The 57,671-nt window shown below is 68.0% G+C and carries 41 protein-coding genes and 2 pseudogenes (2 of these 43 running past the window's edge); 21 read left to right on the forward strand and 22 right to left on the reverse strand.

Translation table 11 applies throughout. The annotated features are described in order from the left end of the window. The 4 genes from TX88_RS28920 to TX88_RS28935 all read left to right on the forward strand — a co-directional run. Positions 1-1,117 carry the 3' portion of an LLM class flavin-dependent oxidoreductase gene (locus tag TX88_RS28920; protein ID WP_044522968.1) on the forward strand. It extends 266 nt beyond the left edge of the window, so only the last 1,117 of its 1,383 coding nucleotides appear in the window; its start codon lies beyond the left edge, outside the window; the stop codon is at positions 1,115-1,117. A gap of 126 nt (positions 1,118-1,243) precedes the next feature. After that, complete coding sequence (locus TX88_RS28925) at positions 1,244-2,731, forward strand: APC family permease (protein WP_044522970.1); 1,488 nt, start codon at positions 1,244-1,246, stop codon at positions 2,729-2,731. Beyond that, entirely contained in the window at positions 2,728-3,729 is a 1,002-nt protein-coding gene (locus TX88_RS28930) for a GNAT family N-acetyltransferase (RefSeq protein ID WP_044522973.1), read from the forward strand. Before TX88_RS28925 ends, TX88_RS28930 begins: the two co-directional genes overlap by 4 nt. Continuing rightward, positions 3,730-4,965: an acyl-CoA dehydrogenase family protein gene (locus tag TX88_RS28935; protein WP_044522976.1), complete on the forward strand. Its 1,236-nt coding sequence runs from the start codon at positions 3,730-3,732 to the stop codon at positions 4,963-4,965. Between the two features lie 10 nt (positions 4,966-4,975). Here the strand turns inward: TX88_RS28935 and TX88_RS28940 are convergent, their stop codons facing one another. Then, positions 4,976-5,890, reverse strand: coding sequence for a zinc-binding dehydrogenase (locus TX88_RS28940; RefSeq protein WP_044522979.1), 915 nt, complete (start codon positions 5,888-5,890; stop codon positions 4,976-4,978). A 54-nt stretch (positions 5,891-5,944) separates the two neighbouring features. On the opposite strand from TX88_RS28940, the gene TX88_RS28945 reads away from it, so the two are divergent. Continuing rightward, positions 5,945-6,490, forward strand: coding sequence for a class I SAM-dependent methyltransferase (locus tag TX88_RS28945; RefSeq protein ID WP_044522981.1), 546 nt, complete (start codon positions 5,945-5,947; stop codon positions 6,488-6,490). Between the two features lie 33 nt (positions 6,491-6,523). On the opposite strand, the gene TX88_RS28950 is transcribed toward TX88_RS28945, so the two are convergent. From TX88_RS28950 to TX88_RS28995, 10 genes are all read right to left on the reverse strand, one after another. Further along, entirely contained in the window at positions 6,524-8,293 is a 1,770-nt protein-coding gene (locus TX88_RS28950; RefSeq protein WP_044522984.1) for an ABC transporter substrate-binding protein, read from the reverse strand. A 27-nt stretch (positions 8,294-8,320) separates the two neighbouring features. Then, positions 8,321-9,316 carry an ABC transporter permease gene (locus tag TX88_RS28955; protein WP_244438700.1) on the reverse strand — a complete coding sequence of 332 codons (996 nt, stop codon included), beginning with the start codon at positions 9,314-9,316 and terminating at the stop codon, positions 8,321-8,323. 5 nt (positions 9,317-9,321) lie between these two features. Then, the gene (locus TX88_RS28960; protein WP_044522991.1) at positions 9,322-10,263 is read right to left on the reverse strand and encodes an ABC transporter permease; all 942 of its coding nucleotides are present in this window, start codon (positions 10,261-10,263) and stop codon (positions 9,322-9,324) included. Next, a complete protein-coding gene (locus TX88_RS28965) occupies positions 10,260-11,894 on the reverse strand; it encodes a dipeptide ABC transporter ATP-binding protein (RefSeq protein ID WP_044522993.1) in 1,635 nt (544 codons plus the stop codon). Before TX88_RS28965 ends, TX88_RS28960 begins: the two co-directional genes overlap by 4 nt. Positions 11,895-11,999: 105 nt before the next feature. Continuing rightward, positions 12,000-13,226, reverse strand: a complete 1,227-nt coding sequence (locus TX88_RS28970) for a GNAT family N-acetyltransferase (RefSeq protein ID WP_044522997.1) — start codon at positions 13,224-13,226, stop codon at positions 12,000-12,002. Then, positions 13,223-14,329 (reverse strand): LLM class flavin-dependent oxidoreductase, encoded by a 1,107-nt coding sequence (locus tag TX88_RS28975; RefSeq protein ID WP_044522998.1) that lies wholly within the window; start codon positions 14,327-14,329, stop codon positions 13,223-13,225. Before TX88_RS28975 ends, TX88_RS28970 begins: the two co-directional genes overlap by 4 nt. Before the next feature lie 59 nt (positions 14,330-14,388). Further along, positions 14,389-15,750: an LLM class flavin-dependent oxidoreductase gene (locus TX88_RS28980; protein WP_044524220.1), complete on the reverse strand. Its 1,362-nt coding sequence runs from the start codon at positions 15,748-15,750 to the stop codon at positions 14,389-14,391. Positions 15,751-15,800: 50 nt separating this feature from the next. Further along, positions 15,801-16,082 carry an ANTAR domain-containing protein gene (locus TX88_RS28985; protein ID WP_044523000.1) on the reverse strand — a complete coding sequence of 94 codons (282 nt, stop codon included), beginning with the start codon at positions 16,080-16,082 and terminating at the stop codon, positions 15,801-15,803. 127 nt (positions 16,083-16,209) lie between these two features. After that, positions 16,210-18,036 carry a family 2A encapsulin nanocompartment cargo protein cysteine desulfurase gene (locus TX88_RS28990; RefSeq protein WP_044523005.1) on the reverse strand — a complete coding sequence of 609 codons (1,827 nt, stop codon included), beginning with the start codon at positions 18,034-18,036 and terminating at the stop codon, positions 16,210-16,212. Further along, complete coding sequence (locus TX88_RS28995) at positions 18,023-18,946, reverse strand: family 2A encapsulin nanocompartment shell protein (RefSeq protein ID WP_044523008.1); 924 nt, start codon at positions 18,944-18,946, stop codon at positions 18,023-18,025. The genes TX88_RS28990 and TX88_RS28995 overlap by 14 nt, the downstream gene beginning before the upstream one ends. Before the next feature lie 422 nt (positions 18,947-19,368). Between TX88_RS28995 and TX88_RS29000 the strand changes: the two genes are divergently transcribed. After that, entirely contained in the window at positions 19,369-20,571 is a 1,203-nt protein-coding gene (locus TX88_RS29000; RefSeq protein ID WP_049925558.1) for a thioester domain-containing protein, read from the forward strand. A 31-nt stretch (positions 20,572-20,602) separates the two neighbouring features. On the opposite strand, the gene TX88_RS29005 is transcribed toward TX88_RS29000, so the two are convergent. Beyond that, on the reverse strand, positions 20,603-22,633 hold the full coding sequence (locus TX88_RS29005) for a glycoside hydrolase family 15 protein (protein ID WP_044523013.1): 2,031 nt from the start codon (positions 22,631-22,633) through the stop codon (positions 20,603-20,605). A gap of 115 nt (positions 22,634-22,748) precedes the next feature. On the opposite strand from TX88_RS29005, the gene TX88_RS29010 reads away from it, so the two are divergent. The 6 genes and pseudogenes from TX88_RS29010 to TX88_RS29030 all read left to right on the forward strand — a co-directional run bounded on the left by TX88_RS29010 (position 22,749) and on the right by TX88_RS29030 (position 27,156). Next, entirely contained in the window at positions 22,749-22,952 is a 204-nt protein-coding gene (locus tag TX88_RS29010) for a hypothetical protein (protein ID WP_044523015.1), read from the forward strand. Between the two features lie 140 nt (positions 22,953-23,092). Beyond that, entirely contained in the window at positions 23,093-23,185 is a 93-nt protein-coding gene (locus TX88_RS35775) for an Ms4533A family Cys-rich leader peptide (protein WP_350222992.1), read from the forward strand. Between the two features lie 130 nt (positions 23,186-23,315). Beyond that, positions 23,316-24,359, forward strand: a complete 1,044-nt coding sequence (locus TX88_RS29015; RefSeq protein ID WP_110918222.1) for a sulfate ABC transporter substrate-binding protein — start codon at positions 23,316-23,318, stop codon at positions 24,357-24,359. Further along, positions 24,356-25,230, forward strand: a pseudogene (cysT, locus tag TX88_RS29020) (sulfate ABC transporter permease subunit CysT). Before TX88_RS29015 ends, cysT begins: the two are co-directional and overlap by 4 nt. Next, on the forward strand, positions 25,227-26,048 hold the full coding sequence (gene cysW, locus TX88_RS29025; protein ID WP_044523018.1) for a sulfate ABC transporter permease subunit CysW: 822 nt from the start codon (positions 25,227-25,229) through the stop codon (positions 26,046-26,048). The pseudogene cysT and the gene cysW overlap by 4 nt, the downstream one beginning before the upstream one ends. A 22-nt stretch (positions 26,049-26,070) precedes the next feature. Then, positions 26,071-27,156: a sulfate/molybdate ABC transporter ATP-binding protein gene (locus TX88_RS29030; protein WP_044523021.1), complete on the forward strand. Its 1,086-nt coding sequence runs from the start codon at positions 26,071-26,073 to the stop codon at positions 27,154-27,156. A 19-nt stretch (positions 27,157-27,175) separates the two neighbouring features. Here TX88_RS29030 and TX88_RS29035 read toward each other — a convergent pair whose 3' ends face one another. From TX88_RS29035 to TX88_RS35780, 9 genes are all read right to left on the reverse strand, one after another. Continuing rightward, positions 27,176-27,436 carry a metal-sensitive transcriptional regulator gene (locus TX88_RS29035; RefSeq protein ID WP_044523023.1) on the reverse strand — a complete coding sequence of 87 codons (261 nt, stop codon included), beginning with the start codon at positions 27,434-27,436 and terminating at the stop codon, positions 27,176-27,178. Positions 27,437-27,500: 64 nt separating this feature from the next. Then, positions 27,501-28,361: a sulfite exporter TauE/SafE family protein gene (locus tag TX88_RS29040; RefSeq protein WP_044523025.1), complete on the reverse strand. Its 861-nt coding sequence runs from the start codon at positions 28,359-28,361 to the stop codon at positions 27,501-27,503. Next, positions 28,358-28,954: a rhodanese-like domain-containing protein gene (locus tag TX88_RS29045; RefSeq protein WP_044523028.1), complete on the reverse strand. Its 597-nt coding sequence runs from the start codon at positions 28,952-28,954 to the stop codon at positions 28,358-28,360. The genes TX88_RS29040 and TX88_RS29045 overlap by 4 nt, the downstream gene beginning before the upstream one ends. Then, positions 28,954-30,165 (reverse strand): NAD(P)/FAD-dependent oxidoreductase, encoded by a 1,212-nt coding sequence (locus tag TX88_RS29050; RefSeq protein WP_044523032.1) that lies wholly within the window; start codon positions 30,163-30,165, stop codon positions 28,954-28,956. The genes TX88_RS29045 and TX88_RS29050 overlap by 1 nt, the downstream gene beginning before the upstream one ends. A gap of 49 nt (positions 30,166-30,214) precedes the next feature. Beyond that, positions 30,215-31,594 carry an MBL fold metallo-hydrolase gene (locus tag TX88_RS29055; RefSeq protein WP_044523041.1) on the reverse strand — a complete coding sequence of 460 codons (1,380 nt, stop codon included), beginning with the start codon at positions 31,592-31,594 and terminating at the stop codon, positions 30,215-30,217. Between the two features lie 146 nt (positions 31,595-31,740). Beyond that, a complete protein-coding gene (locus TX88_RS29060) occupies positions 31,741-32,454 on the reverse strand; it encodes a sirohydrochlorin chelatase (protein ID WP_110918223.1) in 714 nt (237 codons plus the stop codon). Positions 32,455-32,461: 7 nt separating this feature from the next. Further along, complete coding sequence (locus tag TX88_RS29065; RefSeq protein ID WP_409365899.1) at positions 32,462-33,154, reverse strand: phosphoadenylyl-sulfate reductase; 693 nt, start codon at positions 33,152-33,154, stop codon at positions 32,462-32,464. A gap of 5 nt (positions 33,155-33,159) precedes the next feature. Further along, positions 33,160-34,836: a nitrite/sulfite reductase gene (locus TX88_RS29070; protein ID WP_044523047.1), complete on the reverse strand. Its 1,677-nt coding sequence runs from the start codon at positions 34,834-34,836 to the stop codon at positions 33,160-33,162. Positions 34,837-34,960: 124 nt separating this feature from the next. Further along, complete coding sequence (locus TX88_RS35780; RefSeq protein ID WP_407939279.1) at positions 34,961-35,056, reverse strand: Ms4527A family Cys-rich leader peptide; 96 nt, start codon at positions 35,054-35,056, stop codon at positions 34,961-34,963. A 101-nt stretch (positions 35,057-35,157) separates the two neighbouring features. On the opposite strand from TX88_RS35780, the gene hemW reads away from it, so the two are divergent. From hemW to TX88_RS29085, 3 genes are all read left to right on the forward strand, one after another. Then, entirely contained in the window at positions 35,158-36,330 is a 1,173-nt protein-coding gene (gene hemW, locus TX88_RS29075; protein ID WP_044523053.1) for a radical SAM family heme chaperone HemW, read from the forward strand. Positions 36,331-36,473: 143 nt separating this feature from the next. Beyond that, on the forward strand, positions 36,474-37,859 hold the full coding sequence (locus tag TX88_RS29080; protein WP_044523054.1) for a salicylate synthase: 1,386 nt from the start codon (positions 36,474-36,476) through the stop codon (positions 37,857-37,859). 229 nt (positions 37,860-38,088) lie between these two features. Then, positions 38,089-43,263, forward strand: coding sequence for a type I polyketide synthase (locus TX88_RS29085; RefSeq protein WP_044523059.1), 5,175 nt, complete (start codon positions 38,089-38,091; stop codon positions 43,261-43,263). Here the strand turns inward: TX88_RS29085 and TX88_RS29090 are convergent. Next, positions 43,253-44,899, reverse strand: coding sequence for a (2,3-dihydroxybenzoyl)adenylate synthase (locus tag TX88_RS29090; protein ID WP_044523064.1), 1,647 nt, complete (start codon positions 44,897-44,899; stop codon positions 43,253-43,255). The genes TX88_RS29085 and TX88_RS29090 overlap by 11 nt on opposite strands. A 102-nt stretch (positions 44,900-45,001) precedes the next feature. Here TX88_RS29090 and TX88_RS29095 point away from each other — a divergent pair, with 102 nt between their 5' ends. The 6 genes and pseudogenes from TX88_RS29095 to TX88_RS29120 form a co-directional block, all read left to right on the forward strand. Further along, entirely contained in the window at positions 45,002-48,514 is a 3,513-nt protein-coding gene (locus TX88_RS29095; protein ID WP_044523068.1) for a non-ribosomal peptide synthetase, read from the forward strand. Between the two features lie 61 nt (positions 48,515-48,575). Beyond that, complete coding sequence (locus TX88_RS29100; protein WP_162563228.1) at positions 48,576-49,334, forward strand: AMP-binding protein; 759 nt, start codon at positions 48,576-48,578, stop codon at positions 49,332-49,334. Further along, on the forward strand, positions 49,331-50,077 hold the full coding sequence (locus TX88_RS29105; protein WP_044523074.1) for a thioesterase II family protein: 747 nt from the start codon (positions 49,331-49,333) through the stop codon (positions 50,075-50,077). The genes TX88_RS29100 and TX88_RS29105 overlap by 4 nt, the downstream gene beginning before the upstream one ends. Next, complete coding sequence (locus TX88_RS29110; RefSeq protein WP_044523076.1) at positions 50,067-51,395, forward strand: beta-ketoacyl [acyl carrier protein] synthase domain-containing protein; 1,329 nt, start codon at positions 50,067-50,069, stop codon at positions 51,393-51,395. Before TX88_RS29105 ends, TX88_RS29110 begins: the two co-directional genes overlap by 11 nt. Next, positions 51,392-54,383 (forward strand): annotated as a pseudogene (gene mbtD / locus TX88_RS29115) (mycobactin polyketide synthase MbtD). The gene TX88_RS29110 and the pseudogene mbtD overlap by 4 nt, the downstream one beginning before the upstream one ends. Before the next feature lies 1 nt (position 54,384). Further along, on the forward strand, positions 54,385-57,671 hold the 5' portion of the coding sequence (locus TX88_RS29120; protein ID WP_044523081.1) for a non-ribosomal peptide synthetase. The gene runs 2,173 nt beyond the window's last position; 3,287 of the gene's 5,460 nt are visible here — the first part of the coding sequence; it begins with the start codon at positions 54,385-54,387; its stop codon lies beyond the right edge, outside the window.

Genomic DNA, 57,671 nt, shown 5'->3' on the forward strand with positions numbered 1-57,671 from the left:
GTCGGCGATGGCCGCGGCGACCCAGCGTCTGGGATTCGGCATCACGGTGTCCACCACCTACGAGAGTCCCTATCTGCTGGCGCGCAAGTTCAGCACTCTGGACCACCTCACCGGCGGCCGGATCGGCTGGAACATCGTCACCTCCCTGCTCGACAGCGCGGCGCGCAACATCATCGGCCGCGACCGGCAGATTCCCCACGACGAGCGCTACGCGATGGCCCAGGAATTCGTGGAAGTGACCTACAAGCTGTGGGAAGGCTCGTGGGAGCCGGGCGCGGTGCTGCGCGACGCCGAGCGCGGGGTGTACACCGACCCGGCGAAGGTGCACGACATCGGCCACCACGGGCGGTACTTCACCGTGCCGGGGGCACACCTGGTCGAGCCTTCGCCGCAGCGCACTCCGGTGCTGTTCCAGGCGGGAACATCGCCGGCCGGACGGGAGTTCGCCTCCCGCAACGCGGAACTGGTGTTCGTCAGCGATCCACGGCCCGAGGTCCTGCGTGGCCATATCGAGGACATCCGGCGGCGGGCGGCCGGGCACGGCCGCGACCCGCAATCGCTGAAGTTCATCACCTCGGTCGAGATCGTCACGGACAGTACCGATTCGGCGGCGCAGGCCAAGGCACGCGAACTCGCCGACTTCCACGACCTGGAAGGCGGGTTGGTGCTGTTGTCGGCACTGTCCGGGGTGGACTGGTCGACCTACGGGGTGGACCGGCCGATCGGGCAGTTCGACACCGACGCCAGCCGGTCCATCCTGGCCGCGGTCACCGATTCCGGGGTCCGTGAGCGTCTGACGTTGCGGGATTACGTCGGGGGACTGGGCGGGTTCGGCGGCGAGTTGTTCGTCGGGTCGGCCGCCACGGTGGCCGACGCCCTGGACGCGTATGCCGACCGGACCGGGGTGGACGGGTTCAACATCGCCTACCACGTCACGCCCGGCAGCTTCGCCGATGTGGCCACCTACCTGATCCCGGAACTCCGCCGGCGTGGCCGTGCCCGCGAGACGTCCGATCCGACCACGTTGCGGCAGAAGCTGTTCGGCGGCAGCGACGGATTCCTGGCTGATGGACACCCGGCCGCCGGATTCCGCAGGAATTCTGTTCATTTGCAATAGAATCCCGCCGATTGCATAACTGACGGCGCGAATCCGATTGCGGCAGTGTGGCAACACATACCGACATATCAACCACCCGTACCGGTTCACGGACGGGAGGCGTCGCGGTCAGAAAGGGACATTGCCGTGACTACTACAGACGATCCGAATACGCAGCCGACGACGGAGGCCGGAGGCCGCACGCTGATCGCGGCGGAGTCGACGGGGCTGGAATCGGGGGCGCTCGGCCCGTGGGGCGTGTTCGCCCAGGGCCTGGCGGCCGCCGCACCCAGCGTGGCCCTGGCCGTCGTGCCGTTCTCGCTGTTCGTGGCGGCGGGCAAGGGTGCGGCGTGGGCCGCGGTGATCGGCCTGTCCATCGTGGTGCTGGTCGCCATCACGATCAGTTTCCAGGCCAAGCGCACGGTGTCCTCCGGATCGCTGGGCACCTACACGGGTAACGGTCTGGGCCCCGGCTTCGCCTTCGCCGCCGGGTTCAGCCTGCTGTTCGGCTACATCGGTTTCGCGACCACCGGCACCCTCGGCGGGGTGCTCTACCTCGATGCGTTCCTGGAGTCGATCGGCCTTGGATCCCAAGCGGTCTGGTTCCGCCTGCTGCTGGTGATCGTGGTGGTCGGCGTCGCGGTGTACCTGCCGTATCGCGGGGTTTCACTGGCCGCCAAATACGAACTGGCCTTCGAATTGCTCGCCATCGCGTCGATCCTGGTGATCATCGTGGCTTCCTACATCGGCTACGGGTTCCGCATCGACTGGGAGCAGTGGAACCCCCAGCACCTCGGGTCGAGTGCGACGTTCATCGCGGCGGTCACCGCGGTGGGTTCGTACGCCGGGTTCGAAAGCGTCGCCTCGCTCGGGGCCGAGGCCAAGGACGCCCACCGCAATATCGCCAGATCCCTTCTGCGCGTCGTGATCCTGATCGGCGCCCTCTACATCTTCGCGACATACCCGCAGATCCTGCACTTCGGTGAGATCGACGGGGACAAGGCGGTGCTGCCGCAGCTGGCCACCAGTGTCGGGGTGGAGTGGGTGAACCAGGTCGTCAGCGGTGCCGTTGCGATCGCGTTCATCGTGTTCGTCACCGCGGTCACCACCGCCGCCGCGCGCTCGCTGTTCACCTTCGCCCACGAAGGCGCCCTTCCGCACGTGTTCACCAAGGTGCACCCGACGTACAAGACGCCGTGGGCGGGGGTGGTGTTCGTCGGGATCCTTGCCCTCGCGTTCTCGATCACGGCCACGTTCAGCTCCGCGGGCCGGCTGGTGTTCGACGTGTACGGCGGCTACGTGGCCAACTGGGGCTTCCTGGTGAGCTACCTGCTGGTGGTCATCGCCACACCGATCTGGCTTCGCAAGATCGGTGCCCTGACCCCGCGGCGGCTCGCCGTCGCGGTCGCGGCCACCATCGGCCTCGGCTATGTGATCGTCAGCAACTTCTACCCGGTGCCCGAGTTCCCGTTCAACATCCTGCCTTTCGTGTTCGGTGCAATTCTGCTGGCCGGGCTGTCCTGGTATTGGTACCTCAAGCGGACCCGTCCTGAGGTGGCCAACCGGATCGGCACCATCCAGAGCGTCTCGCCCGAGGAGCAGCAGCGGTGGATCGATGCGGGCGTGACGCCGTGACACTGATCCATGACACCCCGTCTGCGGCGTCGGATGTCACCGGCTGGACCGTGGCCGAGATAACCCCACGACATCACCCGCTGATCGCCGACTTCCTGGCCACCACACCGGGGCTCGGTGGACGCAAGTTCGCCGCCGATTCCCGCGATATCGCAGAACAACTCGGCGGCGTGTATCCCGGCTCTGCGGTTGTTCTCCTCGACGGGGAAGGTGCAGTGGCCGGATATGCAGCCCTGCACCGGCCGGACGGTGCGGAACCGGAGGTGTTGGGGGACTTCGTATTCGGTCCGCACGCCCCAGCCGATGCGGTGCGGGCGATCGTCGACGGCACGGTCGATCAGTTCGGCCGGGTCGCCGTGCCGGGCGCCTACCTGCGGGTGTTCATCGGTGCCGACCAGGCAGTGACGATCGATGCCCTGCTCGCTCGCGGAGCGCGTCAAGAGCGCCGATTCGCCAGCACCCGAAAGTCGTTGCGCGACGAGGATCCTGTCGCGCTGGCCGAGGCGGGGATCGCGTCGATCACGATCCTGTCGTGGCCGCAGGTCCTGGCGGACGGTCTCGCCGAGCAGGTCCGACAGGTGCAATTCGACACCTTCCGCGAGCATTTCGGAAACATGTCGAAGACTCCGCAGCGCTGGGAATATCACCTGGCCAGCCGGGCGTTCACCCCGGATTTCAGCTTGGCCGCCGTAGATGACGACGGTGTCGTGGTCGGCTACGTGCTCGGTTCCACCTACACCTCGGGAAGCGGTGCGGACGAGATCCGCAGTGCGCACACCGACTACATCGGGGTGCGCGCGGACCGCCGTAAGGCCGGAACCGCGGAGCTACTGCTGCGGAAGCTCTGGCTGGCGGCGCTGCGACGGGGTTTCACCCATGCCTCGCTGGGCACCGACATCGCTAATGCCAGCAATGCCCACCTGCTCTATGCCCGATTGGGGTATCGCACTGTGCGCGACGAGTACGCGTACCGGATCGACGCCGAGGAGAATTCTTAAATGTCGACGGAAGCAACATATCTGAAGCGCCCCTCAGGTTATGACGCCGAATTGCGCTCGGTGTTCGGGCCGATCTTCGAGCGGATCGCCGAAGGGAATCGGCAGCGCGAGGCCGACCGGGTGTTCCCGCACGAGCAGGTGCGCTGGCTGAATGACGCAGGCTTCGGCACCTTGCGGATTCCGGCAGAGCAGGGCGGTTTCGGGGCGTCGCTGGAGCAGACCTTCCTGCTGCTGGCCGATCTCGGGGAGGCCGATGCCAACATCGCCCACATCTGGCGCAACCACCTGGCATTCGTCGAGGACCGGCTCAATGCGCCGGTATCGGAGGACAACACCACCTGGATCAAGCGGTTTCTTGCCGGCGAGTTCGTGGGCGGCGGCTGGACCGAGGCCAACAATCTGACCCTGGCCAATCTGGCCACGACGGTCACCGAACAGGACGGGCACTGGCTGGTGTCCGGTGCGAAATTCTATGCAACCGGCAGTCTTTACGCCGATTGGCTCGACGTTCTGGGCCGCGGTGAGGACGGAGAGCTGTGGACGGCCCTGGTGCGCGCCGATGATCCTGGCGTCACCCTCATCGATGACTGGCGAGGATTCGGCCAGCGCACGACGGGCAGCGGTTCGGCCCGCTACGACCAGGCCCGGGCCGAGCGCGGCAACGTGTTCCCGGCGACCGAACGGTTCACCTATCAGGCGCACTTCTACCAGATCGCCATGCTCGCGGTGCTGACCGGAATCATCAGGGCCGCACAGCGTGACGCCTCGGCGGCATTGTCGGCCCGGAAGCGCAACTATCCGCAGGGACTGGCCGAGGTTCCGTCCGCCGATGCGCAGCTGCTGCAGGTGATCGGCGAGGTGTCGGCCGAGGCGTTCGGCGCCACTGCGGCACTGGGGCAGAGTGCGCGCAGCCTGGATCGGATCGTGGCCGGTCGGCTGGCCGGCAGCGACGGCCAGGCCCGCCAGTTGCTGGTCGACGCCGAGGTGGCCGTCACCCAGGCACAGTTGGTCATCGTGGCCGCGGCACTGCGGGCCACCACCCGCGTGTTCGATGCCCTCGGCGCCTCGGGCGTATCCGAAGAGCTCGGCCTGGACCGGCATTGGCGCAACGCCCGAACGCTGGCATCGCACAACCCGGTCGTCTACAAGGCGCGCATCCTCGGCGACTGGTTCATCAACGGCAAGGACCCGGTGGCCGATCTGGTGTCACGGGGACGAGGCGGCCAGGGCAACTGAGCCCGCCGGGTCAGGCGACCTGCAGCACCGCTTTGCCTGCGACCTTGCGACCCAACAGCGCGAGGGCGGCGTCGGCGGTGTTCTCCCATGAGTCCCGCAGGCCGATCTGCGGATCGAGTTCGCCGTCGGCCAACAGGGTCAGCAGGTAACGCAGGTCGTCCTGGAACGGTGCCCGAACGGTGAACGGCTCCAACCGCTTCCGGTTGCCGGTCCGCCGTTCCTGTTCGAAGTTGATCGTGGTGGGCTCGTTGGAGGCCATCCCGATGGACTGCACCGAGCCACCGTCGGACAGCAGGCTGAAGGCCTGTGCCAGGAGTTTCCCGCCGACGTTGTCGAGCACGCCGAACACCGGCTCGGTCACCGCGTCGAGCCCGACCACCACTTCGGCCGCGCCCAGTTCCTCGAGACCCTCACCGCGCGGGGCGCTGCCGACCGCGGCCACGACGTGGGCGCCGGCCCGGGCGGCCAGTTGCACGGCGAACCGGCCGACACCTCCGGATGCGCCGGTGATCAATACCCGGCGGCCGACGACCGGACCGAGGGCTCGCAACGCCTGCAGCGCGGTCACCCCGGCAACCGGCAGCGCGGCAGCCTCCTCGAACTCGACGAACTCGGGTAACTCCGCCAGATTGTCGGTCGCCACGACGCGTCGTTCGGCCCAGCCGGCCTCACCGCTGAAGCCGACCACCCGGGCGCCGACCGGCGGTCCGGAGCCGTCGGCCGCGGCCCGGGCGACCACGCCGGCACTGTCCCAGCCGGGAACTTCGCCAGGACGGCGCATCTGGTCGATGAAGTGCAGCTCACCGAAGTTCAGCGCAATCGCGCGCACCTCGATCAGGGCCTGCGATTCGGTGACCGAAGGCTCGGCCACCTCGTCGAACCGGAGATTGGCAGGAGCGTGCGGGTCGTAGACGAGGGCTCGCATGAACGGGCTAACCCCGGAGGGTGTTCCGCTATTCCCTCCCATAGGGTGGCCCACGTGAGCGAGAAGGACCGCGTCCGCTGGGACGCGGCCTATGCCGACCGGGACCCGGACGCGGGGCCGGCGCTGCCGCAGGTGTTCGCCGGCCACGCCGGCTTGTTTCCGATGAGCGGCTCGGCCCTCGACGTCGCGTGCGGAACCGGCCGGGCCGCGCTGTGGCTGGCCCGGCGCGGACTACGCGTACAGGGTCTCGACGTATCCGCCGTGGCGATCGCCCAGGCGAGGGAGTCGGCCGTCCGCCACGGAGTGGCAGAGCGCTGCCGTTTCGATGTCGCCGATCTCGACGAGGGTCTCCCGGCCGGACCGCCCGTCGACGTGGTTTTGTGCCATCGCTTCCGCGAACCCGGGCTCTACCCGGCCCTGGCAGCGCGGCTGCGGCCGGGCGGTCTGCTGGCCATCTGTGTGCTGAGCGAGGTGGGCGCCGCACCCGGAAGGTTCCGCGCCGTACCCGGTGAACTGCGCACCCAGTTCCCCGGGTTGCAGGCGATCGCCGAGCAGGAAGGGGACGGCGAAGCCTGGCTGCTGGCGCGCGCCGCCGGTTGAGGCCGGCGCGAGTCAGGCCCGCCGCCCCCGATCTCAACCGTTGACCGAGATGTTCGTGATGTCGGCGTTGTTCCCCAGCGACTGCCAGGTCCAGTTGGTCACCCGCTCGGAGGTCGGGATCGTCTTGACCCGTTCGATCAGCGGGAACCACGCGAGATCGGCGGTGGCGATCTTGTTGGCCTGCTTCCAGTCCGCTGCCGGGTCGGGCGCGGCGAATGCCCGCGCGACCGCGGCATTGAGCTGCGGATTGTTATAGGTCACGCCGTTCCAGGTGCCTCCCGGAGCGAAGTCGGAGTTGAGCCAGCCGCCCAGCGTCATCCGGGCGCTGTTGCCCTGCCAGTCCGGGGTCCAGTTCGTGATGGCCAGATCCCACTGATTCAGGTTGGAGCCCTCGGCCAGGTACGAGCGGAAGGCACCCCAGCTGTCGCCGGCGATCGGGACCAGGCGGACGGTGATTCCGGAGCGGGCGAGTGCGGTCTGGACCGAGGTGCCGATCTTCTCGAACTCAGGGGTGTTGCGGTACGCCACGCTGAGGGTGAGGTCCGGGTGGCCGGTTTCGGCGAGCAACGCCCTGGCCTTGTCCGGGTCGCCCTTGTCCTCCGGTGTGGGGTAGGGGTTCTCGTTGTTGTATCCCACGATCGTCGAGGTCAGGATCTCGTTGCTGGGGATCGCCGAGTCGGGGCCGCCCAGCCCCCGGACCACGTCCGCCCGGTTGAGCGAATAGTTCACCGCCTGACGGACTTTGAGGTCCTTGAGCGCGGCCTGCGCCGGCGTCTTGGGGGCGGCCGGATTGTTCCAGCTGATGAACACCGCCGAGCCGCTGGCCGAGGTGTGCAGATGGTCGGGGTCACGCTGTTTGTACTGGGCGATCGCGTTGGCCGGGAAGGCGCGTACATACAGCGCGATGTCGGCCGTGCCGGTCTGTAGCTGCTGGGAAGCCGCGTCGGCCGAGGCGACGGTGGTGTCGAAGACGATCTCGTCGGTGTACGCCTTGCGCGGGTCGCCGTCGGAGTTGTACTCGGGAACCTTGGCCAGGGTGAGTTGCCTGCCCTGGTCGTAGGACTTGATCTGGTACGGGCCGCTGGACACGTAGTTCTTACGGAACTCCAGGCTGTCGGCGAAGTACTTCGAGGTCACCTCCTCGGGCAGCGGCGTGACGAAGTTCAGCGTCAGGATGTCGAGGATGTCGCTGGCCGGAGCGGTCAACGTGAGCTGTAACGTCTTGTCGTCCAACGCCTTGAGGCCACTGATCTCGTGGCTGTCGATGAAATTCTTGACCGCCGCCAGATCGCCGGTCGGTACCTTGGCGAACTCGTCGGCGTACTCCTTGAAACCCGCGAACGTCGCGTTGAAGTAGGTGATCGCGCTGACTTGTGCGTTGGGGTCGGGGAAGCGCTTCACGGCATAGACGAAGTCCCGGGCCGTGATCGGACGGCTGCTCGCCCCCGAGTAGGCGATGTTGTCCCGCAGATGGAAGGTGTAGGTCAGGCGATCGGGACTGATGTCCCAGCTTTCGGCAAGGTCGGGCACCACCTTGGTGTCATCGCCGATACCGTCCTTGCTGCCCGCGTAGGTCACCAGCTGACGCGTCGTCGCCCGGATCACCTGCCAAGATTCTGCCGAGTACGCGATCAACGGGTCGAGCGCGTCGATGTCCTCCACCGACGCGACGTGCAGTGTCCCGCCAAAGAGGCTGTCCGGGTTGGCCGGCGATGCCGACCCGCCCTTGTCGGTGCCGCACGCGGCGACGAGCAGTGCGGTGGTGGCGATCAGTGCGCCCACCACTTTTCGCGGTGTTCTCATGGTGCTCCTTGTTGTGTTGCGGAAGGATCATTTGCCACTGCGGGCATGGGTGATGAGGTCGACGACGAAGGTCGAGACGACGAAGATGACGGCGCCCAGCAGCGTGCACCCGATCACCACCGGGGCGTCGCCGTTGTTGGCCGCGTTGACGGCCAGCCGTCCGACGCCGTCGAGCCCGAATATCTGCTCGGTGATGATCGCCCCGCCGAGGATGGCGGCGAATTCGATGGCGCCGAGGGTCAGAATCGGGTTCAGCGCCGCGGACAACGCGTGGTTGAAATACACACCGTGTGTCCCAACTCCTTTCGCCCGCGCTGTACGGATGTAGTCCTTGTTGGCAACCTCGAGGACCGAGGCCCGCACCACCCGCTGGAACAAACCGACCTCGGCCAGCAGCAGGGTCAGCCAGGGCAGCAGCAGATGCCGCGCCCATTCGGCAGGGGATTCGGTCAGCGCCACGTAACCGCCGCTGGGGAAGAACTTCACCCCGGCCAGCGACAACTGGTAGTACAGGACGAACAGCAGGATGACGCCGGTCACGAAAGTCGGGATGGACAGCAGCACATACGATGTCGCGGAGCTCACCTGGTCGAACAGGCTGCCCGGCCTACGGGCGGCGTAGACCCCCAGCACGATCGACACGGTGATCCAGAGGATCAGTGCGCCGGCCGCCAGGCTGAACGTGACCGGGATCTTCTCCAGGATCAGATCGGTGACGGGCCGCTGCTGGCGATAGGAGTATCCGAGGCTCGGTGGCCAGTTGAGCAATCCGGTCGGAGTGCCCTTGATCTCCGGCCCGCGGACGACGTAGTACCACAGCTGCAGGTACCAGGGATCGTTGAGGCGCAGGCTGTTCGCGATCGCGGCGACCGTCTCCTCGGATGCGTTCTCCGGGGCCAGCATGCGGGCCGGATTCTGGTAGGCGACCCTGGTCAGTCCGAATGTCACGAGTACGACGGCCGACACCGTCAACGCCATCCGCGCCAGCCGCCAGGTGAAATACCGAGTCAAAGTGCTTGTCACCGCTCTCACCGGGCCGACGACGGATCGAAGCGGCTGCGCAACCGGGTGCTCAGGATGTTGAATCCGAGCACCGTGACGAACAGCGCACCGGCGGGTGCGATCAGCATCAACGGCTGGGTCTGATACAGCGCGGAATCCTGCGCGTTGGCGATCATGGTGCCCCAACTCGGAGTCGGTGCCTTGATGCCGACACCGAGATAGGACAGCGACGCTTCCGCCACGATGTTGGTGGGCAGCTGCACTGCCCAGTAGATGATCACGGTCGGGGCGATGTTGGGCAGGATCTCCCGCAGCAGGACGCGCACCGGCGTGCTTCCCGCCCCGATCGCGGCCAGCACGAACGGCTTGGATTTCAGTTCGATCACCGAATTGCGTACCAGGCGCGCGAAATACGTCCACGAGAACAGCGCGATGATGCCGATCACCACGAAGATGGGATCTACCAACGTGGTGCCCGCGGTGCCGCGGTTGAGGGTGACCACGCTCAGCGCGGTGACCAGGAACGGGAAGGCCAGTGCGACGTTGGTGAGCTCGGAGAGCGCTGCGTCCACCCGGCCGCCGAAGTATCCGCCCACGAGGCCGACGGTCACCCCGACCAGCATGGCGATGGTGGTGGCCGGGATACCGATCGCCAGGGAGATCCGCGCGCCGTAGAGCATGCGGACGAAGACATCCCGGCCGCTGCCGTCGGCGCCGAGCAGGAAGCCGTTTCCTCCGGTGATCGGCAGGCCACTGGCGTCGAGCGTCTCGTCGGGGAACTGGTCGTTGGGTCCGTGTCCGACGATGGCGGCCACCACGGGGGCCGAGATCGCAGCCAGAACCACCGCGGTCACCAGCGCCGAGCCGGCGAGCAGGCCCGGATCGGCGAAGTATGTCCGCAGCCCCCGGCGCGCCGGCGACGCCGGCGGGTCTACGGCGATCGGGGAGCGGACCAGCAGTCCGGTCATGACGCCCGTGCCCGCAACCGGGGAACAGCGTCCAACAGCCGGCGGGTGTAGGCCGATTGCGGACTCGCGAACACGTCTGCCGTACTCCCGCTCTCGGCCAGACCCTCGGGGCTCAGCACGATAACCCGGTCCGCTATCGAGGACACCACGCCCAGATCGTGGGTGATGAACAGGAAGGCAGTGTGGTGTTCGCGTGCCAGTTGCTCGACCAGTCCGATGATTTCGGCCTGTGTGGTCACATCGAGAGCCGACAATGCCTCGTCGGCGACGATCAGATCCGGTTCGAGCACCAGTGCTCGTGCGATCGCCACCCGCTGGCGCTGTCCACCGGACAACTCGGCCGGGTGGCGGCTCAGCATCGGTTCCGGCAGTCTGGCCTGATCGGCGGCCCGGCGCACCCGGCCTGCTATCTCGGCGACCGGAACACGGTGTGCCCGCAGCGGTTCGGCCACGGATTCACCGGCGGTCCGGCGCGGGTTGAGGCTGGAGTACGGATCCTGGAAGACCAACTGAACGGCCCGGCGGGTGGTGGCTTCCAGACGCGGCACGCCGTCGTGGACCGAGGTGGGCAATGGCGTTCCAGCAAGGACGATGTCGCCGGAGTCGGCGTACTGCAGGCTGGCCACGATGCGCCCGACGGTCGATTTCCCGGAGCCTGATTCGCCGACGAGACCGACGATCTCACCGCGGTGGACCGTGAAGTCCAGCCCGTCGATCACGGTCGCACGGTCACGCTGTCCGCGCCGGGGATAGCTCTTGCGCAGGTTGCGGACCGCCAGCAGCGGCTCGGCCTGGGCGTGCGTGCCGGACGGTGCCGGCGGCCTGACCGAGTCGATGCTGTGCAGCTGTGACGCGGCGAGCAGAGCGCGGGTGTACTGCTGTTCGGGCCGATGGTAGATCCTGTCCCGCGGACCACTCTCGACCACTCGGCCGTCCTTGACAACCGTTACGGTGTCGGCGATCTCGTGCACCACGCCCAGGTCGTGGCTGACGAACAGTATCGCGGTTCCATGTTCGTGCTGCAATCGTTTGAGCAGTTCCAGGATGCCTTGCTGCACACTGACGTCCAAGGCGGTGGTGGGTTCGTCGGCGATGATGAGGGCCGGGTTCAGCGCGATCGCCATCGCGATCATCGCGCGCTGCCGCATGCCCCCGGAGAACTCGGCGGGGTAGCTGTCGTAGGCATCGGAGGGGTCGGAGATGCCCACGTCGTCGAGCAGTTCCTCGACCCGCTCGCGCCGCTGTGTCCGACCGGTTCGGGTGTGGATCCGCAACACCTCGTCGATCTGGTTGCCGATGGTCTTGAACGGGTGCAGATTGCTCTGCGGATCCTGGAACACGAATCCGATGTCCTTGCCGAGGATCCGGCGGAGATCCTTGTCGGAAACACTCAGCAGATCACGGCCGCCGAATCGCACGGATCCGCTGACCTCTGCTCGCGGGCCGAGCAGGCGGGTCGCCGCCAGTAGCGAAACGCTTTTGCCCGAACCGGATTCACCCACGAGCGCAGCCGTCTGCCCGGAGTCCACCGAGAACGAGAACGACTCGATCGCCCGCACCGCTCGCCGTCCGCTCGCGCGGTTCCCGGTATGGATCGTGACGGCGAGGTCGGCGACGTCAAACAGTGCCATCGTCTGTTCGTGCCTCAGAAGGCGCCGTCGCCGCAATCATGCGAACACTATCGGCCTTCGCCCGCGCGACGGACACCGTTTGGATCAGTACGAAGTTATCGCCGGTCAGAAGAAGATTCCGGTGTGCGGCAGCGCCGGTACCGCGAACAGTCGATCCGCCACGCCCACCGCGTCGCGATCGTTGACCCGCACCAGGCCGGCCAGTGCCAGATCCTGCCAACGGGTGGCCCCGAGCAGTGCGGCGGCGAGCGCCTCGACGTCGGCCTCCAGCTGGGCCGGGCCGTCGGTGGGCACCGCACCGGCCGGCGAGATTCGGTATGTCTGTGAATTCTCCTGTAGCACTGGGTCGTCGATGCGAACGACCACTTCTCCGTCGCCGGTGTAGGTGCGTGCGTCCAGGGCTGCCGACACATCGACCACGCGGAGCCATGTCTCGTCCCTGATGCCGGTGAACCGTGCGGCCCGCCGGTCGGTGAGCAGCCAGGGCAGCGGGTCGTCGACCGGACGCATCGGTAGTACCAGGCGGTCGATCAGGTCGAGGTCGAGCAGGTACCTCAGCAGCCCGAGATAGGCATCGGTGGTGGGAGCGAACAGATCGTCGACCACGACCGTGCGCTGGTCGCTGACGAACCATCCGTCGGTGTCGGCCGGGTGATAGCGCGCGAATCCGGTCTCCGATCCCGGATCGCCGTGGACGGCAACGTAGCTCGGACCTATCGCCGTCTCGGCCCGCAGCCGCTGCGATTGCCACCAGACCGCGGGCCGGTCGATCGATCCGGGCCGCGACGGCCGGTTGGCGGCGTAGATCTGCGACAGCAAGTTCCAGGAGTCCTCCACGTCGATCAGCCGCACCGGCCCGCCCGCGCCGACACCGGCTCGCAGGCGGGCACGCCGGGTCAGCACTTCGACGGCGGCCGAGGAGCTGGCCACGCCGTACCCGAAACGCCCGTAGATGGTGGCCTCGGATGCCCGCAGCGTTGCGACCACCTCACCCCGGCCCCGGATCTGGCGCAGCTGGTGGCTGAGCAGATCGGTGGCGACACCACGCCGGGTGAAGGTCGGTAGAACCCCGACGTGGGTGACGGCCGCATGCCCGACCAGCTTGCCGCCGGGCAGGGTAAGCGTGCTGGTGGCCGAGTCGGTGGTGCCGACCAGTCTGCCGTCGACGAACGCTCCCAGGGTCCGCCCCTGCTCCAGCAGGGTGTGGATCCGTCCGGGCGCCAGGCCGCGCAGCGGAGGGAATCCGACCATCGCGGTGCGGAACAGGTTGAGCGCACCGATCAGGTCGTCCTCGGTATCGAGTACCCGGATGTCGTTGCGTACCGGACTCATACGAGTCCCCTCGCACGCAGGATCGACCCAGCGCCTTCGGCGAACCAGAAGGCTTCTTCGACATGGGGTTGCCCGGACAGGATGAAGTGGTCGATGCCCAGATCGTGGTACTCGCTGATGCGGTCTGCGACCTCGGTGTGACTGCCGACCAGCGCGGTACCCGCACCGCCGCGGACCAGGCCGTAGCCGGCCCACAGGTTGGGGGAGATCTCAAGATCAGCCGTGCTGCCCTCGTGCAGCGCGGTCATCCGCTGTTGTCCCACCGATTCGGTGCGGGCTAGCACCTCTTGAGCCGATCTGATCCGTTCCTCGCTGATCGCGCCCAGCAGCCGCTCGGCATGCGCCCACGCCTGTTCGGAGGTGTCCCGGCTGATCACGTGCAGCCGGATTCCGAACTGCAGGGTCCGGCCGTGAGCCGCCGAACGGGCCCGCAACCGCTGCAGCCGCTCGGCGATCTGAGCCGGCGTCTCGCCCCAGGCCAGGTAGGTGTCGACATACTGGGCGGCGACCTCCTCAGCCGCGGGTGAGGCACCGCCGAAGAAGATCTGCGGCGGATCCCAGTCGCCGAAGTCGATGCGAGCGCCGGAAATTCGGTAGTGCTGCCCGTCGAAGTCGAAGGCGGCTCCCGCTGGGGCGGTGCTGACACCGCGCACCACATCGAGAAACTCGCCGGTTCGCCGATACCGCTCGTCGTGGCCGAGGTGGTCACCGAAGCGGGCTTGTTCCACCGGGTCGCCCCCGGTGACGATGTTCAGCAGGAGCCGTCCACCGGAGATGCGCTGGAAGGTCGCGGCCTGGTGCGCCGCCAGCGTGGGCGAGATGAATCCGGGACGGAACGCCACCAGGAATTTGAGGCGGGTGGTGGCCTGACTCAGCGCCGCCGTGGTGATCCAGGCGTCTTCACACCAGGTCCCGGTGGGCGTCAGTACCGCTTCGAAGCCGAGAAGTTCTGCCGTGCGGGCGACTTCGGTCAGGTAGTCGATAGTCGGTGGCCGGATTCTGCTGGATGACGGGCCGACCGCCAGGTGCGAATCGTCGCCGGACCCGACGATGTCGCGGCTGTCTCCGTTGGTGGGTAGGTACCAGTGCAGGTGAATGCTCATCAGCCTGGCAACGCTGCCACCGGAGCCCGCCGCGGACAACCGATAAACCAGCCGTGAATCTAACCCGTCCGCGTCTGGTGGCTTGCGTCGGCGGACAGGGCATCCCGGTAGCGTGCCGCCGGGTGATCGTCGCGCACCCTGGCCCGCCCGCCGATCCTGCCGCGAAGAGTGGCCGGGGCCGTCGGCCTGGGGCGCACCCGACCGCGCCGGTCCAGCTCGGGCACAACGAGTTCGGCGAAGTCCCGATAGCTCTCCGGATTGACGATGTGGATCAGGTTGATGCCCTGTGTTCCGGTGTCGCGCAACCACTGCTCCAACTGGTCGGCGACCGATAGGGCATCCCCGACCAGGGTGTGGGACCGGCCGAATCCCGCGGCCGGTGCCAGTGCGCGACGCAGGGTCCAGGCCTTGTCGGCGTCGGCGAACATCGACAGCAGCGAGCGGTTCGAATCGGTGTCGTGGTGGCCGATCACGGTGTCGAGGTCCTGCCCGGAGAAATCCACGCCGGTACTAGCCGAGTAGTGTGCCAATGCCCCTTCGACATCGAAATGCCGTTGATAGTCGGCGAGTTTGGCTGCGGCGCCGGCCGCGGTGTCGTCCACCACCACCGACAGCGCGCTGACGAAGCTCAGGGAGTCGGGATCGCGTCCGTGGTGGGCCGCCAGCCCGCGGATGGTTTCGACGTTGCGCCGGATTCCTGGGGCGTCGGCCCCGGCCACGAACACCACTTCGGCGTGTTTGGCGGCGAAGTGCTGGCCGCGCGGCGAGCCGCCGGCTTGCAGGAGCAGCGGGGTGCGTTGCGGGCTCGGTTCGGACAGGTGGGCATCGGGCACGCTGAAGTATCTTCCGCGGTGGCCGATCCCGTGCACTTTGTCCGGATCGGTGTAGACGTTGCGGTCGCGGTCGCGCACCACAGCATCGTCCTCCCAGGATCCCTCCCACAGCTTGTAGGCGACGTCGAGGAACTCGTCCGCGCGCTCGTAGCGCTCGTCGTGGGGAATCTGGGTGTCCAGGCCCAGATTGCGTGCGGCACTGTCGAGTTGGGAGGTAACGATGTTCCAGGCCACTCGGCCGCCGGTGAGATGGTCCAAGGTGGTGAACTTGCGGGCCAGCAGATACGGATGCTCGTAGGTGGTCGACACCGTGACGCCGAATCCGAGATGCGTGGTCCCCGCGGCCAGGGCCGATACCAGTAACAGCGGATCGCTCAGCGGAGATTGAGTGCCCGTCCGCAACGAAGTGGCCGCGCTGCCGCCGTAGGTGTCGAGCAGGCCGACCGCATCGGCGAGGAAGAACGTGTCGAACCGTCCCTCGTCGAGGATGCGTGCCAGCTCGAGCCAATAGGCGATGGTGTTGTAGCGGTGGGTCTGGTCGCGGGGGTGGCGCCACAGGCCGTAGTTGACGTGGGAGACCGCGTCCATCGAGAAACCGTTGAGGATGATCGGCCCGTCGGTGGCCGGCGACGGCGTGGTCACTGGGCAGTGTTGACGGGCACCCGCCGGGCCTGCGCGAGCAGTTCACCCCAGGCATTGAACGCCTCGGCGTATTCGGCCGAGGTGCCCGAGCGGCCACCGGCCAGGTCGACCAACGCCCTTGCGATGCTGCCGATTCCGATGCCGGTGCGCTGCACCACCCGCACCAGCTCGGCGAAGGCCTGATCGGGCGCGCAGCCGCGCAGGGCGACCAGAACACCGATCGCCACGTCGATCTTGATGCGTGAGGTGTCGTCTGCACGGAGGCGGTTGTAGCTCATGGTTCCGATGGTGCCGTGCTCGCAACGGTCGAACCAGAGATCGGCGCACCGTGATTTCTCCTGGCGAGCAGACGTGAAAGTGCCCTAAACCAACTGGTTTAAGGCACTTTCACGTCTGCTCGCGCAGTTAGGCGCTGCCCTCGGCGATCCGGCGCACCGCGTCGATGAACACGTCGATCTCGTCGAAGGTGTTGTAGAACGCGAACGAGGGCCGCACGGTGGCTTCCAGGCCCAGGCGGCGCAGGATCGGCTGGGCGCAATGATGCCCGGCCCGCACCGCGATGCCCTCGGCGTTGAGTGCCTTGCCCACCTCCAGCGGCTCATGCCCGGCCAGCACGAACGACAGCACGCTGGCCTTCTCGTCGGCGGTGCCGACCAATCGCACGCCCGGGATGGCGGCCAGTCGCGGGGTGGCGTACTCCAGCAGGGCGTGCTCGTAGGCCGCGATGCGTTCGATCCCGACCCGCTCCACGTAGCGCAGTGCCTCTCCGAGTCCGACCGCGTCGGCGATGTTGCCGGTGCCGGCCTCGTACTTGTTCGGCGGGCCTTGATACAACGACCGGTCCAGGGTGACATCGGCGATCATGTTGCCGCCGCCCTGCCACGGCGGGGTTTCGGCGAGCACGTCCTCGCGGCCGTACAGGGCACCGATTCCGGTGGGTCCGTAGATCTTGTGGCCGGAGAACACGAAGAAGTCGGCCCCGAGTTCGGCCACGTCGATCGGGATGTGCGGAATGGACTGGGCCCCGTCGATGAGCACTCTGGCGCCGTAGCGGTGCCCGAGCTCGACGATGGTCTTGACCGGGGTCACCGTGCCCAGCGCGTTCGACACCTGTGTGGCGGCAACAAGTTTCGTCCTGGGCCCGAGCAGATCCTCGAACTCACTGAGCAACAGGTTGCCCGCGTCATCCACCGGGGCGACCCTCAGCACCGCGCCGGTCTGCTGTGAGATCAGCTGCCACGGCACGATATTGGCATGGTGCTCGAGGTGGGTGATGACGATCTCGTCACCCGGGCCCAGATGCTTGCCGCCCCACGCGTAGGCCACCAGATTGATCGCCTCGGTGGTGCCGCGGACGAAGATGATCTCCTCGGCCTTCGCCGCTCCGATGAAGCGGCGCACCGATTCCCGCGCGTCCTCGTAGGCATCGGTGGCGCGGGCCGCCAGCTCGTGGGCGGCGCGGTGGATGTTGGAGTTCTCGTGCGCGTAGAAGTACGCCAGCCGGTCGATGACCGACTGGGGCTTCTGGGTGGTGGCCGCATTGTCGAACCAGATCAGCGGTTTGCCGTTGACGGTCTCGCGCAGGATCGGGAAATCCGCGCGGATCGCGTTGACGTCGAAGATCTCGTGGTCGTCTTGGATGACCGGAACCTGCTCGGCTGCAACGGAATCGGTCACAGGAGCCTGCAGGAAGTAGTAGCTCCCCGCATCCTCGGATGGTGCGGGCGATCCCGACCAGCCCAGATCCGGCACCGCGGGGACCGCGCCCGGCCAGGTCGGAGCGGAGCCGCGGGGTGCCGGCGGTGCCGACGGGGGAGCGCTTGCCAGCACGCCGGGCACCGTCGGGACCAGGCCCGCCGGCACCGCGAACGCCTCCAGCCCGCCGATGGGTGCGATGGGACTGGCCGCACCGCCGCGGGGCGCTACCGGGACCACGCCCGGAATGCCCTCCGGCTCAGGTGTGCTCGGTGCCGGCACGAAGACCTCCGGCACCGACACGAATTCGGCCGGAGTGCCCGGATGTGCCAGGCCGGCCGCGGCTGAGCCCGCCGACGCCGCCGAGGTGGTATCCGGTGCCACCCCGCGCGGGGCGACCTGCGTGGCCGAGGGCGGGCTGTCGGGCCCGGGCCGGATGCTGGTCGCGTACAGCTGGGTGGCCAGCGCGGCCAGTTCGGCCGCGCTCACCGGAAGATCGCTTTCGGCGTCTAGCGAGCGGAACTCACTTGTACTCATGGAAGTGGTCCACTCCGACGTCCTCGAGGACCGCCAGCGCGTCGTCGGTGAGCACAGCCAGCGACGAGTACAGGGTCACCAGGTAGGACGCGATCGCCGACCGGTTGATGCCGGTGAAACGCACCGACAGGCCCGGGGCCTGCTCGCCGACCAGGCCCGGCTGGAACAGGCCGACGACGCCCTGACGCTCCTCGCCGGTGCGCACCAGGATGAACTTGGTCTTGCCCTTCTCGACAGGAACCTTGTCCGAGGGCACGATCGGGATGCCGCGCCAGGTGATGAACTGCGCGCCGAACAGGCTGACGACTGGCGGCGGCACGCCGCGGCGGGTGGCCTCGCGGCCGAACGCCGCCACTCCCAGCGGATTGGTCAGGAAGAACGCCGGGGTCTTCCACACCTTGGTGATCAGCGAATCCAGGTCATCGGGGGTGGGCGTGCCGCGCAGGGTCTGGATGGTCTGCTCCGGCGTCACCTGCGACAGCAACCCGTACTCGGGGTTGTTGACCAGCTCGAACTCCTGGCGCTCCTTGATCGTCTCGATGGTCAGCCGCAACTGCTGGGCGACCTGGTCGTGCGGGCTGGAGTACAGGTCCGAGACCCGGGTGTGCACGTCGAGCAGCGTCGAGATCGAGCGCAGCGTGTATTCGCGCGGGCTGGTCTCGTAGTCCACGTAGGTCTCGGGCAGCGGCTCCTCGGTACCCGCGCCTTCCTCCGAGTGGATCGCCACCTGATCGGGGTTGACCACCCGGTTCACCCGGTAGATGCCTGCCTCGACCGGCACCCAGCTCAGCAGGTGCAGCAGGAAACGCGGGGTGATGGTGGACAGCTGGGGAACGGTCTTGGTGGCATTCGCCAGCTGGCGGGCGGCGAGATCGCCGAGTGCCTGTGATTCGTTCTGCGCGGACGTCACTGGGTCCTACCTCCAACCGGTCAATGTGGGTGTGGGCGGCAACGATACGGCCGAATCCTGTCCACGACAGTGTTTAGCGCGGGGACGATTCAAACTCGTCACAAACGTGTGAACTGGGCATTGCTGCCCACTTGCCGTATGGTGGGCTCCATGCAACACGTCGAATCGCTGCGCGTCGCCATCGTGCGCTGCCTCGACGTGCGTTGTTGTTGTTGATTTTCTGACGCCCTCCTCTGCGTCGTCCGCCCGCTTTCTCGCGGTGCGTTGATGCGCGCGTATCCGGCCTTCAAGAAAGTCAACCCGTCATGTCTGTCCTGTCTGTTGCTGATTCCCGCGACGAACTCCCAGTGGATTCCCAGGGGGTGTCCGGCCCGGTCGCCGTGCGCACCCGGATCCGTCCCCGCCGGACCGACCCGGCTCCGATGACGCGGTATCGCGGTGGCACCTACTCGCACACCGTGGACACCGTGGTCTTCACCGACGGCACCTCGGCGCGCACCGATCTGATCAGGCTCAATCCCAACGTCGAGGCCTACTCGCTGGACTTCGCCGGCATCGCGCCCACCCGGCCGTCGCGGTATGAGGCCGCCACCTGGTCGGCGGTGCGCAACCTGCGCGCCCGGTCCTATGAGGCCGAGGTGGACTGGATCGTCCGCAACTCGTTTCCCACCCTCGGCACGGCTGAGCTGAGCCGCCGGGTGCGGGCGGCCGGGGTGCCGCTGGGGTCGGCCAACCTGGCCGAGCACGAGGCGATCGCGGCCACCCAGGCGGCCATCTGGTTGTTCACCAACGGACTGGCGCTGGACAACCGGGCGCGCAACGAACCGGCGCGGGCTTACCCCGATGCCGACGGCATCGTGTTCGACTTCGACGGGGCTCCTCAGTTGGGCGGCTACACGGTCGAATTGGAATCGACCGCCGCGGTGTCGTTGGTGCTGCAGAAGTCGAACGACGGTGTGCTGTGGGAGGACGTGGCGGCCTCGGGACTCAATGTCGCCGCGGGCCGCGGCACGCATCGCAGGACTCTCGGAGTCGGCAGCACGGTGTCCTCGACGCGGCCCGGCCGCGGCCCGCAGGGTTACCGGTACTACCGGCTGGCCGTCCTGTCCGATCGTGACGCGCTGGTTCGGGTCACCGATATCCGGTTCTGGCTCAACGGTTCTGGCGCGTACGCCAACTCCGACCGCGTGGTGCATCTGTACAACTACCTGACCGCCGGGGCCCGGGCGGCCCGGCGCGCCACGACGTCGCCCGCATTGTCGGCCGACGAGGCGGTGGTCGAGGCCGGGCTGATCGGGCCGTTCCGGTTGCGGGCCACCGACAGTGCGGCGCTGGAGGTGTCGCACGGTGCCGTCGTCGATCGCGCCGGCCGGGAACTGAGCGGCGCGGTGCAACCCGGTGACGAGTTCTTTCTGCGGGTGCCCCCGGGCGTCGACCAGGTCACGCTGACCGTGCGCGTCCCCGCCACTCCGGACGGATTCGGCGGGCGCGTGATCACCGGAATCGCCCAGGATGGCGCGAGCGGACTCACCCCGGTGGTACTGGTTACCCCGGCCCAGCTGGAGGTCGAGTTCGACGTCCAGTTCGACGCCGCTTCGACGGACCCGCTGACCCGCAGCGCCTAGCGGCTACATCCGTAGAACGTAGGCCTCCGGCCTACATCGGCGCGTTGGCGGGCTGGAAGACCCCGGAACTGTCGGACTCCTCCTCGGCGCGGATGACGTGCACCACGGCGTTGATCAGGGCCAGGTGGGTGAACGCCTGCGGGAAGTTGCCCAGGTGGCGGCCCGTGCGTGGCTCGATCTCCTCCGCGTACAGATGCAGCGGGCTGGCGAACGACAGCAACCGCTCCAGCAGATGCTTGGCCCGGCTCACCTCGCCGATCTCGACCAAGGCGGACACCAGCCAGAACGAACAGATGGTGAAGGTGCCCTCTTCGCCGGACAGGCCGTCGTCGGTCTCCTCGACCCGGTAGCGCAGCACCAGGCCGTCCTCGGTGAGTTCGTCGGCGATCGCCAGCACCGTGGCCCGCACCCGCGGGTCGTCCGAGGGCAGGAACCGCGTCAGCACCGCCAGCAGCAGCGACGCGTCCAGTGCGTCGTCGCCGTAGCGCTGGGTCAGCACGCCGCGGGAGTCGACCCCGCGAGCCAGGATGTCGGCCTTGATCTCCTCGGCCGTCGCGCGCCACTGCTGCGCGTAGCTCTTCTCGCCCTGCAGTTCGGCCAGCTTCGAACCACGGTCCAATGCCACCCAGCACATGATCTTGCTGGAGGTGAAGTGCTGCGGTTCGCCGCGCACCTCCCAGATGCCCCGGTCGGGCTCCTTCCAGTGCTTGATGGCTTCCTCGACCTGGTTCTTCAGCACCGGCCACAGCGCCTCGGGAATCTGCTCGCGCGACTTGGCGTGCAGGTACACCGAATCGAGCATGGTGCCCCAGATGTCGTGCTGCATCTGGTTGTAGGCGCCGTTGCCGATGCGCACGGGCCGGGCGTTGTCGTATCCCGATAGGTGGTGCAGTTCTTCCTCGACCAGGCTGCGCTCGCCGCCGACCCCGTACATCACCTGCAGCGGGTGCCGTTCGCCGTTGTTGGCGCCGGAGACGTCGGCGATGAACGAGAAGAAATCATCGGCTTCCCGGTCCAGGCCGAGCGTGTACAAACCCCAGAGCGCGAAGGTGGAATCCCGGATCCACGAATAGCGGTAGTCCCAGTTACGTTCGCCGTGAGGGGTTTCCGGCAGCGACGTGGTGGGCGCGGCCAGCAGTGCGCCGGTCGGCGAGTAGGTCAGCCCCTTGAGCGTCAGCGCGCTGCGCTGCAGGTACGACCGCCACGGGTGATCGGGGAAGTCGCCGATGTTGATCCACTGCCGCCATGACTCGCTGGTCTTCCACATCTTCTCGGCGGCCTCTTCGTAGGTCTGAGGGGCCGGGTGCTTGGACCAGCTGAGCGCCACGAACACGTTGTCGCCCTCGGTGAGCCGGGTGCGGGCGCGGGCCTCACGGCCCTCGATGCCGATCCGCAGATTGGTGGTGAGCCGCAGTGTGGGGTGCGAATCCGGGTTGCGGCTGGCGCGGGCGATGGCCTCGCCGTAGGCCGGTCCGGAGTACTCCCACGACGCGCTGACCCGGTGGTAGTCGAACGCCGGCTCGCAGTTCATCACCAGTTCGACGGTGCCGCTGACGCAGCGCACGGTGCGCAACAGGATGTGCTCGGCGTCCCAGTCCATCGGGGTGCGCCGGTGCGTGCGGGAGCGGGTGTCGATGTCGTGCCACGGGCCCATCACCAGCGCGTCGCGCACGATCAGCCAGCCGGTGTGGGTCTGCCAGGTGGTCTCCAGGATGAGGCTGCCCGGCAGGTAGCGCCGCGCCGCCGGAACGGTCACGCCGTACGGACCGAGCCGGAAATGGCCCGCGCTGCGGTCCAGGATCGCGCCGAACACGCTGGGGGAGTCGGGCCGGGGGACACACAGCCACTCCACCGATCCGGCCGAGGAGATCAGGCAGGTGTTCTCGCAGTCGGACAGGAAGCCGTAGTCGGCAATCGGCGGGAACGGGTTCCGCAGAGCCCCGCCGGACGAGTACGGCACCGGGGCGGTGACCGTCAACGGTGCCTCGGGCGCCTTGGGAGTGTCCGATGTCTTGTCGAGTGCCGCGACGACATCCGTGGGCTCGGTGTGTTGCAGAACCATCCGCACATCATCGTGCGTGGATACAGGTGTCGTCTACCCAAGACACGCGTGTCGAATGTTACGGGCGGGACGGGACTAATAACGGGCCCACTTGTCGATCGCCTACGCTTGCCCCATGGCGGCAATCCTGAACTGGTGGGACGGCGTCGAACTGTGGCTGACCGGGCTGCCGTTCGTCGTGCAGACCGCTGTCGTGATGCCGGTGGTTCTGGCCCTGGCCTATGGCAGTGCACTGGTGCTCGACAGCGCGCTGGGCTGGGGAATCACCGGGTTGCACCGACTGCGCCACGCCCCGGCGGACGAGGTGGAATCAGAGTGAACGGTATGCCACGCTCACGTGTCACCTTGATCTTGATTCTGCTGGTCGTCCTGGTCATCGTGATGTGGTTGCTGACCCGCTGATTCCGGACACAGATCGCCCGACGGGCGCGACGCCGGAATTCTGTTATTCTTCGCGCCATGCATTCAGCGTCCGGCAAGACCGAGAGCCATGTCTTGGCTCTCATTGCCGTGGGTTCATGCGCTGTTGCTGACGTCGCCTGTTGTCGCTGACTCCAACCCGTCCGCGGTTTGGTGTCGGTGGCGGTTCTGTGCCCGGATGCTCTTCTCTCGCCTCCTCGCCTCCCTAGCCTTTCCGCATGACGGACCTCGTTTTGTCCGCTGTCCGTAAGAAAGGTCATCAGTGCCCATTTACAAGTCCAACGTCAGCAAGTTCTGGCGAACTGCCACCGTCCTGGCCACCACTGGCGTGCTCGCCGTCGGCTGCGGCGGCGGTGCCAGTGATGTCGCCGGCGGTGACCACGGTGCCGCGGGCGCCGACACCACGCTGACGCTCGTCGCCTATGCAGTGCCCGAGCCGGGCTGGAGCAAGATCATCCCGGCATTCGCCGCCACCGAAGAGGGCAAGGGCGTTGCGGTCACGACGTCGTACGGCGCGTCGGGCGACCAGTCGCGCGCCGTCGCCGACGGCAAGCCGGCCGACATCGTGAACTTCTCGGTGGAACCCGACGTCACGCGACTGGTGAAGGCCGACAAGGTGGCCGACGACTGGAGTGCGGGCAATACGAAGGGCGTCCCGTTCGGTTCTGTGGTGTCATTGGTGGTGCGCAAGGGTAACCCCAAGGGCATCAAAGACTGGGATGACCTGCTGCAGCCCGGGCTCGAGGTGGTCACCCCGAGCCCGCTGAGTTCGGGTTCGGCCAAGTGGAACCTGCTGGCCCCGTATGCGGCAAAGAGCAACGGCGGCAAGGATTCTGCAGCCGGTCTCGACTTCGTCAACAAGCTGGTGACCGAGCACGTCAAGACCCGCCCGGGTTCGGGTCGTGAGGCCACCGATGTGTTCCTGCAGGGCACCGGCGACGTGCTGATCAGCTACGAGAACGAGGCGATCAACGTCGAGCGGCAGGGTAAGCCCGTCGAGCACATCAACCCGCCGCAGACCTTCAAGATCGAGAACCCGGTGGCCGTCGTCAAGACCAGCGCCCACGCCGACAAGGCCAAGGCCCTGGAGAACTACCTGTTCACCGCCGAAGGCCAGAAGCTGTGGGCCGAGGCCGGCTTCCGTCCGGTCGACCCGGCAGTGGCGGCGGACTTCGCCAAGGACTTCCCGACGCCGGAGAAGTTGTGGACGATCGCTGATCTGGGCGGATGGAAAGAAGCCGACCCGGCGTTGTTCGACAAGGAGAACGGCTCGATCACCAAGATCTACAAGCAGGCGACTGGATGACTTCAGTAACGCAGACCGATGCAGCCGAGTCTGATTCGGCTGCGCCCGCGCCGGGGGATTCCACCCCGGNGCGCGCCGCCGCTACGGCAGCACCTCGCTGCGCGTGGGGGCGGCGTCGATCTGGTTGAGCGTCATCGTGCTGCTGCCGTTGGCGGCGATCCTGTGGCAGGCGGCCGGCGGTGGGTGGAACGCCTTCTGGCTGGCCGTCACGTCCAACGCGGCGCTGGAGTCGTTCCGGGTCACGCTGACCATCTCGGCAGGCGTGACCGTGGTGAACCTGTTCTTCGGCCTGATCGTGGCCTGGGTGCTAACCCGTGACGACTTCCCCGGCAAGCGGCTGGTCGACTCGGTGATCGACCTGCCGTTCGCCCTGCCGACCATCGTGGCGAGCCTGGTGATGCTGGCGCTGTACGGCCCGGCCAGTCCGGTCGGCCTGCACCTGCAGCACACCAAATGGGGCGTCGGTATTGCGTTGCTGTTCGTCACGTTGCCGTTCGTGGTGCGCTCGGTGCAGCCGGTGCTGTTGGAACTGGACCGTGATGTGGAGGAGGCCGCGGCATCGCTGGGCGCCAACACCTTCACGATCCTGACCAAGATCATCTTGCCGGCGCTGCTGCCCTCGTTGCTGTCCGGCGCCGGGCTGGCGTTCTCCCGTGCCATCGGCGAGTTCGGCTCGGTGGTGCTGATCGGTGGTGCGGTTCCCGGCGAGACCGAGGTGTCTTCGCAGTGGATCCGGACCCTGATCGAGAACGACGACCGGACCGGTGCCGCGGCGATCTCCATTGTGCTGCTGGTGATCTCGTTCGTGGTGCTGTTCGTGCTGCGGGCGGTGGGTTCGCGTGCGGCCAAACGTGAGGAGCTTTCGGCATGACGCTCTCACCGTCGGTGCGTTACCTGCTGCGCTTTCTGGCACTGGCCTATGTGGCGGTGCTGGTGGTGGTGCCGGTCGGGCTGATCCTGTGGCGGACCTTCAGCCCCGGTGTCGGAGCGTTCTTCGCATCGGTGGGCACGCCCGCGGCCATCTCGGCGCTGCAGCTGTCGCTCCTGGTGGTGGCGATCGTGGTGCCGCTCAACGTGTTGTTCGGGGTTCCCACGGCCCTGGTGCTGGCCCGCAACCGGTTCCGCGGCAAGAGCGCCCTGCAGGCGATCATCGACCTGCCGTTCGCGGTGTCCCCGGTGGTCGTGGGTGTCGCGCTCATCCTGCTGTGGGGTTCGGCCGGACTGCTCGGCTTCGTCGAGAACAACCTCGGATTCAAGACCATCTTCGGCTTCCCCGGCATCGTGCTGGCCAGCATCTTCGTCACGGTCCCGTTCGTGATCCGTGAGGTCGAGCCGGTGTTGCACGAGATCGGCACCGATCAGGAAGAAGCCGCCGCGACGCTGGGGTCGACCTGGTGGCAGACGTTCTGGCGGATCACCCTGCCGTCGATCCGGTGGGGCCTGACGTACGGCATCGTGCTGACCATCGCCCGCACGCTGGGGGAGTTCGGTGCGGTGATCATGGTGTCCTCGAACCTGCCGGGCACCTCCCAGACGCTGACCCTGCTGGTGGCCGACCGCTACAACCGCGGTACCGCCGAATCGGTGTACGGGGCGTACGCCATCTCGACATTGCTCATGGCTGTCGCCGTGATCGTCCTGGTAGTCCAGGTGGTCCTCGACCGACGCCGAATCAAGGCCGCGCAGTAGGCCCGAGAAGGAGACAAGAGCTATGACCGACGCGATCGTGGTTCGGGGCGCCAACAAGCATTACGGCGATTTCGCGGCGCTCGACAACATCGACTTCGAGGTGCCGTCAGGTTCGTTGACCGCACTGCTGGGCCCGAGTGGCTCGGGCAAGTCCACCCTGCTGCGCGCCATCGCGGGCCTGGACCAGCCCGACACCGGGACCATCACCATCAACGGGCGCGACGTCACCGGGGTGCCGCCGCAGCGCCGCGGCATCGGGTTCGTGTTCCAGCACTACGCGGCGTTCAAACACCTGACCGTCCGCGACAACGTGGCATTCGGCCTGAAGATCCGTAAGCGTCCCAAGGCCGAGGTCAAGGAGAAGGTCGACAATCTGCTGGAAGTGGTGGGGCTGGCCGGTTTTCAGACCCGCTATCCCAACCAGCTGTCAGGTGGTCAGCGTCAGCGCATGGCATTGGCGCGGGCGTTGGCGGTCGACCCGCAGGTGCTGCTGCTCGACGAACCGTTCGGGGCGCTGGATGCCAAGGTGCGTGACGACCTGCGCACCTGGCTACGTCGCCTGCACGACGAGGTGCACGTCACCACGGTGCTGGTGACCCATGACCAGGCCGAGGCGCTCGACGTGGCGGACCGCATCGCGGTGCTCAACAAGGGGCGCATCGAGCAGGTCGGCTCACCGACCGAGGTCTACGACGAGCCGGCGAACGCGTTCGTGATGTCGTTCCTGGGTGCGGTCTCGGAGCTGAACGGGATCTTGGTGCGCCCGCACGATATCCGGGTCGGCCGCAATCCGGAGCTGGCCGTTGCCGCCGGTGACGGCACCGCCGAGGCCACCGGGGTACTGCGGGCCACCATCGACCGGATCGTGATGCTCGGCTTCGAGGTGCGGGTCGAATTGACCGGTGCCGCAACCCATGTGCCGTTCACCGCGCAGATCACCCGCGGTGACGCCGAGGCGCTGGGGCTGCGGGAGGGCGACACGGTCTATGTGCGCGCGACGCGCGTTCCTCAGATCGCCGGGGGAGTGCAGATTCCGGCGGGTGGCGAAGAACCCTCGAAGGATTCCGAGAAGACCAACGACGAGGACGAGGCGCTGACCGTCAGCTGAGACGGTCAGGCCCGTCCGGTCAGGCCAGGGTCAGGAACAGCCGCTCCAGCTCGGCGACGTCCATGGTCTCGTCGCTGTTGCCGTTGATGCACTCGCGCAGACTGGTGGCGACGATCTTGAATCCCGCGCGGTCCAGCGCGCGGGACACCGCGGCGAGCTGGGTCACGACGTCCTTGCAGTCGCGGCCCTGCTCGATCATGGAGATGACGCCCGCGAGCTGTCCTTGCGCGCGCCGGAGCCGGTTGAGGATGGCGGCGATCGATTCCTCGTCGCAGATCATGTTGTCCCCCTTAACGGTTGGGTCAGTTGCTTGCCATCATACCCGTGGGGGTATGGGTGTATGGTCATGTTGTCGTAGCGGGTGGGCCGAAGATCCACCGCAGCGGACACCATCCGAGCCGGGCGCAGCTGAGGTTGCCGAGACCCGCCAGCAGGGTGAGGCCGGCCGCGGTGAGCCCGACGGCGGGGTGAACTTCCTGGCCGAGGATCAGCGACGCCATGAGCAACACAAACCATCCGAAGGCCCGGCGCACGGCGTCGGGGTCGACGTGCGTGGTCAGCCGGGTGCCCAGCAGACTGCCCAGCACCGCCGCGGCGGTGACGGCGCCGGCGATCGTCCAGTCGATCGGCACGGTGCTCAGATGTCCGGCCAGACCCGCGGCCGAGTTCATCGTGATCACCAGTAGAGAGGTTCCGACCGCGACGGGCATGGGCAGGCCGCCCAGCAGCGCCAGGGCGGGCACCACCAGGAACCCGCCGCCGGCTCCGACGGCTCCGGTCACCACGCCGACCCCCAGCCCCATCAGCAGGACCTTGGCAACGGGCATCGTCCGGGCCGTCGAATCGCACGCCTTGCGGCCCTTGATCATTGCGATACCCGTGGCAATCATCACCACCGTGAAGGCGGTCAGCAGTACCGATCCGGGCACGACATAGCTCAGCAGTCCGCCCAGGTATGCGCCGACCATGCCGGCCGCACCGAACATCAGGCCACTGCGCCATTGCACCCGGCCGGCGCGCGCATGAGACAAGGTGCTGACCGCGCTGGTCACCCCGACGACCAGCAGCGAGGTGGCGATCGCCTGCTTGGCCTCCATGCCGGCCACGTACGCCAGCAGCGGAACGGTCAGGATCGAGCCGCCCCCGCCGAGGAGTCCAAGGGACACCCCGACCAGGACGGCCAGCGCGACAGCGACGGCGATCATGCCAACGCGCCGGAAGGTGTTTGCGTGGAACCGATCAGCTGCTCGACGACGCTCTGGGCATCACAGGACGCGCCCCGGTTGTACGGCAGCTTGGCCAGCATCATGCCCATCGCGCAGGTGTTCGTCAGCGCCGCGGTGGTCAGCCCGGCCCCGATCGCCGCGGCGACCCACTTCAGCTTGGGAGCGGCGATGCTGCCCAGGACGCTGCTCAGCACGATCGACCCGGCAACCAGGCGGACCTGGCGCTCCAAGTCCCAGCGCTGCGCGCCACGGCGCACCCCGAATCCCTTGTCCTGCCAGGCGGTCATGCCGCCCTCGAGGATCGAGACGTTCGGCAGACCGGCGTCGCGCAGCGTCTGGCCGGCGGTGCTCGCCCGCTGCCCGGAGCGACAGATCAGCACGACGTTCTCGTCGAGGTGCTGGGCGATCTCGTCCCGATGTTCCTGCAGCAGATTCAGCGGCACGTTGTAAGCGCCTGGGATATGGGCCGTTTCGAACTCAACGGGCGTGCGGACATCGATGAGCCGCGGGCCGTCACCGGTCTTCTTGAGTTCGTTCAGTTCGGCGGCGTCGATGATCGACGAGGTGGACATCAGGCAAGACCTTTCAACATCAGGTTCCAGTACATGGCGGGCAGCCCGTACTTCTTCATGAGCCAGTACGGCCGGTGCGGCTTGACCGGATCGAGCAGGGGGAAGGAGGGTTTGAGTGCGAAGTCGTAGTCGAACTCGGCCAGCAGCATCTCCCGTGAGGAGGTGACGATCGGGCAGGACGCGTAGCCGTCGTAGGCTCCGGGCAGCGGGCGACCGCTCAGTACCGCGCCGATGTTCTCCACGACGACGGGTGCCTGTTTACGTATGGCCGCACCGGTTTTCGAGTTCGGCGACGATCCCGCATCGCCGAGCGCGAACACGTTCGGGTAGCGCACGTGCTGCATCGTGTGCTTGTCGATGTCGACGTACCCGTTGGCGTCCCCGCCGACATGGCTCGTGGACAGCGGGCTGGCCTTGATCCAGTCCGGTGCGGACTGATGCGGGACCGCGTGGAGTACGTCGTAGGGAAGGACGGTGTCGATACCTTCGGCGACATTGGTCATCGTGACCTTGCGGGACGCCGAATCGATGGACCGCACTTCACTTCCGGTGTGCAGCGTGATGCCGTAGTCGGCGATGACCTTGTCCAGGTTGTCGGCGATCGCGGGGATGCCGAAGATCCGCGGGGTCGGGACCACCAGATGCACGTCGATGTCGTCGAGCACACCCTGGCGCCGCCAGTGGTCGCAGGCCAGGTAGGCGATCTTCTGGGGCGCACCGGCGCACTTGATCGGGCCCGAGGGCATGGTGAACACCGCGGTCCCGGATCGGGTGTCGCGGATGAATTCCCATGTGCGCGGGGCGAGGTCGAAGCGGTAGTTCGACGAGACCCCGTCCTTGCCGAGGGTGTCGGTCAGGCCCTCGGTGCGTTCCCAGTCCAGCTGGATGCCGGGGGCCACCACCAGCACGTCGTAGGAGTATGTCGCGCCGTCGGCACACGTGACCGTGTTGGCGTCCGGATCGACGGATGTCACCGCGCTCTTGATCCAGGTGGCGCCGCGCGGCATCACCGACGCTTCGGCGCGCTCGGTTTCGGCGGCCGTCGCCTGGCCGCCGCCCACCAGTGTCCACAGCGGCTGGTAGTAGTGCTTGTCGGACGGCTCGATGATCGCCACGTCGGTGTAGTGCTTGCGCAGCAACCGGGCCGCCACGGTGACCCCGGCCGTACCGCCGCCGATGATCAGGACCTCGTGCTTGAGTGGGGTGGACATACTTGTTGTGTTTTCCTGTCTCTCAGACGATTTGCGCGGGTGTGCTGTCTCAGGCGGTCTGGGTGCTGTCGGCCCAGGCGCCGTAACCACCGAGGATGTCGCTGACATCGGTGAAGCCGCGCCCGCGCAGCAGGCTGGCCGCCACCGAAGAGCGGTAGCCGCCGGCGCAGTAGACCACGGTCGGGCGGGCGGGATCCAATTCGCCGGTCCGGTCGGGCAACTGACCCACGGGAATGTTGACCGCGCCGGGGATCATGCCCGCTTCGGTTTCGCCAGGATTGCGCACGTCGACGATCTGCAGGTCCTCGACGGTGGCGGCGCGCTCGGCGAAGGCGGTGGCGGTCAACCGTGAGGCGACGGTCACATCGTCCCGGTGCTCGAACATCGTCAGTTCCGGGTTGTCCAGGTATCCCAGCACGCGGTCGAATCCGATTCGGGCCAGCCGGTTCTTGCCTTCACGTTCCTCGCCCGGGTCGGTGACCAGCACGATGTCGGCGTCGGGTTTGACCACCGAGCCGGCGAATTCGGCGTAGCGCCCGGCCAGCCCTATGTTGATCGCGTTGCGCAGATGACCCATCGCGAAGTCTTCGGGGCTGCGGCCGTCGATCAGCATGGCGCCACCGGTCACGGCGTCGGTGGCCTGGCGATAGTCCAGTGCCTCCGGCATCGCTTCCTCGTCCAGCAGCGCGCGGTCCTTGCGGTTGAGGATCGCGTCGTACACGAAGTAGCCCGGGGCGGGCGGTTGGCCGGCGGTGACCAGCTCGATGAACGACTGCTTGTCGGGTGCGCGCAGCGCGTAGTTGGTCTGCTTCTGCTCACCCATGGTGGACGACAGCTCTGTGGACAGGTTCTTGCCACAGGCCGAACCCGCGCCGTGCGCCGGGAAGACCCGGGTGGCATCGGGCAGCGGCAACAGCTTTTCGTGCAACGAGTGGTAGAGCTTGTCGGCCAGCTCGTCTCGGGTGAAACCGATCGAGGCCAGCAGGTCGGGCCGGCCGACGTCGCCGATGAACAGGGTGTCTCCGGTCAGGACGCCGTAGGGAACGGTGTCATCGGCATGTTCGTAGACCACGATGCTCATCGACTCCGGGGTGTGTCCCGGGGTGTGGCGGAATTCCAGCACCACCTCACCCAGCGAGATGCGTTGGCCGTCTTCGACTCCCATGTGATCGAACTCCGGCTGGGCGACCGATGAGTACACGATCTGGGCGCCGGTGGCCTCGGCCAGCTCGAGGTGGCCGGACAAGAAGTCTGCGTGGAAGTGGGTCTCGATCACGTGGGTGATCTGCATACCGAGCTTCTCGGCGTCGGCGACGTACTCGGAGACGTCGCGCTGCGGGTCGACGACGACGGCGCGACCGGTGGACTCATCGCCGATCAGGTACGACGCATGGGACAGACAGTCCAGGTAGTACTGGATGAACTTCATTGTTCAACTCCTCAGGTGGGCGGTCTGTATACCTAGGGGGGTATACCAATAAGCCCAAATATACCCCTTGGGGTATAGGAGTCAAGCCGACGAAGGCGCCCCCGGGCGGTACCCGGGGGCGTGAATGCCGTGAGGAGAGCGGGGGGTCAGGCGGCGAAGCCGGCGCTGCGCACGGCCAGCGCCTCTTCGTAGCGGTCCAGTACCGTTGCCGCCACCAGGCGGTGCGGGCCAAGCGGTTCTGCCATGGGAATTCCTGCGGCGCAGGCAAATTCGGCGACCCGGTCGGTGATGCGACCATGCGCAAGGAACCAGGGCGCGATCACCAGGCGGCGGGCGCCGCGCCGATGCAACCGATCGACGGCCTCCGGCAGGGAGGGGGTCTGCCCTGTGGCGAACGCCACCTGGGTGCCGGCCCAGCGGGTGCCCTCGGCCAGCGCGCCGGCCAGGGCGGCGGTCCGCGCATTGGCGGCAGGGTGCGACGAGCCGACTCCGACCAGGATCACGCCGAGGTCGGCGTCGAAGCGGGACACTCCCACCGCAGTCAGCCGCTCCCGCACCACCTGCAGCAGGCGGGGATCGTCGCCGAGCACATCGGCCTGGGTCACCTCGGCGCCCGAGTCGGCGATGAGCTCGGGAATGTCGATCCGGGCGTGATAGGCGCTGCCCAGCAGCAGCGGCACCACCACGGCGCCGGGTTCGACATCGGGCAGCACCTCGGTGAGGTTGGGTGCGTTCTGTTCACAGAACGCCACCCGCACCTCGGTGTCGGGAAGCAGGCGACGCAGATGCCCGCCGATGGCGTGCGCGTTGGCCGACGAACGCGGGTCCGCGCTGCCGTGTGCTGTGAGAACGAGCGTCACAGAGACCTCACGAGGCGTGCAGCCCGCACTCCGTCTTGGCCTGGCCGGCCCACCGGCCGCTGCGCGGGTCGGCGCCCTCCACGGGCTTGCTCGTGCACGGGGCGCAGCCGATGGACGGATAGCCGTCGTACACGAGGGGATTGACCAGGATGTCGTTGGCCTCGATGTAGGCCTGCATGTCGTCGTCGGACCAGGCTGCGATCGGGTTGATCTTCACCAGGCCGAAGGCGGCGTCCCAGCTGATCAGCGGGGCGTTGGCGCGGGTCGGCGCCTCCACCCGGCGGATACCGGTGACCCAGGCGGTGTAGCCCGCCAGGGCCTTGCCCAGCGGCTCCACCTTGCGCATCCGGCAGCAGGCGGCGGCGTCGCGGGCGAACAGGTCCTTGCCGTGCAGCTCATCCTGCTGGGCAACCGTGTTCTCGGGACGGACGTTCACCACGTTCACGCCGTACACCTGCTCCACGGCGTCACGGGTCCCGATGGTCTCGGCGAAGTGGTAGCCGGTGTCCAGGAACAGCACATCGACGCCGGGGCGGACCTTGGCGGCCATCTCGACGAGCACGGCGTCCTGCATGTTGGAGGCCACCACATAGTTGCCACCGAAGTGCTCGTCGGTCCAGCGCAGCAGCTCCTCGGCGCCGGCGTCGGCCAGCTCGGCCGCACCGCGTTCCGCAAGCTCCTGCAATTCGGTCTCAGTCACGTCATTCACCTCAAGTCCGCCTCGTCGGCCCGAACGGCCCACTGGGCGAAACGCTCGCCGTCCTCGCGTTGTTTCACGAAGTTGCGGACAACCCGCTCGACGTAGTCACCGAGCTCGGTGGACAACACCTTGTGCTGGCGCAACTTGCGGCCGAATCCGCTGTCCAGGCCGAGGCTGCCGCCCAGATGAACCTGGAAGCCCTCCTCGGGCCCATCGCCGTCGTCGATCATCTGCCCCTTGAAGCCGATATCCGCGATCTGGATGCGGGCGCACGAGTTCGGGCAGCCGTTGAGGTTGACGGTCACCGGCACGTCCAGCGTCGAGTTCAGGTCGGCGAGGCGTTCCTCCAGATCGGGTACCAGGCTCTGGGCCCGCACCCGGGTCTCGGCGAAGGACAGCTTGCAGTACTCGATGCCGGTGCAGGCCATCACGTTCTGCCGCCAGCGCGACGGGGTCGAGGACAGTCCCAGCGCGTCGAGGCCGGCGCGCAGTTCGGCCAGCTTGTCGTCGGGCACGTCGAGCACGATCAGCTTCTGGTAGGGGGTCAACCGGATTCGGTCGGACCCCGCGGCCTCGGCCAGATCGGCGACCTTGGTCAGGATGGTGCCGGACACCCGGCCGGCGATCGGTGCGACGCCGACAGCGTTGAGGCCGTTCTTGAGCTTCTGCACGCCGACATGGTCGATGTTGTGGGGCACCTGCTCGGGCGCGGGACCGTCGATCAGCTTGCGCTTGAGGTACTCGGTCTCCAGCACCTCGCGGAACTTCTGCGGGCCCCAGTCCTTGACCAGGAACTTCAGCCGGGCCTTGTTGCGCAGGCGGCGGTAGCCGTAGTCGCGGAAGATCGAGGTGACGCCTTCCCAGACGTCGGGCACCTCGTCCAGCGGCACCCAGACACCCAGGCGCTGGGCCAGCATCGGGTTGGTGGACAGGCCACCTCCGACCCACACGTCGAGGCCGGGGCCGTGCTCGGGGTGGTTGACCCCGATGAACGCCACGTCGTTGATCTCGTGTGCCACGTCTTGCAGACCCGAGATCGCGGTCTTGAACTTGCGCGGCAGGTTCGACAGCAGCGGGTTGCCGATGTAGCGGCGGACGATCTCTTCCAGCGCGGGCGTCGGATCGAGCACCTCGTCGAGAGATTCACCGGCCAGCGGCGAACCCAGGACGACGCGGGGGCAGTCGCCGCAGGCCTCGGTGGTCTGCAGACCGACCTCTTCGAGCCGGCGCCAGATCTCCGGCACGTCCTCGATGCGGATCCAGTGGTACTGGATGTTCTCCCGGTCGGTGATGTCAGCGGTGTCTCTGGCAAATTCGGTCGAAATCTCGCCGAGCGTGCGCAGCGACTTGGCGGTCAGTGCGCCGCCGTCGGAGCGCACCCGCATCATGAAGTACGGGGCCTCCAACAGTTCGGCGTTGTCGTCACCGGTGAAGGTGCCGTCATAGCCCTGCTCGCGCTGGGTGTACAGGCCCATCCAGCGCATCCGGCCGCGCAGGTCGGTCTTGTCGATGCTGTCGAAGCCCTGCTTGGAGTAGACATCGAGGATGCGGGCCCGGACGTTGAGGGCGTCATCCTCCTGTTTGAACACCTCGTTGGGGTTCAGCGGATCGCGGCTACCCAGCGCCCACTGACCCTCGTCGCGAGTCTTCGCGGGTCGTGGCTGGGCTTGAACCTCGGTCATTGCTTGGCTCCTCTTATGGAACCGACCGCTGGAATGCGCTTATCGCCGGTGGGGCTGTCCGGCGGCGCAGATCCGGCGGCCAGCTGAATGTATTGGGCGGGCGGGTTCCGAAATCAACGCACGATTAAGGCAGACAGCAACAGCTACAGACGCGCTTGAAATCGACATGCCGACGGGCCACCAGCTGAATGCGGGTGGTGCTGTTGTGGGCGGCAGTCACGTCGCCATTGTGCCACGATTGTCGTCACCTGCCCTAACCGGGCCATATTTGCGCTCAGGGTGAGCAAAAGTCCGCGCTGGACAGTCTGGGAAAATCAAATCATGAGCACCCGTACCGCGCCTGTCGGCCAACCCGAGTTGGCCCACCTGCCAGGTCGCGCGTTCGGCATCTACATCCACGTCCCGTTCTGCGCGACGCGGTGCGGATACTGCGACTTCAACACCTACACACCCGCCGAACTGGGTGGTGCGAACCCCGATGGCTGGCTGGCCGCGTTGCGCGTGGAACTGCGGCTGGCGGCCGAAAGGGTCGGTTCCGTGCCCGTGCAGACGGTGTTCGTCGGCGGCGGCACGCCCTCGTTGCTCGGCGGTGCCGGCCTGGCCGCGGTGCTCGGAGCCGTCCGCGACAACTTCGACCTGGCGGTCGGCGCCGAGGTGACCACCGAAGCCAACCCGGAGTCCACCTCGCCGGAGATGTTCGCGACGTTGCGCGAGGCCGGCTACACCCGGGTGTCCCTGGGCATGCAGTCGGCGGCGCCGCAGGTGTTGGCGGTGCTGGATCGGACGCACTCCCCGGGGCGCGCGCCTGCGGCGGCGGTGGAGGCCAGGGCCGCGGGGTTCGAACACGTCAACATCGATCTCATCTACGGCACGCCGGGGGAGACCGACGACGATCTGCGGCGCTCGATCGACGTCGCGGTGGGTGCAGGTGTCGACCACGTGTCCGCCTATTCGCTGATCGTCGAGGACGGCACCGCCCTGGCCCGCCGGGTGCGTCGTGGCGAGATCGCCCGGCCTGACGACGACGTGCTCGCGCAGCGCTACGAACTGCTCGACAGCCGGCTCTCGGCGGCGGGCCTGCACTGGTACGAGGTGTCGAACTGGAGCACCGAAGGCGGAGAGTGCCGGCACAACCTCGGCTACTGGGGCGGTGGCGAGTGGTGGGGCGCCGGTCCCGGAGCGCACGGTTTCCTCGGGGATACCCGGTGGTGGAATGTCAAGCACCCCAATGCTTATGCACAGGATTTGGCTGAAGACCGGTTGCCCATCGCCGATTTCGAGAAGCTCGATGCTCGCGACCGGCATGTGGAGGAAGTGATGCTGCGGGTCAGGCTTCGTGGCGGTCTCCCGGTGGCACTACTCGATACCGGCGAACAGGTTCGCGCCGAAACTCTTTGTGGTGAAGGGCTTCTCCTGCGGCAGCGGGACGCCCTGGTGCTGACCGACCGTGGTCGTCTGCTCGCCGACGGGGTCGTCCGGGACCTGTTGGGGTAGCCGGCGGAGCCCGCCGGCGACATTCTGTGGGGTATCTGTGAGTTGACTGTGCCTTGATTGGGAGACCGCTATGCGAAAGATATTGATTCCGTAGTAAATACGTAGGTCTGCGCAATGGGTAAGGCGAGGCTAAGCTTTGCCAAATGCTCACCAAGAACGACCAAGCTGACTGCAATGCTTCGGCCGCGCTCGCCTCGTTCGAGCTGTCCGCGGGTGACATCGGCCCAGCCGACCTGGTCGCCGAGATCGCTCGCGCGTTGTCCGACGACGGCAGTGATTACGTGGTGTACGAGCGGGGAAACCGGTGGATTCTGGCTTCCGGTGCGCAATGCGGTGTCGAGTTGGACAGCGATGAACTGCGGCTCACCCGCGACGGAGCCGTAGCGGCCCGTCGGCCATGGACCGGTAGGCCGGGCGCCGTACTCGGCGAAGCGCTGGATCTGATGCTCGCCGACTCCGAAACCCACGCCGACACCGCATTCGGCTGGGTCGCATTCGAATTCGGCGCGTTCAAGTTCGGTCTCGAAGACCGATTGCCGCCGAAGACTCCGCTGGCGCGGGTCTTCAGTCCGCTGACCCAGATCGAGGTCACCGCGGAACGGGTCACCGTGCTCGGTGGCCGTGAGAGCGACCACGATGTCGTGCGGCGACTGATCGCCGAGGGGCTCCCGCCCGCGGCCGACCCCCGCGGCGTCGACATCCGGCAGGACAGCAGTGGCTACCGTGACCGGGTAGCAGCGGCGATCGACGAGATCGGCCGGGGGCGGTATCAGAAGGTCATTCTGTCGCGGCGCTTCGACGTGCCGTTCCGGCTCGACTTCCCGTCGACCTACCGGCTGGGGCGCCGGCACAACAACCCGGCACGTTCATTCCTGTTGCGGCTCGGCTCACTTCGTGCGCTCGGCTACAGCCCCGAACTCGTCGCCGCCGTGCACCAGGACGGGCTCGTGGTGACCGAACCGCTGGCCGGAACCCGTGCGCTCGGTCGCGGCGCAGCCAACGATCAGGCGGCCCGCGACGATCTTGAGTCCAACTCCAAGGAAATCGTCGAACATGCGATATCCGTGCGCAGTTCGCTCAAGGAGATTGCCGAGGTCGCCGAACCCGGCACGGCGACGGTCACCGACTTCATGACCATTCGTGAGCGCGGAAGCGTGCAGCACCTGGGGTCCACGGTGGGCGCTCGCCTCGACCCGTCGATGGATCGCATGGACGCGCTGGAAGCGCTGTTCCCGGCGGTGACGGCATCGGGCATCCCCAAGGCCGAGGGGGTCGATGCGATCCTGCGGCACGACGAACTGCCCCGTGGGTTGTATTCGGGGGCGGTGGCGATGTTCTCGGCCGACGGTTCCCTCGACGCGGCGCTCGCGCTACGGGCGGCGTATGAAGCCGACGGACACACCTGGCTGCGGGCCGGCGCCGGCATCATCGCCGAGTCCACGCCCGACCGCGAGTTCGAGGAGACCTGCGAAAAGCTGAGCACGTTGTCGCCGTACCTCATCGAGGGAGCCGAGCCGGCATGTGAGTGAGCTAACACGCCGACGGCAGTCGTCGGCGAGGCTGAACGGGTAGTCAAAACCGCCGCCTCGACCGGCAAAGCCGCACGTCATCGCCGCCTGGGGGGCTTCCCAGGAGATTCACAGTTGGTTCTGAGGTAGAACTCCTGCTCTCTCCGATCGTGTGCCACTATTGTCCGCATGTCGGCAGCGTATTTAGGCAAGCCTATCCAGGCTTACCTCGCGGCCGGGTCCTGCTGACATGGGACCCGACACTTCGACCCCTGAACCCATCGCCGTCATCGGACTGGGCTGCCGTGTCGCCGGCAGCGTCGCCACGCACTCGGACTTCTGGAATTTCCTGCTGGAAGGGCGCAGCAACATCACCGAGGTGCCCGAGGAGCGGTGGGAGCCCTACCTGCGGCGCGATCCGCGGAATGCGGCAGTGCTGCGCGAAGTCACGCGGCTGGGCACCTTCCTGGACGACCTGGCCGGATTCGACGCCGAGTTCTTCGGTGTCTCACCGCGTGAGGCCGAGGTGATGGATCCCCAGCAGCGGCTGGCGCTCGAGGTCAGCTGGGAGGCGCTCGAGCACGCAGGGGTCTCGCCGAGGGCGCTGGCGGGCAGCGACACCGCTGTGCTGATGGGCGTCAACTCCGACGACTACGGCAAGTTGATCATGGAGGACCTGCCCGGGATCGACGCGTGGACCGGCATCGGAACCTCGTTGTGCGGTATCGCCAACCGGGTCTCGCATTTGCTCGATCTGCGCGGGCCGAGCGTGGCGCTGGACGCCGCATGCGCGGCCTCACTGGTCGCGGTGCATCAGGCGTGCCAGATGCTGCGGGCCGGCGAGACGTCGCTGGCCCTGGCCGGCGGGGTCAGCGCACTGATCGGCCCGGGTCTGACCCGGGTGCTCGACGAGGCCGGGGCCACCGCCCCCGACGGCCGCTGCAAGACCTTCGACGCCGCCGCGGACGGCTACGGGCGCGGCGAAGGTGCGGGCGTGGTGGTGCTCAAACGGCTCGCGGACGCCGAACGCGATGGTGACCGCATCCTGGCCGTGGTGCGTGGCGGTGCCACCGCCCAGGACGGGCGCACCGTGGGCATCATGTCTCCCAACGGCGCGGCCCAGGCGGATATGTTCCGGCTCGCGTGCCGGATGTCGGGTGTGGATCCGGCCGGCGTCGGATATGTCGAGGCACACGGAACAGGTACTCCCACAGGAGATCCCACCGAGGTCGGCGCTCTCGCCGAGGTGTACGGCGCGGGTCGCGCAGACGCCGACCGGTGCCGCATCGGTTCGGTCAAACCCAACATCGGCCACCTCGAGGGCGGCGCCGGGGTGATGGGCCTGATCAAGACGGTGCTGGCCCTGCATCACGAGGCGATCCCGCCCACCGCCGGACTGCGGCAACTCACCGGTGCGGTCGACTGGGCCAACAGCGGCCTTCGGGTGCCTACCGACGTCGAACCCTGGGCGCGCACCGATACCCCGCGCCGGGCCGCGGTGTGCAGCTACGGCTACGGCGGCACGATCGCGCACATCCTGCTCGAAGAGGCTCCGGCACAACAGAACACGACGCCGAACGATGTGCGCGGTCCGCTGATCGTCCCGCTTTCCGCACGGTCCGGACAGCGTCTGGCCCGTCAGGCCGAAGCGCTCGCCGACCACCTGAGGGCCGGGCACCAGGAGATGGCACCGGTGGCCGCCACGCTGTGGGCACGGCGCGGACACGAACCGGTCCGGGCCGCGGTCGTCGCCGAGCATCGGCATGAACTCATCGCCGGCCTCGACGCCTTGGCCCGCGGTGAATCGGGTGCCGGGCTGGTCACCGGCGAGCTTCCGGGCGGTCAGGCCCGGGACGCGGTGTGGGTGTTCTCCGGCCATGGTTCGCACTGGGCGGGCATGGGCCGCGAACTGCTCACGGCCGAGCCGACTTTCGCGCGCGTGATCGATGAGGTCGACGAGGTCTTCGGCCGCGAGCTCGGGTTCTCCGCACGCCAGGCGCTGAGCACGGGTGAGCTGGGCGGCACCGATCGGATCCAGGCGCTGACCTTCGCGATGCAGGTTGGGCTGGCCGCGGTACTGCGCGAACGGGGAGTTCGGCCTGCCGCGGTGATCGGGCACTCGGTCGGCGAGGTGGCGGCCTGCGTGGTCTCCGGCGTGTTCGAGTTGCGCCAGGGTGCCGCCGTGGCCTGCTACCGGGCCCGCGGCTTCCGCTCCGTGATGGGTTGCGGCGCCATGGCTTTGGTTCGGCTGCCGTTCGCCGAGGCCGAGCAGCGGCTGACCGGCCGCGCCGATGTGGTGGCAGCCATCAGCGCGTCCGCCGAATCATGTGTCATCTCGGGCATCACCGACGCGGTGGAGGAGATCTGCCAGTCCTGGGGCGAGCAGGGCATCGTGGTGCGCCGGGTGAACACCGACGTGGCGTTCCACAGTCCCGCGATGGACGATCTGACCGGCGCCCTGGCCGAGAACGTCGCAGGGCTTGCCCCGGCCCGCGACGCGGTGATCCCGCTCTACACCACGGCTTTGCCAGATTCCCGTTCCACGGCGCCGAGGGATGCGGACTACTGGGTACACAACCTGCGCGGGCAGGTCCGGTTCGCCGAGGCCGTCACCGCGGCGGCCGAGGACGGACACCGGCTGTTCCTGGAGGTCTCCGCACATCCGGTCGTGTCGCATTCGATCGTCGAGACGCTGTTGCACCTCGGTATGGACGAGCACGCGGTGGTGCCGCTGCTGCGTCGCAACACGCCGGAGTCGCCGGCCGTCATGACCGCGATCGCCTCGCTGTACTGCCACGGCGCCGGCGTCGAACATGGTGTCGCCGAGGCTGATCCGTGGACCGCCGACCTCCCGGTCACGCAATGGCAGCACAGGCACTTCTGGCGGGTGCCCACCGCGGCGCCCGGCGGGCGCGCGGTGCACGACACGACCGGGCACACACTGCTGGGTGGCCGCACCGAGGTCGCCGGAACCGTCGCGATCCGCATGTGGCAGACGCGGCTGGACTTCGACACCCGGCCGTACCCCGGCGACCATCCGGTACAGGGCACCGAAATCGTGCCGGCCGCAGTGCTGTTGAACACGTTCCTGACGGCGGCCGGAAGTGGCGCCGGGCTGACCGATGTGCGGCTGCGCACGCCGGTGGCACCCGGGCGCGCCCGCGATCTCCAGGTGGTGCTGGCCGATCGCGAGCTGACCCTGGCCTCGCGGCTGGCAGACACCGCCGAGGATCAGGACGGCGGCTGGTTGACGCACAGCAGTGCGGTGGTCGCCCTCGACGACCAGTCGAACGAGAATGTGGACGACACCATCGCATTGGCCATCGACCTCGACGGGGCCCGCGCGCGCTGCACCGAGCAACTGCCGCCGCGTCACGTGATCGACACCCTGGCCGAACTCGGTGTCGCTGCCATGGGATTCGGTTGGGACATCAAGGACCTGCGTCGCGGTGACGGCGAACTGGTGGCCCGCGTGAGCTCCGAGTCCGACGGCACGCAGCCGGACACCTGGGCCTCGCTGGTGGACGCGGCCACCTCGGCCGCCTCGACGAGCTTCGACGGGCCGCCGCGACTGCGGATGCCTGCCCGGATCGAACGGGTTCGGGTTCACGGTGCACCGCCGGCCACCGCGATGCTGTCGGTCCGGCGCAGGCCGGGTACCACCACGACCGATGTGGCGATCACCGATGAATCCGGATCGGTGCTGCTGTCGATCGGCGGGATGGCCTTCGAGGAGCTGGAGAATCCGGGGCGCGAATGGTCGCCGACCGACATCCGCCGCATCGTGCACCGGGTGTCGTGGCAGGCGGTGGCTGCCCGCGACGACCGTCGTCCCAGTGGGGTGGTGCTCGTCGGCGGAGACGTCGACCGGCTGGAGACCGCGGTCGACGATCTGACCGCGGCCTCGGTGCCGTATCTGGCGGTGGAAGACCCCACCGAACTGGAGTCGAACGTCGAGTTCGGTTCGTTGCCCAGCGAACTCGGAGATTCCGCGGTGGTACTCGTGCTACCGCGTGACGATGGCTCGCCCGAGGCCGCCGTCGACCTGGTGACCAGAACACTGGCGCTGCAGCAGCGCTTGGGGCTGTCGGCACGACTGTGGGCGCTCACCGTCGGCGTCCACGAGGGAGCCAACGTGACCCACGCGCCGTTGTGGGGACTGGGCCGGGTCGCCGCGGCCGAGCATCCGCAGTTGTGGGGCGGTGTCATCGATGTGGCCGACGGATGCCTGCCGCTGGCGGCGTTGGGATCGCTCGCCGGGCACGGCGTGCTGGTGGTGCGTGACGGGGTGGCCATGGCCGCGCGTCTCTCGGCTTCCGGCACGGGCCCGGCTGCCCAGATGCAGTGTGTGCCGGGCGGTACGTATCTGATCACCGGGGGGACCGGCGTGCTGGGTCTGCGGATGGCCCAACGGCTGGCCGATCTCGGTGCCCGTCGTCTCGTGCTGTTGTCGCGCTCGGGTCTGAGCGACCGATCGGGCTGGGCCGAGGACACGCAGTCGGCCGCGGTCCGCGCGGTCACCGCACTCGAAGAGCGGGGCGTATCGGTCACCGTCGCCGCGGTCGACGTCGGCGCCCCCGGATCGGCCGACGCCCTGCGGGACGTGTTGCGCCCGCTGCCGCCGGTGCGCGGTGTGATCCACGCGGCGGGCGTGGAAGCCGGTGCGCTGCTGGTGAATACGACCTCCGATGATTTCGCCGCCGCCATGCACCCGAAGGTGCACGGGACGCTCGTCCTGAACGAGGTGTTCCCACCCGAGCAGCTCGACTGGATGGTGCTGTTCTCCTCCTGCGGCTACCTGGCCGGGTTCCCGGGCCAGGCGGCCTATGGCTCTGCCAACTCGTTCCTGGACGCGATGGCCCGGCACCGCCGCAGTCTGGGCGACCGCACCACGGCCGTCGCGTGGACGGCGTGGCGCGGGCTGGGGATGGGCTCGGCATCGGAGTTCGTTGCGGCTCAACTGGATGCACTCGGAATGGGCACCGTCGGCGCCGACGACGCCATGAGCGCACTCGACCTGGCGATGCGTGAGGACGCGGCCAACATCGTGGTGCTGCCGGTACTGCCCGCAGCCGCAGCGGTGCCGATCCTGGCCGATGTGGCGCCAGAGGACGAACCCGACGACGCGTCGGAGCCGTCGTCGTCGAGCACGGGGGAGTACGACCCCGATCAGCTCGCGGCCCAAGTGTTGACCGCGGTGGCAAGCCAACTGGGGCTCGCGGAGGCCGACGTGAACGTCGACCTTCCGCTGGTGGAGTTGGGCGTGGACTCGATCATGACCGTCCGGCTGCGCCGCCAGCTGGAGAAGCAGACCGGGCTGTCACTGCCGCCGACCCTGCTGTGGGAACATCCCACCGCGGCGGCCGTGACGGCCCGGATCATCGAGCTGCTCGATCCCGAGGCGGGCCGCTCACTCACCCGGTGATAGTGGCGATCAGCTTCTTCTTGTCGACCTTGCCCACCGCGGTGGCGGGCAGGGTCGACATCGGGACCAGTACGTCGGGCCGGGCGTGGGCCGATGCTCCGCGTTCGTCGAGGAACTCGTTGAGCTGGACAAGGCTGATCGGTGCGCCTTTGAAAACCACTGCAGCGCCGATCTTTTCGCCGAGGTAGTCGTCGGGCAACGCCACCGCTGCCGCCGCGAAGACGGCCGGGTGGCTCAGCAGATGGTCCTCGAGGTCGGTGGCCGACACCGTCTCGCCGCCGCGGTGGATGACGTCCTTGATCCGGCCGGTCACCTCGACGTAGCCGGCCCGCGGCCCGTCGGTGAAGATCCGCACCCGGTCGCCGGTTCGGTAAAACCCGTCGGGGCTGAAGGACCGGGCATTGGCCTCGTCGGCGCGGTAGTAGCCGTTGAGGGTGTAGGGCCCGCGGACCAGCAGCTCACCCTCCTGCCCGGGCGCGACGTCGTGGCCGTCCTCGTCCACCACGCGCATCTCGTCATGGGGCGACATCGGCCGGCCCTGGGTGTGCTCCACCACGTCCACCGGATCGCCCGGCCGGGTGAAATTCAGCATTCCTTCGGCCATTCCGAAGATCTGCTGCAGCCCTGAGCTCAGGCCCTGATGCACGAAACGGGCCTCGTCCGGGGACATCCGCGATCCGCCCACCTGGACCACCCGCAGCGAGGTCGGCAGGACCGGTTCCCAGTCGCAGGCCTGGGCCCACAGCTTGGCCAGGGCGTTGACGAGTCCGGTCACCGTGACGCCGTGGGTGTTGATCAGGGCGAAGGCCGATTCGGGGCTGGGGTCGTCGGTGTAGACGGTGGTCGCGCCGACCGTCATCGAGCCGAGCAGGCCCGGGCAGGCGAGCGGGAAATTGTGTCCGGCGGGCAGTGCCGCGAGATACACGTCGTCGTGCACCATTTCGCATGCCTGTGCGCACGCGGCGGCGTTGTAGCGGTAGTCGTCATGCGTGCGGGGGATGAGCTTGGGCAGCCCCGTGGTTCCGCCGGAAACCAGCAGCACCGCGGGACCGCTGGTGTCGACGGTGACGCTCAGTGGGGTGCCGTCGGAATCCTTGAGGGCCGACCAGGATTGGAAGGAACCCGGGTCGCCGTCGACGAGGATGTGACTCAGTCGTGGATGTTCGGAGGCGACTTGGGCGGCCAGCTCGCGGAAGTCGAATCCGGCGATGAGGTCGGGGATCACCAGGCCGACGGCGCCGCTGACTTCGGCGAAATGGCCCAGTTCGGCCGACCGGTGGCCGGGCAGGCACAGGACGGGGACCGCCCCGGCGCGAAGCAGGCCGAAGAGGGCGACCGCGAATTCGCGGGTGTTCGGCAGCTGCACCAGGAAGCGGTCGCCGGGGTTGATCCCGCGGGCGGCCAGGGCGGCGCCGATGCGGTCGGCGAGTGCGTCCAGTTCGGCGAACGTGTGACTGCCGGTGGAATCGACGACGGCCGGCTTGTCCGGCCAGCGTTCGGCGGCCTCGCGCAGGATGCCGTCCAGCGCCTTGCCCTGCCAGTACCCGGCCTGGCGGTATACCTCGGCGCGGTCTTCGGGGAAGGGGGTGAATCCGTTTGCCAATTCGTCCTGTTCGCGGTCAAAACCGGTGGTCATCGGTGGTCTCGGCTCCCGTCGGGTGGGTGTGTCAGCAGATCGAATATAGGGTAACCTTCACAAAGTTAGGGCAGCCTTTACTAATTGTTCGGAGGATGAAGCGTGGTGGCGACGAGTTCCCAGACGGTCCGCGACGAGGTCGCCGAACTCCTGGGGGTCAGCGCAGACGACGTCGATCCCAACACCGACCTGATCGCATCCGGTCTCGACTCGATCCGGATGATGTCGCTCTCGGGGCGGTGGCGTAAACAGGGCATCAACGTCGGATTCGCCGCTCTGGCAGCCAATCCCACCGTTGCCGCCTGGATCGACCTGGTCGCTGAGCACACTCCCGACGCCCCGGTCCAAGACTCCGTCCCCGGAACCTCAGGTCACGTCGCCGGCGATGCCGGCGAACCCTTCCCGTTGGCGCCCATCCAGCACGCCTTCTGGGTTGGGCGCAACCAGGATCAGCAGCTCGGTGGAGTCGGCGCCCATCTGTACGTCGAATTCGACGGCGCCGGTGTCGATCCGCAGCGACTGCGGGCGGCTGCGGCGAAACTGGCCGCGCGTCACCCGATGCTGCGGGTGGAGATCCTGCCCGACGGCACGCAGCGGATCGGAGACCGGCCGCTGCCGGTCACCGTCTACGACCTCCGCGACCTGGATGAGGCTGCGGCACAGGCGCAATTGGAATTGACCAGAGAATCCAAGTCGCATCAGATGCTGCACGACGAGGTACTGCAGCTGAGCCTGTCGCTGCTGCCGGACGGCCGCACACGTCTTCACGTCGACATGGACATGCAGTGCGCCGATGCGGTGAGTTACCGCAACTTCATGGCCGACCTGGCGGCGTTCTACCGCGGCACCGACCTGGCCGATCTCGGCTACACCTACCGTGAATACCGGGCCCAGCTGACAGCTTCGGTGCCGCCCCCCTCGGAGCGAGACCTGCAATGGTGGGCCGAACGGGTCCCGGATCTGCCGGATCCGCCTGCGCTGCCACTGGTTCCGCTGTCCGATCAGCGCAACCCACACCGCAGCATCCGGCTGTGGGAAACCCTCGACGTGGCGACCCGCGACGCGTTGTTCGCGGCGGCGCACCGGCGCGGGATCACCCCGGCCATGGCGGTCGGGGCGTCGTACGCCAACGCACTGGCGCACTGGTCGACGCAGTCGCGGTTCCTGCTCAACCTGCCGATGTTCGGCAGGGAGCTGTATCACCCCGATGTGGACAAGCTGGTCGGTGACTTCACCTCCTCGCTGTTGCTCGACATCGACCTGACCGGAGCCGATACCGCTGCGGCCCGGGCCCGGGTCGTGCAGGAGACGCTGCACGCCACCGCCGCGCATTCGTCGGTGTCCGGGCTCGACGTGCTGCGCGACATGAGCCGCCATCGCGGCAGCCAGACACTGGCCACCATCGTCTACACCAGCGCGCTCGGACTGGGCGATCTGTTCGCCGGTGACGTCACCGATCACTTCGGAGCGCCGGTGTGGACCATCTCGCAGGGACCCCAGGTGCTGATCGACGCCCAGGCGACCCCGCTCGCCGAGGGCCTGATGATCAACTGGGACGTCCGGGTCGAGGCGTTCAGGCCGGGTGTGGCCGAGGCCATGTTCGCCTACCACCTGGACGAACTGCGCCGCCTGGCCACCGATGACTCCGCCTGGGATGCCCCGGATCCGCCCGCGGCGTCCGAGTCGCAGCGCCGGGTGCGGGCCGAGCTGAACGCGACGGCCTCGGCGCCCAGCGGCGACGTGCTGCACACCGGTTTCCTGGCCAACGCGGCCGCCACCCCGGACGCGCCTGCGGTGTTCTGCAGCGCCGGGAACCTCACCTACGGGGAGTTGCGGGAAAAGGTGCTGGCCGTGGCGGCCGCCCTGCAGTCCCGCGGGGTGTGCCACGGCGAAGTGGTCGCGGTGCTGGGTCCGAAGAGCGTCGAGCAGGTCATCGCGCTGTTGGCCATCTCGATGGTCGGCGCCGCGTACCTGCCGGTCGGGGTGGATCAGCCCGCCGATCGGGCCGCGCGCATCCTGCACACCGGTGGGGTGGACTTCGCCCTGGTCTGCGGTTCGGGGTCCGAGCATCCCGATCTGCCGCACCTGACCGTTGCCGACGCCGAGATCATCGGTGACCCGGCAGATTTCGAGCCGGTCGAGGTCACACTCTCGGACCTGGCATATGTGTTGTTCACGTCGGGCTCCACAGGCGAGCCCAAGGGCGTCGAGATCACCCACGATGCGGCGATGAACACCATCGAATTCATCAACGACCATTTCGAGATCGGTCCGGCGGATCGTTGCCTGGCGCTCTCGCACCTGGAGTGCGACCTGTCGGTGATCGACGTCTACGGGACGTTGCGTTCGGGCGGCTCGATGGTGGTCATCGACGAGGAACACCGCCGCGACCCCGACGTCTGGGTCAAGCTGATCGACGAGCACCAGGTCAGCGTCCTGCACTTCCTGACCGGCTGGCTGGAGATGCTGGTGGCCGCGACTGACGGGGCATCCTTGCCGTCATTGCGGGTGGTGCCCACCGGCGGCGACTGGGTGCGTCCGGACATGGTGCGCGCATTGCGTGCCGCGTCGCCCCGGGTGCGCTTCGCCGGGCTGGGCGGGGCCACGGAGACCGCGACGCACAACACCATCTTCGAAGTCGGATCCGGTGACGACGCGCTGCCGGCGCACTGGACCTCGGTGCCGTTCGGCGTCCCGCTGACCAACAACTGCTGCCGGGTGGTCGACTCCCGTGGCGAGGACTGCCCCGACTGGGTTCCGGGTGAGCTGTGGGTCGGTGGTCGCGGCATCGCCCGCGGATACCGTGGCCGGCCCGACCTGACCGCCGAACGGTTCGTCGAGCACGACGGGCGCCGCTGGTACCGCACCGGGGACCTGGTGCGGTCCTGGCCCGACGGCACGCTGGAATTCGTCGGCCGGGCCGATCACCGGATCAAGGTGAGTGGCTTCCGTATCGAGTTGGGTGAGGTCGAGGGCGCCTTGTGCCGGGTTCCCGGCGTGGACGCGGCCGTCGCGGTGCTGGTGCCCGTAGACGGCGGTCACGATCTGCTCGGCGCGCTGGTCCGCGCGGATCAGGCCGGCCTGGAGTCGGGCCTCGACCCTGAGGCGGTGACGACCGCACTGGCCGAGCTGGTGCCCGCGCACATGATTCCGCAGGTGCTGCTGGTCGCCGACGAGATTCCCTACGCGCGGGGCAAGACCGACCGCACCGCGGCCGTCCGGATGCTCTCGGCGGTGGGCGCCCCCGAGGCCCGGGGCTACCGGGCGCCGTCGGATCCGCTGGAAACCGCTCTGTGTGCGATCGTCGGCGACGTTCTCAGGCAGTCCGGTGTCGGTGTCGACGACGATTTCTTCGCCCTCGGCGGGGACTCGGTGCTGGGCACCCAGCTGGTGGCGCGGATCAGGGACTGGCTGGACACCTCGACCGTCATGGTCGCCGACGTCTTCGCGGCCCGAACGGTCGCCGAGATGGCCGCGCTGCTGGCCGGCCGGGAGGCGGGCTCGGACCGTCTGCAGCTGGTTTCTGAGCTGTATCTCGAGGTCGCAGGCATGGACAGCGCCGATGTGGCGTCCGAGTTGGAACGCACGGCCCCAGAACCCGCGTTCGGCAACTAAGGTTAGAGTTACTTCAGTTAGGGCAGGCTTTGCTTATCGTCAGGAGGTCGCTGTGGACGCCGTGAGTCGCACGACTACGCAGACCATGCACACCGTGGCGGCCGAACCGCTGCACCAGGGGTTCTTCGCGCACGCACAGGTTGCACCGGACGACATCGCGGTGTTCGGACCGACCACCCGTTGGACCTACGGGCAATTGCGGGAGCAGGCGCTGTCGGTATCCGGCGCACTGGCGGTGGCCGGAGTGCGCGTCGGCGACCGGGTGGCCGTCGTGGGGCCCACCGGCCTGGACACGGTGATCGCCACGCTCGGGATCCTGGCTGCGGGCGGCGTCTGTGTGCCGGTGGACACCGCCGAGCCGGCTGAGCCGGTCCTGGACCACACGGGTGTGCGGATGGCACTGTTCACCGGCGACGGACCGCCCAACTGGCTGCCCGCGCTCACCGTCTCCGAGGCACTGCGGATCGGAGAGCGCGCCTGCGGCGTCTCCCCGGTGCACTCCGGACCGCATGATCCCGCCTTCCTGGGATCGCTCGACGAGACGGGTTATGCGGTGGTGACTCACGCCGCGGCCCACGATGCCGTGATGGAACTCAGCGTCCGGCTGGGCGTCACCGGCGATGACCGCATCGGCGCGTTCTCCGCTGCGGGCGCTGCGGCTCCGATCCTCATGATGCTGGTGGCACTTACCGCGGGCGCAGCCGTCGTCGTCGCCGATGATGCGCCGCGACGCAACCTCGAACGGGGGATGAACGGCTTCGCCCTCGCTGTGCGGCATCGGGATGCGGTGGCTGCTCTCGACACCGCTGTGCCATCGTGACTGGGCCGGATACCCAGATCACCGTCAAGCCCTGGGTGAAGCGCTACTCAGGGTCCGAAAGCACAACAGCCACACTGGTATTCCCGCACGCCGGCGGAGCGGCACTGGCCTACCGCGGATTCGGTATGGCATTGGCCGCAGCCGGGTCCGATGCCTACGTCATGCAGTACCCCCAACGCGGCGACCGGCTGTCGCATCCGGCCGCACACACGGTGGGCGATCTGGCCAAAGATCTGTTCGATGCGGCCGATTGGGCCGGCATCGGATCGATCCGGCTGTTCGGACACTGCATGGGCGCTGTGGTGGCCTTCGAATTCGCGCGGATCGCAGAACGCAACGGTGTGGCGATCGATGCCCTGTGGGTGTCGGCCAGCGAGGCGCCGTCGGCCGTGGCGGCCGCACCCGCGCTGCCGATGGCCGAGTCCGAGATCCTCGCCGAGATGGTCGATCTCGGCGGCACCGATGAGGCGCTGCTCGCCGACGAGGATTTCGTCGAACTGCTGCTGATGGCGGTGCGGGCCGACTACGCGGCCTTCAACCGGTACTCGTGTGAGGCCGACGTGACGATCGCCTCCGACATCTATGCCCTCGGTGGCGACCGTGACCACCGTATCAGCGAGGACATGTTGCGGCGCTGGGAATCTCACACCACCGGGGCGTTCACATGCTCGATCTTCGACGGCGGGCATTTCTATCTCAACACCCAGCTCGAGGATGTGGCGGAGCTGGTCAATGAGCTCTAGCGGGCATCAACCCGGGCCAGACTCCGCCGACCCGGTGGTGATCGTTGGGATGGCGCTGGAAGCTCCCGGCGGGATCGACACCGCCGCCGGCTACTGGTCGATGCTGACCGAGCAGCGGGAGGCGCTGGGCCGATTTCCCACCGACCGAGGCTGGTCGGTGCGCGAACTGTTCGACGGCTCCCGGCGCGACGGGTTCAAGCGCATTCACGACCTCGGCGGATTCCTTTCCAGCGCAGCTGCATTCGACCCTGCGTTCTTCGGGATCTCACCGCGTGAGGCGGTGGCGATGGATCCGCAGCAACGCATCGGGCTGCGGATCGCGTGGCGCGCGCTGGAGAACAGCGGCATCAACCCCGACGACCTCGCCGGACACGACGTGGGTTGCTACGTCGGTGCGTCCGGCCTGGAGTACGGGCCGCCACTGTCGGAGTTCTCCCACCACAGCGGTCATCTGATCACCGGCACATCGCTGGGCGTCATTTCCGGCCGGATCGCCTACACGCTCGATCTGTGCGGTCCGGCGCTGACCATCGACACCTCGTGTTCGTCGGCGTTGACCGCGTTCCACACCGCCGTGGCCGCGGTACGGGTGGGGGACTGCGACATGGCGCTGGCAGGCGGTGTCTGCGTGATGGGCACACCCGGGTACTTCGTCGAATTCTCCAAACAGCACGCATTGTCCGACGACGGGCACTGCCGGCCCTACAGCGCACACGCGAGCGGGACGGTGTGGGCCGAGGGCGCGGCGATGTTCGTATTGCAGCGCAGATCCGCGGCCCTGCGGAACGGCCGGCGCATCCTGGCCGAGGTGCGCGCCACCGCCGTCAACCAGGACGGCCGGACCACCGGTCTGACTGCGCCCAGCGGCGGCGCCCAGCAGCGGTTGTTCGCCAAGGCGATCGAGCAGGCGGGCGTGCGACCGGAGGACGTCGGCATGATCGAAGGCCACGGCACCGGCACCCGACTCGGGGACCGGACCGAATTGCGTTCGCTGGCACAGACATACGGCGCCACGTCCCCGGGTGCCGGGGCTCTGTTGGGGTCGGTGAAATCCAACGTCGGTCACTCGCAGGCCGCCGCAGGCGGGCTCGGCCTGGCCAAGGTCATCCTGGCCGCCGAGCATGCGTCGATCCCCGCCACCCTGCACGTCGACGAGGTGAGCCGGGAGATCGACTGGGACACCCAGGGTTTGCGATTGGCCACCAAGCAGACCCAATGGTCCGCCGTCGACGGGCAGCGCATCGGCGCGGTCTCGGCCTTCGGGATGAGCGGCACCAACGCCCACGCGATCATCTCGGTTCCCGAGGCTGCAGCATGAGCGAAGTCGACGCCCTGCCCGACGGGCGCACATCTGTCCTGCTCAGCGCGCACGCAGAGGACCTGATCGGCACCGATGCCGCCGCCATCCTGCGCTATCTGGATTCGCGTCCCGAGGTGAGCGCCGGCGACGTCGCCGCCACCCTGCTGTCCACGCGGCGCCTGCGGCGTCACCGCGCTGTGGTCCGCGCCGCCGATCGTGACGAACTCGCCGCAGGGCTGCGTGCTCTCACCGAGGACGCGGATCATCCGCTGGTCACCCGGGTACAGGGCGGGTCCGCGGCTCCGGGGTCGAGTGCGCGCATCGCGTTCGTGTTCCCGGGCCAGGGCAGCCAGTGGCCATCGATGGGTGTGCAGGCCTACGACCGGCTGCCGGTCTACCGGGCCGAGGTCGACAAGTGCGCGGCCGAGTTTCGCAGCTGCGCGCGCTCTCACTGATTACTACTGCGACCCGGATTCGGGTGCGGTCACCAACGACTTCTCCCAGGTACAGATTCAGGGCGCCCAGTTCGTCCACGGTGTGGCGCTGGCCCGGGTCTGGCGTTCCTGCGGTGTGCTGCCCGATATCACCGTGGGCCACAGCCTGGGGGAGATCGGGGCGGCCTATGTGGCGGGCAGCATCAGCCTGCCGGAGGCCGTGGCCGTGGTGGTCGCCCGCGCGACCGTACTCGACCGGTTGACAGGCCCCTACCGGGTCGCGGTGCTCGGGATCACGCCCGACGAAGCGTCGAAAGTCGTGGCCGACACACCGGGCTGGCTCGAACTGTCGGTGGTGAACTCACGGTCATCGGTCGCGGTGTCGGGGGATACCGATGCGGTGGCCGCCGCAGTGGCCGCTGTGTCCGGCCGCGGATCGTTCGCCAAGGAAATCGAGATGTGGTTCCCGGCGCACACGACCGCGCTCGACTCGGCTCGCGCTGATCTCGAATCGATGCTTCCCGCAGCGCAATTCAGTGAGGCGCCGGTGCAGTTCATCGGCTCGGCCACCGCTGATGTGGTGGAAGCGGGCACTGGTTTCGCCGACTACTGGTACACGAATCTGCGCAGCACCGTGCGTTTCGACCGGGCCATCGAGACCGCCGCTCGGCGCGGTGCCCGGATCTTCGTGGAACTCTCCGCACATCCGGCGCTGCTGTTCGCCATGGGGGATCTGCTCGACGACGCGGCCGAACTCACCGGTGGTCCGGTGGTGATGGTGGGATCGGGCCGTCGCGATGAGCCGATCACCGAACGTCTCAGTGCCAACATCGTCTCGGTGGCGATGGCCGACACCGGCTACCGCTGGGGCGACCTCCCGAACCATGGCGCAACATCGCTTCGCGACTTCCCGTTCGCGCCGATGCGGACCGAACATCTCTGGGCGACACCGCAGCCGCTACCTCCGGTCGCCGGTGTGACGGTAGGTGTGGAGCACTGGGAGAAGGTGCCCCCGCTCGACACACCGGCCGGGCAGCGCCGCGTCGCGGTGCTGGATCTGGCTGCCGGGCAGGGGTCGGCGGGCGCGTTGGGCCGCGCGATCGAGGAGATCACCGAGACCACCGCTGTCGCACCCGCCGACGCCGACCTACTGGTCGTGGTGGCGCCGGTGTCCGACGAGGTCGACACCGTGACCGCGGCAGAAACGTTGAGCCGCCGCATCGACGACGGCCTGCTCGGCTATGTCGGGGCGATCGCCCCCGAGACCCGCGACGTGTGGCTGGTCACCGTCGGTGGGGAGCAGGTCCCCGGCGACGGCTCGTCGCGGCCCGAGGCGGCCGCGCTGACCGCGATGCACCGCAGCCTGGGCTACGAACATCCGGACCAGACGTTCCGGCACCTGGACCTGTCGCCCGGAACCCTCGGCACGGCCGCCGCGGCCGTGGCCGTCACCGCCATGTTGACGACCGCGCGCGATATCGCCCTGCGGGACAGCGACTCCGGGCCGACCCTCTGGCAGCGGGGGATGCGCGACGACACCTCCGAGGTCCGGTCCTGGACCGCGGAGTCGGGGATCTTCGACGAGGTGGTCATCACCGGCGGCGCCGGGGCGGTGGGCCTGCACTATGCCCGCCATCTGGCCGACCAGGGGGCGCGACGCATCGTGCTGCTCAGCCGCAGCGGACTCGACGATGCGCAGGTGGCCGCACTGGCGGCCGGCGGGACCGAGATCCTCGCGCCCCGATGCGATCTCACCGACCCGCCGCAAATCGCCGCAACTATCGCCGAGCTAGCGGTCGGCCCGGCATCGCTGGTGATCCACGCGGCCGCATCCGCCACCCTCGCCCCCGGCGGTGAGCTGACCGGCGCGACGGTGCGGGATACGTTCGCGGCCAAGGTCAGCGGCCTGGCCAACCTCACGACGGCATGGCCGCTGCGCCCGGGCGCCCGGATCGTGTTGTGTTCCTCGGTATCCGGCCTGTGGGGCGGATACGGCCACGCTGCCTACTCGGCAGCCAACCGGCTGCTGGACGCGCTGGGCGGGCAGCTGCGGGCCGAGGGCAGGCACTGCACCGCGGTGCGGTGGGGACTGTGGCCGGGCGACGGCATCATCGACCCGGCTGAGGTCGGCAGGGTCGAGAAGTCCGGGCTGCGGGCCATGGCGCCCGACCTCGCGGTCGAGGCCGGGCTGCGGGACTACCCGGCCGATCCGCTGGTGTTCACCGCCGACGCCGACCGGCTTCGGACGTTTCTCGGCGACACCGAAGAACGTGCCGTTGCGGCCGCCGGCGACACCCCCGAGGCGGCGGGCGGCGATGCGGCTGACGCCACGGGCGCGATGCGGATCGCACTGGGGTCGGTGCTGAAGCTGACCGACACCACCGCACTTGATTTCGACACGTCGTTACTGGATCTGGGCGTCGACTCACTGTTGGCGATCGATCTGCGCAAGAAGCTCAAGAAGGCCACCGGCCGATCAGTGCCGCTGGCCACCATCCTCGGTGGCGCCACCGCCGCCGAATTGATCGGGCATTTGGAAAGACCTGAAAAGGAAGCATTTTCGCGTGACTGACATGGTTAGTGCCGACTCGGCAGCCCCCCGCACCTCCGACGCGCGTCTGGAGCTGATGCGGCGCAGGCTTGCCGAACGGGGCCTGGCCTCGGCGTCGGGTGCGGAATCAGGGCAAGCCGCCGCGGGCAGCGAAAGCTCGCCGGTCGATCCGACCGTGCTGTCGGACGGGCAACGCCGGATGTGGTTCGTCCAGGGATTCGACCCGAGCGGGGTACTGCTCAACATCTGCCTGTCCTACCGGCTCAGTGGGGTGATCGACGCCGAGCGGCTGCACGATGCGCTGAATGCGGTGGCCCGTCGGCACCCGATCCTGCGCACCACCTATCGGGCCGACGAGAACGGCGAGCCCACCGCGACGGTCCACGATGACCTGAGCCCGGGCTGGGCGGTCCACGATCTGTCCGACAAATCCGAGCGGGCCCGCAAGCTGCGGCTGGAGGTGCTGGCCCAGCGCGAGTTCGGCACGGCCTTCGATCTGAGCAGCGACTCCCCGTTACGGATCTCGCTGCTCAAGACCGGGCCCGCCGAACACGTGATGCTGCTCGTCGCGCATCACATCGCCTGGGACGACGGGTCGTGGCGGGTCTTCTTCACCGACTTGACCCGGGCCTATTCCGGGGCGCAGCTCGCCGAGACGCCGCACGTGACGGCGGCCTCCGCCGGGGACGGCGGCGAGGACCTGGCGTACTGGCGTGAGGTGCTGGCAAACCCGCCGGAGCCGCTGGAGTTGCCCGGACCGTCGGGGTCAGTGGTTCCCAACGGCTTTCGGTCCCAGCGCAGCGCGGTGCGGTTGTCCGCCGAGACGGTTGCCCGCGTATCGGCGCTCGCCCGCGAAACCGGTGCCACGCCGTACATGGTCCTGCTGGCCGCCTTCGGCGCACTCATCCACCGCTACACCCATACCGACGATTTCCTGATCGCCACCCCGGTGCTCAACCGCGACACCGACGAAACCATCGGCTATTACGGCAACACGGTGGCGATGCGGCTGCGACCGCAGGGCTCGGCCGGGTTCCGGGATCTCGTCGCGGCCACCCGGGACACCGCCATCGGTGCCTTCACGCATCAACGGGTCAACCTCGACCGCGTGGTGGCCGAGCTCAACCCGGACCGCCGCCACGGGGCCGAGCGGATGACCCGGGTGAGCTTCGGGTTCCGCGAGCCCGACGGTGGCGGTTTCGCCCCGGAAGGCGTGACGAGCGAGCGTGCCGACCTGCGCGGCCAGCACACCCAGCTGCCACTGGGTTTCATGGTCGAACTCGACGCGGCCGGTGCGGTGGTGGAGGCCGAGCATCTCACCGAGGTGATGGACGCCGAGCTGGCCGCACAGATGCTGCGGCACTTCGTCGTGCTGCTCGACAGCGCGCTCGCCGAGCCCGACCGGCCGCTGTCGCGGCTGGACCTGTTCACCCCCGAGGACGCCGAATGGGTGCGCGCGGTATCCACCGGTGAGCAGTTCGAGACGCCGGCCACCACGTTGGCGGCGCTGGTCACCGAGCAGGCCGCCCGTACCCCCGAGGCCGTCGCGGTGGTCTACGAAGGCCGCCACTACACCTACCGCGAGATCAACGAGTCGGCGAACCGGTTGGCGCACTGGCTGATCGGGCAGGGCATCGGTACCGAGGACCGGGTAGCGGTACTGCTGGAGAAGTCGCCCGAACTGGTCATCACGGCGCTGGGCATCGTCAAGGCCGGCGCCGTGTACCTCCCGGTCGACCCGACCTATCCCGAGGACCGGCTCGCCTACATTCTCGAGGACTCCGATCCGAAAATCGTTCTGCGCGAGCCGGTCGACGGCCTGGAGAACTATCCGGCCACGGATCCGACCGACGCCGAGCGAATCCGGCCGCTGCGCCCGGACAACACCGCGTATCTGATCTACACGTCGGGATCCACCGGCCTGCCCAAGGGCGTGCCGGTGCCGCACCGGCCGATCGCGGAGTACTTCGTCTGGTTCGGCGGCGATTACCATGTCACCGAGGACGAACGCCTGCTGCAGGTGGCCTCGCAGAGCTTCGACGTGTCGATCGGCGAGATCTTCGGCATGCTCGCCGCCGGTGCGCGCCTGGTCATCCCGAAGCCGGGCGGGCTGGGCGACATCGGATACCTCACCGATCTGCTGCGCGACGAGGGCATCACCTCGATGCACTTCGTCCCGTCGCTGCTCGGGCTGTTCCTGTCGCTGCCCGGCGTCAACGAGTGGCGCACGCTGCAGCGCGTACCGATCGGCGGCGAGGCGCTGCCCGGGGAGATCGCCGACAAGTTCCTCGCCACGTTCGACTCCCTGCTGCACAACTTCTACGGGCCCACCGAGACGGTGCTCAACTGCACCCGCTACAAGGTGGAGGGCAAGCAGGGCGCGCGGATCGTGCCGATCGGCACGCCGAAGATCAACACCACGATCCACCTGCTCGACGATGCGCTGCAGCCGGTCCCGGTCGGGGTGATCGGTGAGATCTACATCGGCGGAACACATGTCGCGCACGGCTATCACGACCGCCCGCGCCTCACCGCGGAGCGGTTCGTCGCCGATCCGTTCAATCCCGGCGGACGGATGTACCGGTCGGGTGATCTGGCCCGGCGCAACGCCGACGGTGACATCGAATTCGTCGGCCGTGCCGACGAGCAGGTCAAGATCCGTGGCTTCCGAATCGAACTGGGCGAGGTCTCCGCGGCCATCTCCGTCGACCCGTCGGTGGGGCAGGCCGTGGTCGTGGTCAGCGACCTGCCGTCGCTGGGTAAGAGCCTGGTCGCCTACATCACGCCGGCCGCCGATGCCGAACAGGTCGAGATCGACCGGATCCGGGCCAGGGTGACCGCCGCGCTGCCCGAGTACATGATCCCGGCGGCGTTCGTCGAGCTGGCCGAGATCCCGATCACCGCGCACGGCAAGATCGATCGCCGGGCCCTGCCGGAGCCGGAGATCCGCTCGGCCACCGAGTTCCGCGCGCCGGACACCGAAACCGAACACGAGATCGTCGCCCTGTTCGGCGAGTTGCTCGAGCGGGACGGCGTCGGCGCGGACGACTCGTTCTTCGATCTGGGCGGTCACTCGCTGCTGGCCACCAAACTGGTTGCCGCGGTACGGACTCGCTGTGGTGTCGAACTCGGCGTGGCCGATGTGTTCGAGAACGCCACGGTGGCGGGCTTGGCGGCCAAGGTCGACGAACTGCGCGCATCGGGCCTCGGTGCCGGCCTGCCTGCCATCGTCGCCACCACCCATGACGGCCCGGCGCAGATGTCGGCGGCCCAGCACCGGCAGTGGTTCCAGTTCCGCATCGACGGACC

This window comes from Mycolicibacterium septicum DSM 44393 (assembly GCF_000455325.1).
GTDB classification, from domain to species: domain Bacteria; phylum Actinomycetota; class Actinomycetes; order Mycobacteriales; family Mycobacteriaceae; genus Mycobacterium; species Mycobacterium septicum.

What these genes read in the sequence shown, in the direction of transcription:
- TX88_RS28975 (WP_044522998.1), bottom strand. Translation starts at nt 14,329, where the DNA reads ATGAGCATTCACCTGCACTGGTACCTACCCACCAACGGAGACAGCCGC.
- TX88_RS29055 (WP_044523041.1), bottom strand. Translation starts at nt 31,594, where the DNA reads ATGAAGTTCATCCAGTACTACCTGGACTGTCTGTCCCATGCGTCGTAC.
- TX88_RS29035 (WP_044523023.1), bottom strand. Translation starts at nt 27,436, where the DNA reads ATGATCTGCGACGAGGAATCGATCGCCGCCATCCTCAACCGGCTCCGG.
- TX88_RS29005 (WP_044523013.1), bottom strand. Translation starts at nt 22,633, where the DNA reads ATGGTTCTGCAACACACCGAGCCCACGGATGTCGTCGCGGCACTCGAC.
- TX88_RS29040 (WP_044523025.1), bottom strand. Translation starts at nt 28,361, where the DNA reads ATGATCGCCGTCGCTGTCGCGCTGGCCGTCCTGGTCGGGGTGTCCCTT.
- TX88_RS28970 (WP_044522997.1), bottom strand. Translation starts at nt 13,226, where the DNA reads ATGAGTCCGGTACGCAACGACATCCGGGTACTCGATACCGAGGACGAC.
- TX88_RS28990 (WP_044523005.1), bottom strand. Translation starts at nt 18,036, where the DNA reads ATGAGTACAAGTGAGTTCCGCTCGCTAGACGCCGAAAGCGATCTTCCG.
- TX88_RS28960 (WP_044522991.1), bottom strand. Translation starts at nt 10,263, where the DNA reads ATGACCGGACTGCTGGTCCGCTCCCCGATCGCCGTAGACCCGCCGGCG.
- TX88_RS28950 (WP_044522984.1), bottom strand. Translation starts at nt 8,293, where the DNA reads ATGAGAACACCGCGAAAAGTGGTGGGCGCACTGATCGCCACCACCGCA.
- TX88_RS29010 (WP_044523015.1), top strand. Translation starts at nt 22,749, where the DNA reads ATGGCGGCAATCCTGAACTGGTGGGACGGCGTCGAACTGTGGCTGACC.
- TX88_RS29030 (WP_044523021.1), top strand. Translation starts at nt 26,071, where the DNA reads ATGACCGACGCGATCGTGGTTCGGGGCGCCAACAAGCATTACGGCGAT.
- hemW (WP_044523053.1), top strand. Translation starts at nt 35,158, where the DNA reads ATGAGCACCCGTACCGCGCCTGTCGGCCAACCCGAGTTGGCCCACCTG.
- TX88_RS28940 (WP_044522979.1), bottom strand. Translation starts at nt 5,890, where the DNA reads ATGCGAGCCCTCGTCTACGACCCGCACGCTCCTGCCAATCTCCGGTTC.
- TX88_RS28965 (WP_044522993.1), bottom strand. Translation starts at nt 11,894, where the DNA reads ATGGCACTGTTTGACGTCGCCGACCTCGCCGTCACGATCCATACCGGG.
- TX88_RS29085 (WP_044523059.1), top strand. Translation starts at nt 38,089, where the DNA reads ATGGGACCCGACACTTCGACCCCTGAACCCATCGCCGTCATCGGACTG.
- TX88_RS29050 (WP_044523032.1), bottom strand. Translation starts at nt 30,165, where the DNA reads ATGTCCACCCCACTCAAGCACGAGGTCCTGATCATCGGCGGCGGTACG.
- TX88_RS28980 (WP_044524220.1), bottom strand. Translation starts at nt 15,750, where the DNA reads ATGGACGCGGTCTCCCACGTCAACTACGGCCTGTGGCGCCACCCCCGC.
- TX88_RS29110 (WP_044523076.1), top strand. Translation starts at nt 50,067, where the DNA reads ATGAGCTCTAGCGGGCATCAACCCGGGCCAGACTCCGCCGACCCGGTG.
- TX88_RS29070 (WP_044523047.1), bottom strand. Translation starts at nt 34,836, where the DNA reads ATGACCGAGGTTCAAGCCCAGCCACGACCCGCGAAGACTCGCGACGAG.
- TX88_RS35775 (WP_350222992.1), top strand. Translation starts at nt 23,093, where the DNA reads ATGCATTCAGCGTCCGGCAAGACCGAGAGCCATGTCTTGGCTCTCATT.
- cysW (WP_044523018.1), top strand. Translation starts at nt 25,227, where the DNA reads ATGACGCTCTCACCGTCGGTGCGTTACCTGCTGCGCTTTCTGGCACTG.
- TX88_RS29080 (WP_044523054.1), top strand. Translation starts at nt 36,474, where the DNA reads ATGCTCACCAAGAACGACCAAGCTGACTGCAATGCTTCGGCCGCGCTC.
- TX88_RS28935 (WP_044522976.1), top strand. Translation starts at nt 3,730, where the DNA reads ATGTCGACGGAAGCAACATATCTGAAGCGCCCCTCAGGTTATGACGCC.
- TX88_RS29045 (WP_044523028.1), bottom strand. Translation starts at nt 28,954, where the DNA reads ATGTCCACCTCGTCGATCATCGACGCCGCCGAACTGAACGAACTCAAG.
- TX88_RS29090 (WP_044523064.1), bottom strand. Translation starts at nt 44,899, where the DNA reads ATGACCACCGGTTTTGACCGCGAACAGGACGAATTGGCAAACGGATTC.
- TX88_RS28985 (WP_044523000.1), bottom strand. Translation starts at nt 16,082, where the DNA reads ATGAGCTACAACCGCCTCCGTGCAGACGACACCTCACGCATCAAGATC.
- TX88_RS29000 (WP_049925558.1), top strand. Translation starts at nt 19,369, where the DNA reads ATGACGCGGTATCGCGGTGGCACCTACTCGCACACCGTGGACACCGTG.